Source organism: Ruegeria sp. CJ9 (genome assembly GCF_056536625.1).
Map to the genome: position 1 here is coordinate 1 of NZ_JBQFPY010000008.1, position 57,671 is coordinate 57,671.

The window sequence follows — 57,671 nt, forward strand, 5'->3', positions numbered from 1 at the left end:
GATTGATAAAAGGGTTCATGCTCATCAGCCCAACCTCACTCAGTCATCTCAATCAGAAACACCATAAACAAAACACAACTAACACAACCAAAACACACCGAACGGAACGGCCAAAAGAGATGCAATAGCCCAGCCTCAATAGAAACACGGAAGGTTCTTTTCACGGGCCGCACGAACCCAGTTAGGAACAAACGGAATGATCTTGTCTTGCGATGGCACCATGATCTCGATGAAATTTGCCCCTGGGTTGGCTATCGCGTCCGACAGGATCGGCTCGATATCAGCCTCTGAGGTGATGCGAGCCGTTTTGAATCCGAAGCCTTCTGCCACTTTGACATAGTCGACTGCACCGAAATCGGTGCTCCAAGGTTCGTCGACATCGTCAAGAAGGATCGCTTCACCTCGAATCCAGCCAAATGTATCGTTGCGTGTCAGGATCACAGTCACGTTCCTGCCTGATCGTTTGAGCGTTTCCATATCTCCGATCACAAACCCAAAGGACCCATCTCCGGTGAATGAAATCACCGGTCCGTCATTGGCAAAGGCGGCCCCGATACAGGCCGGAACCGAATATCCCAAAGCCCCCATCGAATAATTGGTAATGTACCGCCGCCCGGGTTTGCGGAAGGTCAGCAGCGCCGAAGGGTAGATCGCGCTGACGCCCGGCTCTGAGGTGACCACGGCATCATCGGGCATGATCTTGTCCAGCACTTGCGACAGACGTACAGGCGATAGCGTGCCTTCGGGCATGGGGATGTTGGAGTTGAATACCTTGTCGAGTGCGGTCTTCTTGACCGGGTTCAGATCGACCTTGGGCCGATCCAGGTCGGGGTGTTCGGACCGGATGAGTTCAACCATATATTCAAGACTGGCGCGCGCATCGCCCACCATGCCGACCTGCACCGGAAAATTGTTACCGATATGGGCTTCGGCGATGTCCAAGTGCAGGAACGTCTTTGTGTTTGGGTCGCCATACAGCTTCCAATGATCGGTGGCGGCGCTGTCGGTGTTTGAGCCGATGAAAAAGATCGTGTCGGCGTCGTGGACGTACTGATTGGAATATTCCATACCTCCCCGACCACCAATCACACGTAGAGCCAGAGGGTGATCTTCGGGAATGGTACCCTTGCCCGGCGTGGTGGTGCCGACCGGGATTTGCAGCAGTTCCGCCAGCTCTAGAACCACGTTCGACGCTTTGGAGATCAGCCCCCCCTGACCGCAGACAATGGCCGGATTTTTCGCTTTGATCAGAATATCAATGGCCGCGCGGATTTTGCAGTGATTCGCGACCGGGCGATGAGCCGGGTAATGGCTGTACTCGGGCTCGGCGTAAAGGTCATTGATCTCAGCCTCTTCGCCGTAAATGTTGATTGGCACCCGGATATGAACGGGCGCAGGACGCCCCGACGTTGCCACACGGAAGGCGCGGCGAAGCAAGAAAGGGATGTCCTTGACGTTGGTCAGAACAAAGCTTTCCTTGCAGATACTGTCGTAAAGCCTGGTTTGATCAATACCCGTCAGCCCATGTTTCTTGTCCTGATTAATCGGGATGTCCGAGCTGAAGAATATCACTGGAACCGAGCTGAGAAACGCCTCGGTGATACCAGGTGTGCAGTGAGTGATGCCGGGACTTGGGGCCTCAAGAACACAAGGTCGACCCGTGATCTTGGCATAAGCTTCGGCCGCATAAGAAGCAGTACGTTCGTCCCGTGTCAGAACAAACTCGATATCGCTGTGTTCGCGCCATTCCTTGTACCAGCCGATTGTCGTTTCACCGGGCAGGCCAAACACATGGCGCACACCATGAAGCTCCAGCATCTTCAGGATGACCTGCGCGCCGTTCATCCGCATGGATTCTGCCGGTTTCAACACATGAACCTCCGTTTCGTGAGTCGCTTACTCTAATTGTCGACAATTGATTATACAGTATTGCCGACCAGTCAATACTCAGTTCAAACCCCGGCAAAAACCTGTTAGTCCCAAGCTTGATCTTTGACTTGAGGAAACCGGATGACAAAAACCGAAGATCGTGTTGGTCGCGTCTATGATCTTGTGCGCAGGATGGCCGAGAACTTTGAGTTCAAACCAGAATCCCAGATCAATGAGGTTGCCCTGGCCAAAAGCTTTGGCACCAGCCGGACACCTGTACGCGAAGCGCTGAACCGGCTGGTGGCCGAAGGGTTCCTGACCTTTCAGGCCAGGCGGGGATTTTTCTGCCGCCCGCTTAGCCCCTCTCAGATTCTTTCCTTGTATGAGGCCCGGATCGCGGTTGAGACGGAAGCTGTGAGGCTGGCTATTCGCAAATCCTCGGATAGTCAGCTGGCCGCATTGGTGGAAACATTGCGTGGGGTTTTGAGGGAATATGACCAGTGCGAAGACCCCCGACGGTTGTTGGAGTTGGATGAGCAATTCCATGTGGACATTGCCAAGGGGTCCAAAAATCAGGAACTTGTGCGTATTCTTGAGAACCTCAATGCGCGCATCCGGTTCGTTCGCCTGATCGATCTAAAGAATGCGTATTTGAATGGTGGGGCTGAAACGACGAATAGCCAAATTCCCAGCCACCTGATGATCATGCAAAATATTGCAGACCGCGATGAAGGCATCGCAGTCGATACCATTCGAAAACACATCGAACGCCGCCGAGAAGAGACGACTGAGGCCGTCGCCAAAGCGTTCGCCGAAATCTACTTTGTGGATGACGATGCCTAAGCGGCTATGACCCTTGACCACGCTTGCAGGATTTAACGATGTCTTGCACCAGAATTTCAACCGCCCTCCTATGGGCCAGTGATGGCCGTGTTGCGAGGTAAAAGGTTGAGTTCCAGTTCAGCTTGTCCGGCGCAAGCTCTCTGAGTCGATCGCGGTGGGCCCAGTTTTTGATAAAGTGTACCGGCAGCGGACCCAAAAAGTGGCCGGTTTCAATCATCATCGCCATTGCTTCCATATTTGCCACGGTGGCTTTTGGCTGCGCAGTCTGAAGCACCGGTGACACCAGAATGTTGTAGGAGCGCTGACAAATTTGGTGCTGTGAGATTACATCCAGATCAATCTGATCGTCGGGTAAGTCAAACAAGGGATGATCCTGCCCACAGTACAAACGATGCTCTTCCTGGCACAGTTCGGTGTATGTCAGCTCTGGGACCTGATTGCGGAAGGGGGCGATTGCAACATGCAAATCACCGGTAATCAGCTTCTGTGTTAACTCAGTTGGTGATGCGACGACCACCTCTAGCTGCACTTCGTTGGGGCGGTCGAGAAACCGCTTAAGGACCTGTGCCAGATTGAGCTCTGCCAATGTATTGACCGCATCAATGGTGCCAATCCGCAGATCTCCGGTAGTGGTCCCACGCAATTCCAGCAATTCAGCGTCGAAATCGCGGGCGCTGCGCAAGATGTCTCCGGCCTTACGATAGGCGATTTCGCCCCGTTCCGTCAGGCGAAACCCACCACGGCCGCGTTCGCAAATCCGATAGCCAAGCGCCGTTTCCAGATCTCGGATTCGGATGCTAATCGCCGATTGCGTAATGCCCAATGCGTATTGCGCATCCGTAAACCCACCGCATTCGACCACGGTCACGAAGGTTTCAAGCAGAGTATTTCTGAGCAGTTTCAACGCTTATCCGCCTTTCGGGAGTCGTGGTGTTATTTACATAAAAATACCTCATGTGAACATAAACAAGATGATATTTTTTTGTGTAATTTTCTATGCTGTCCTGATCCCTGAAGACCAAACCCAATAAGGCAACAGGGAAGAAACCAACATGACCTTGACCTCTCGTCCCCTCAAGATAACTGCCGCAGCAGCATTGCTGGGCCTGACCCCTCTCGCCGCCTTGGCCGAGGACTGGAAGTTCGCAATCGAAGAGATTCCGGGCTCGATCATGGATGCCTACGCGCAAGAGTTCAAATCGCGCATCGAAGCCGCCACCAATGGTGAAGTGACCGTGACCGTCTATCCGATGGGCACGCTGGGCACGCCGACCGAAACGGTTGAACAGGCCGCCGACGGTGTCATCCAGTTCACCAACGTATCGATTGGCAATCTTGGCACCGTGGTGCCAGAAAGCCAGGTTTTCCTGCTCCCCTACTTACTACCATCCGATCCGGCCGCGATTTCGAACATCCTCAGCAACTCGGAAACCATCTACGGTCCGCTGAACGATGATTTCCGCCAGCGTGGTCTGGAAGTTATGACCATGTATTCCGAAGGGCCGCAGGTCTGGACCACCAACCGCGAAATCCGCACGCCCGAAGACTTTGACAACTTCAAGATGCGGGTAATGGTGTCGCCGATCCTGCTGGAGACCTATAAAAACATGGGTGCCAGCCCGACCCCGCTGCCTTTTGGCGAAGTGTTCGGCGCGCTGCAACTCGGCGCAGTTGACGGTCAGGTCAATCCGATCCCGACCATCGAAGAGATGAAGTTCTACGAGGTCACCAGCCACCTGATCTGGGCCGGTGAGCAAGAGCTTGTCACCACCGTCGTTGCCGGTTCGGACTGGTTTGAAACCCTCAACCCCGATCGTCAGCAACTGGTACGTGACACTATGGCCGACATGACCGGTTTTATTGACGGTGTCGTCACCGACTTCAATCAGAAACGTCTGGATATCATCAAAGAAGCCAAACCTGACATTGGCCTGGTCGTTCTGAGCGAAGAAGAGCGTGACGCCTTCCGTGAGCGCAGCACGGGCACCTCCGCAGCCTATGTCAACACGGTAGGCGACCGTGGTCAGGAACTGCTGGACGCGCTGCAGGCGGAACTGTCAGGCAACTGATCCCTCCCCACCCACTCACTCAAAACTACCTCACGCGCCTTGCGCGTGGGGGCTTTCAAAGGGGGGAAACCATGCAAAGCAATACTGCCACTCCCTTCGGCTTGTTGGGAAAGATTGACGCCGTTATCGGACGGACAGAAATCTGGATCCTGGGCTGGGGGATCACCGTGATGGCCGTGAACACCATCGCCAATGTCTTTGGGCGATATGTGTTCAACCAATCCATCTATTTTTCGGAAGAGCTGAACGAGTTTCTAATTGTGATCGTCACCTTCATGGGACTGGGCTACGCCACGCGTAAGGGCATCCACATCCGAATGTCAGCCATCTATGACGCCCTGCCAGTCAAACTGCGCAAAGGCCTGATGGTAGTGATCGCCACCACCACAGCCATCGTGATGGGTGTGCTGGCCTGGTACGCGTTTGAATATGTGCAGAAAGTCGCCTCGCGCGGGCGGATCACCCCAGCGCTGCAGCTGCCGCTGTACCTGACTTATGTCTGGGTGGTGATCGGATTGGCACTGGCCTCGTTCCAATACCTGCTGACTGCGATCCGGAACCTGAACTTCGCTGACGAGGACGTCTATGTCTCGTACCTCGAAATTGACAGCTATGAAGATCCGGAAACTGCTTCGGCCATCAAGAAGTTCCAAGATACTGCGGAGGCGGACAAATGACCGAGTTGATGCTGGTTGTAATGATCGTCCTGCTGCTGGCAGGCTTTCCAATGAAAATGCCCTTGATTTCGGCGGCTGTGCTGGGGTTTCTCGTCTACTTCCCTGAAATGAACATGCAAATCCTGATCCAGCAGATGATCGGGGGCGTGAAGCCGGCTGCGCTGATCGCGGTGCCGATGTTCATTTTGGCCGCTGATATCATCACGCGAGGACATTCCGCCAACCGGCTTATCGATCTTGTGATGAGTTTTATGGGCCATATCAAAGGCGGCCTGGCAATTTCCGTCACCTCGGCCTGCGCCTTGTTCGGAGCTGTGTGTGGGTCGACCCAGGCGACGGTGGTGGCCATTGGCGGTGCGATGCGGCCGCGGATGCTGAAATCGGGCTATAGCGACAGCTTTTCGATCGGGTTGATCGTAAATGCCGCTGATCTGGCCTATCTGATCCCACCATCCATCGGCATGATCATCTATGGCGTAGTCTCGGGGACGTCGATTTCGCAGCTTTTCATCGCAGGCATCTTGCCCGGGTTGCTGATCGTAGTGTTATTCTCGGCCTATTGCATGGTGTACGCTTACCGTCACGATATCCCAGTTCTGCCTCGCGAGGGGTGGGGACAGCGCTTTACCGCGTTGCGCAAGGCCCTTTGGCCGATGGGATTTCCGGCGATCATCGTCGGAGGCATCTATGGCGGCGTATTCTCACCCACCGAAGCGGCGGCAATCTGCGTGCTTTATGCTGTCATCCTCGAGGTTGTGATCTTTCGCTCGATCAAGGTCGGAGACCTGTTCGATATTGCCCTGTCCACAGGGGCCATCACGTCCGTCGTGTTTATCCTGATTGCCGCCGGAGCCGCCTTTAGCTGGACACTTAGCTTTGCCCAAGTGCCGCAGACTATCATCGCAGCGCTGGGGCTGGAACAAGCCAGCCCGCTTATGGTGTTGCTGGCGATCAACGTGGCCTTCTTCCTCGGCTGCATGTTCGTTGACTCGATCGTGGTGATCCTGATCCTAGTTCCGATCTTTGCACCGATGATCAAGGCCAGTGGGTTAGACCCGGTACTGGTTGGCGTTCTGATCACACTGCAAGTCGCCATCGGAGCCGCCACACCACCCTTTGGCTGCAACCTGTTCACCGCCATCGCCGTATTCCGCCGCCCCTTTGTCGAGGTGGTCCGCGGCGTGCCGCCCTTTCTGATCATCCTTTTGGTTGTCACCGGGCTGCTGATGGCTTTCCCTCAAATCGCGCTGTTCCTGCCGGAATTGGCGTACCGATAACCCATAAGAAACGGAGAAATCATGTCGGGTCATGGCTATGAATCTGGTCGTCTGAACCTGCCTTTTGTCGGCATCGCGACTTTTGGCAAAAAACCTTATGTCGAGAATTGGGATAAGATCGACGCTGATGTCGCCGTCCTTGGTGCACCTTTCGATTTCGGGTGTCAGTTTCGATCCGGTGCCCGGTTTGGGCCGCGCGCTGTGCGCGAAGCGTCAACCCTGTTCAGCTTTGGCCACGCCGGTGCCTATGACCACGAGGATGACGCAACCTATTTGGCCAGCGATGTGCGCATCGTCGATCTGGGCGATGCCGACATCATCCATACCAAGACCGAGGAAAGTCATGCCAACATCGAATACGGTGTGAAGAAAATCCTCGATGCGGGTGCTCTGCCGGTGACAATCGGTGGAGATCACTCGATCAACATCCCCTGCATCCGCGCCTTTGAAGAAGATTGCGCAAAGAACGGACCAATCCATGTGATCCAGATCGATGCGCATCTGGACTTTGTCGACGAACGCAAAGGCGTCACCGATGGTCACGGCAACCCGATGCGTCGGGCAATCGAAAAAGACTATGTCTCGGGCATGACCCAACTGGGCATCCGCAACGTGTCCTCGACCGCGAAAGAAGGTTATGACGACGCGCGGGCGCGGGGTTCAGATATCCTTTCCGTACGACAAGTGCGCAAACTGGGAACTGAGGGCGTTTTGGATCGTATCCCCGAAGGTGCGCGTTATTACGTCACCATAGATATCGACGCGTTCTGCCCGTCGATTGCGCCCGGAACAGGGACACCCAGCCATGGCGGGTTCCAGTACTATGACGTTCTGGAAATCGTTCAGGGACTCAGTAAACGCGGTAATGTGGTTGGCATTGATCTGGTTGAGGTCGCCCCTGCCTATGACCAGACCGAAAGTACACAGATTCTTGCGGCGCAATTGCTGCTGAACTTCCTCGGGTTCATTTTCCACAACCGGAAATAAGGTCCCTCCCTGTCAGTCCGGCGTGCAGAAACCTTTCAACTACGCGCCGGGCTGCGAGATTCCTTTCGCAGGTTTCCATCCAATGTCCCTACCCCAAATAGTCGCGCAGGCTGGGCGGTGGATTGTCCAAAAGGTCCCGGGTCGGCGCAGGAGGATATGCCTGCTCGTTAGACACAAGAACCGTCTGGCCGGTAATGCGGCGCGCGTCCTGCGGGTCGTGGCTGACCATAAGCAGGGTCGTTCCGGTTTCCGCCAGCAACCCAGCCACAAGATCAAGCATTTCAGCCTTCAGTGCCGGCCCCAGCGCCGCAAACGGTTCGTCCAGCAGCAACATCTGACGGCGCTGCACAAGAACCCGGGCTAATGCGACCCGGCTTTGCTGACCTCCAGACAGTTCGGCTGGCTTGCGATCACCCAGACCCGGCAGGGCAACCCGATCTAGTGCGGTTTGGACCTGAGATTGCTCATCAACCGACAACCGCCCATTCGGGCGCAAGCCCAAAGCGATATTCTGTTCGACCGTCAGATGTGGGAATAGATTGCCATCCTGAAACAGCATCGCCAAAGGGCGCTTGCCAGGGGCGCGGTTTGATATAAGGTCTCCGTCCCAGAATATCTTTCCCTGTTTAAGGTCACGAAACCCGGCAATCGCCTCAAGCAGTGTCGACTTTCCCGCGCCAGACGGCCCAATAATGGCTACACTGGCACCGGTCTCGACGGCAAAATCAGCACGCAACGAGAATTTTCCGTTCTCGATTACGCAGCCTTTAAGTTTCAGCATGCAACCGCCCTCCGCGATCCAATAGCCAGAATGCCCCTATCGACAGTAACAACAGCAACAGAGCTGCCCCGGCCGCTGCTTGCATCTGATACGCCCCCATCAACCGATAGATCTGCAAGGGCAAGGTCGCGATCTGTGGATCGGCGAACAGGGCAATAACTCCCAGATCTCCCATCGATAGCGCGGCTGACAAACCCGTGGCAAAGCGGATCTGTGGGCGCATGCGCGGCAACAGGACGCGGGAAAAGAATGTTATCTTGTCCATGTCCAGCGACAGGGCAAGCCGCCCGTGTCGCGCCACCACGTCGCAGGCCGCCGGCACCAGAATGCGTAGCGCGAAGGGCAAGGCCATGACGGCATTCACCAGCGCGGTTACCGGCAATGCCAGTGTTACTGGATTAGCGATGGGGCGGATCAGAATGAACAGCCCGGTGCCAATCACCAACGGTGAAGCCGCCAGCCCCAGAATACCGCTAAGCTCAACAATCCCGTGACGACCGGTTGCAACGGCCATGGCCATCGGCAGTGCAAGCATCAACAAAACAATCGTACTAGCAGTGGCAACCAGAACCGATATCACCGCCGCACGGAACACCAAGGCAGGCATTTCGAGCAACCCAGATAGGCCAGAGATCGCCACGGCAGCCAAAGGAAGAAGCAGAAACGCTGCCGCGAGTCCGATCCAGCACGCATCAATTGCGGGCGCGCCGCCATCCCATCGTTGTATCGCGCGATCCAATCCAGCGCCGAACCCGTCACCACGCGAAAACTTCAAAGCAGCTAGCGCGGCAGCAGCGGTCAAGGCCAGTTGCACCGCAGAAAGCAACGCCGCGCGGCCAAGGTCGAAATCGTAGGTAAAGGATTGATAGATCGCGAGTTCAAGTGTCGTTGCGCGAGGCCCTCCGCCAAGAGTCAACGCGACGGCAAAGCTAGTCAGGCAAATCGCAAAGATCACGGCCAGAACACCCGGCAGAATGCGCCTTAACATTGGCAGTTCGATCAGACGGAACATGGCAAAGCCGTCGCACCCCAATTGCGCGGCCAACCGAAATCTTTCTGCCGGAATTTCCTGCCACGCCTGCAGGATCAGCCGCGTGGCAAGTGGCAGGTTGAAAAATACATGGGCTAGAACCACCCCGTGCAACCCATAGATGCGCAGCGGCGGCAAACCAAACAGACCTAAAAAGTCTGAAATCCAGCCTGCACGTCCGAAAACCTGCAACAACCCAAGGATCGCGACGATGACCGGCAGGATAAAGGGGGCGCCCAATAGGGCGATCAGGGCAGACCGTCCACGAAACCGACGCCGCGCCAGTGCCCGGGCGACCGGAATAGCCAGCCCAGCACTGAACAGCGCAGACAACACCGCCTGAACCAGCGTAAAGCGCAGCGCCGCCCAATCGGCCGGACCCAACCCACCCGCTGTATCAGCGCGCAGGGCTACCGCGGCCAATGTGCCCAATATCAGCGCAGCAACCAGTGCCGCTGCGCCAACACCCGGCCAAGGGCTTACTGGCTGAGCGCGCCCAGCCATTCCGCAAGCGCCTGATCCCGCACGGCGGCGGCTTCATCCGGGGTATACAGCAAGGATTTCTCAGGCGTGATCAACGTGTCAAACCCTTCGGGCAGGCCAGCCGCAGGGGTCACTGCCGGATACATCCAGTTGGTGGTCGGGATGATCTGCTGGAAGGTGTCCGAGACCATGAATTCCAGAAATTGATCAGCCAGTTCGGGCTGATCGGTACCGGCCAGCTTCGCCGCAACTTCAACCTGCATGTAGTGCCCTTCGTCAAAGGCGGCCGCTGCTTTGCTGGCGTCATCCTCGGCGATCAAGTGATAAGCAGGCGATGTGGTGTAGCTGAGCACCATGTCCGCCTCACCCTCAAGAAACAGGCCATACGCCTCGGACCAACCTTTGGTCACGGTCACGATATTGTCGGCAAGCCCGGCCCAGATTTCGGGGGCTTCGTCTCCATAAGACGCTTTGACCCACAACAGCAGCCCCAGACCCGGAGTGGACGAGCGCGGGTCTTGAATAATGATCTTGGTTTCACCCTCGGCCAGTTCACGGAAATTGGCAGGTGCCGCCGCATCTGCGTTATGGACAAAAGCAAAATAGCCCCAGTCATAAGGCGCGAACACGTCATCTGACCATTCAATCGGCAGGGTATAATCGGCGCTGACCGAGTTGGGAGCAAACAAGCCAGTTTCCTTGGCCGCTGCGATCAGGCCGGTATCCAGCCCAAGCACCACATCGGCGTCCGTGTTTTCACCCTCAAGCCGAAGACGCGACAACAGCGCCGCGCCGTCTTCGACGCCCACAAGGTTCAGATCACAGTTGCATACTGCTTCGAAAGCTTCTTCTACTTTCGGGCCCGGACCCCAGTCCGAGACAAAGCTGTCATAGGTGTAAACGGTCAGCTGAGGTTTGTCGGCCGCGACAGCCGCTGTTGCGCTCAGAAGTCCCGCAGCAATCATCAGATGTTTCATGTCATCCTCCATTGCGGCGAGAGGGCAAGGGTGGATGAAACCGTTACCTTTCCCTCCGCCGGTTCTAGCCGGTTCAGGTTCTACGGGTTCGCCAAAGGCATCTCAGCGCGGCAGGCCACGCACCCCGAGGTGAGGTTGTCAGTAGGTTGGAACGGACGAAAAGACAACCGGGTTAAAGTGTTTTTTGGATGCTCAAATTGGCATCCGTTCAGTTGGACTGAGAGATGCGCAACCTAATCGCCCTGTGGAACAATCACCGTGGGAAAGGTTTTGAACTACGTTCCAGGTACTGGAACGGTTTGCGTTTTTACCCTTGAGAACTTCAGAGGCCGAATCTCAAAACTGAGAGGACGGCCACCAGTCTTTTAGGCCTGAAGGCTAACCATCTTACCTTTCGGTCCCAGCCGCGTTGGGACGATAAAAGTCGCGGTACCACTTAACAAACTCAGCCACACCATCTTCGATCGAAGTCCTTGGTTGATAACCGGTCAATTCCCTGAGCAGCGATGCATCGGCCCAAGTTGCGGGCACGTCACCGGGCTGCATTGGCATCATGTTTTTATTCGCCTTGATGCCAGTGGCCGTTTCGATAGCTTCAATAAACGCGGTCAGCTGTACCGCATCATTGTTGCCGATATTCACCACTCGATGGGGGGCGACCGGTGACAAACTGTCCTCTTCTGGAACATTGCCGTCTGCGGGGCGCACAGGGACGGCGTCCATCAGCAGGCGGATCGCCTCAACCAAATCTTCGACATAAGTAAAGTCGCGTTTCATGTCACCGTGATTATAGACATCGATCGCATTGCCCTCGAGGATCGCTTTGGTGAATTTGAACAGCGCCATGTCCGGGCGACCCCAAGGGCCATAGACGGTGAAAAACCGGAACATGGTGATCGGCAAATCGAACAGATGCGCATAGGAATGGGCCATGCTTTCGGTCGATTTCTTGGTGGCCGCGTAGAACGACATCTGATGATCGGCGCGTTGGGTTTCCTTATAGGGCATCTCGGTATTGGCGCCAAAGGCCGAAGAAGTCGAAGCCAACAGCATGTGTTTTGGCGGATGCGCCCGCGCAGCTTCCAGAATTTCGAAAGTCCCTATCACATTGCATTCCAGATACGAGCGCGGATTCTCGATCGAATAGCGCACCCCAGCTTGGGCAGCGAGGTGAATGACATAGTCAAAACCATGTTCCCCGAACAGCTCCATCATCAGGCCGGGATTTTCGACCTTGCCGATGACGGGCGAAAAATTCTTACCATTGGGTTCGCGCGCCAGCATGTCGTGGCGGGCCTTTTTCAACGACACATCATAATAATCGTTCAGAGAGTCCAACCCCACTACGTGGTACCCTTGGGCCAGCAGAAGCTTGCTCAGATGAAAGCCAATAAAACCGGCTGACCCGGTGATGAGAACGCTCTGCATAATGTTGCCCTTGTAAAAAACTTGGTATTTCGGGCCTTTTTAGTGCGAGATCAAGGGAAGATACCACCACAGTTATCGCAGAAAACGGTGTATTCTGCTGTGCCCTTTCGCCACCCGGGCGACGCGTAGCAATAATCTGCCTTTGTATAGGATTGGCAGCAGCGGACGCCAAAGGTTGCCAGCATTAATCATGCGCATAATTGACGCGCATTTAGAATGGACCTATCTTAGGGTGAAGGGAGGCATATCTGATGAACGCCCAATCACGCAGACCAACCAACCTTTCGCTGGACAGCGCATTGTTGTCCGAAGCCAAAGCTTTGAAGGTCAACCTTTCCCGCGCAGCCGAAGAAGGTGTTCGTATAGCGGTTGCCGAGGCCAAAGCCGAGCAGTGGAAAGCAGAAAACGCGGAAGCCCTTAAAAGCTCAAACGCGTATGTTGAGCAACACGGCCTGCCGCTGGACAGCTTCCGGCAATTCTGATGCCCAAATACGATGTTTTTCCGAATCCATCGGGTGATGGCTATCTTCTGGATGTGCAAACCGATCTGCTTGGGGACCTGAATACGCGGGTGGTCGCCCCGTTGATACCATTGGCCAAGGCCCCAAAGCCCGCGACCCGGCTTAATCCAGTGTTCGATATCCATGGCGAACAGGTTGTCATGGTCACCCAATTCATGGCCGCGGTTCCGGTGGGAATTCTCAAATCTCAGACCGCCAACCTGAATGAGGAAGCCGACCGGATCACGGTTGCCATAGACATGCTGATGCAGGGCTTCTGATATCTGTCGAGCGACCGAAGTCTTGTTGATCAGGGTTGACTGAACCCTCTGCTAGTTGTCCTGACCCAGCACCTTTATGGCACCCAGTAGACGAGCGATTTCCTGTTCGGTGTTGTAGTGGCAGAACGAGATGCGGATGCAATCCGACAGGCCCAGTGGCTTTAGGACGTTGCCGGAATAGTGGTCATCCTTACGGGTGTGGGTGCGGATGCCTTGCTGATTCAATATCTCCACAACATCTTCCGAGGCATGCCTTTTGACCACGATTGAAACCAACCCTTCGCGCGCGGGATTGTCAGCCCCGGCCAGAATCGTGACGTGATCCATATCGCGCAGGCCAGGCAGATTTCCGGTCCCATTAATGGCGGCGTTGGTCAGGTGGGTCTCATAGGCATGGATGGCACGGCCAGCGGCCTCGATCCGTTTGCGCGGCTCGGTCTCGTCCGACACCTCTCCGCCCAGCCAGTCGAAATAGGACACCACGTCCGAGACGGTCGCATAAGACCCAGTGTCACGAGTGCCGAATTCCCAGCCCGTCGCAGGCGCGTCGATCAGCATGTCATGCGGGGTGTTGGTTAGCTTTTCAGAAATCCAGGCAATGCCATAACCATGGCGCGAAAACACCTTGTAGGGCGAGATCGCATAGCCATCAACATTGTAGGCATCCAGATCCAGTTGCCCGTGGGCGGCGTGCTGAATGCCATCGACGATGATCATGCAATCCGGTGCGACCGCTCGGATCGCGGAGGAAATCGCCGCCACATCCATTCCCATACCTGTCACCGGTGAGGCATGCAGGATTGTTGCCACCGCCACATCGGGTGTCATCAGCGCAGTGTAATCCTCGGGTGTGACCAGCCCGGTTTCGTCATTATGCGGCACAATTACGTAGTCCAGTCCCGCAATCTCAGCCCAGCGGTGCGCAGCGCTGCGGGTGGCAGGGTGTTCTATGGACGACCCGATCACCTTGGACCCCTTGGGGGTGGCCAGACAGGCGGTGCGGATCATCCGGAACAGCAACTCTGTCCCGCTTTCACCGGCAAAGAACTGCCCGCCCGAGGCATTCATGAATACCGCCAGGTCACCCTTGGCCTTGTTGATCACATTCTGTGTCCCCTGCCCCGCCGGGTTGATGCGCCCGGGGTTGTCTGGGATCGCTGCATAAAAAGCCGAGGTTTCGGTGACTGTTTTCAATGTCAGCGCACCGCCTGCGTTTTCGAAAAAAATACGCTCGCCCTGAAACGGGCAGCTTTCGACATGGTTAAACCGGTCGCGGATCGCATCGATGAGGGCTGGGTTGTTCTGGATCATGGGTCTGTCCTGTAGTTTTTCAAAGCGCGCGGGGTGCGATCAGAGTGTGAGCAGTCATTCAGGTCTGCCAGCTTTGTCTCTGTAACCTAAGGATTGTCGAGCAGATTGGCGGTCGTCTGGCGCGTTGGCGACATCAGACAGTCTGCCACCGCCATCAATATCTCGAGGTATTGCCAACGAGAGCGACGTCGATAATCACGCGAAGTCTTGCCGGATCGCCAAAAGGGTGAGTGCAATATCCCTTAAAAACCCACATAAAACAAATAATTTCAGGATTATTGGGTTGAAATTGTATGTTTTTGTGGAACTATAGGGAAGAATGATGTCAAAAAGCCGGAATCTGATGTTACAAGAAGACGACAGCCTGGAACTTCAGGATTGGATTGTTGACTTGCACAACGTGATGCAGCGTGCCGAGGGCTATCAGAGCGTCGGAATAGCGGGAGATGTCCGAGATTCTAAAGGTGAAGCTCGACCGCCCGAAAGGAAGCTGGGCACCACCACGGGGCACGGCTATGCGCAGATGTTGGACGTTGATGCAAATTCAAGAAATGCGATCGAACTTAATTGTAATTCGGTTAGAGCCCGCATGACCTTTCCCAATTATTGCTACCCTAGCCCCGCAATCCATCACTAGACAGGACGGAAATGGATGTTGAATCCAACAAGCTCACAAAATACCGAAATGGCTGATCTGGTAACGCATGCGATGGCGGTTGCCGACATAGCCAATACTGCGGCACGAGGGTATTTTCGCGGTAGGTTGGGTGTTGAATTCAAGTCGGATGAAAGCCCGGTTACACAGGCCGATAAAGGTGTTGAAACCCAGGTGCGCACTTACCTAGAGCAGCATTTCCCGGATCATGGTATCTTTGGCGAAGAGCACGGGTTTGACGGGCAGAATTGTCGTGAAGTTTGGATCATTGACCCGATTGATGGCACAAGATCGTTCCTTTCGGGGCATCCGCTGTTCGGCTTCTTGCTGGGGCATCTGGTTAATGGCAAGCCGGATATCGGAGTGATCGGTATGCCTGCGTTGAATGAGGTATTTGTAGGCGTTTCAAGTCAGGGCGCGACTCTGAATGGCAATGCCATCGCAACGTCAAAAAAGACGCGATTGGATCAATCCATCCTGTTTGTGAACGAAGGTGACAAGATCTATCGCGATCATCCCGCTTTATTCGCAAAACTGATGCAATCCGGGCAAACCCGCCGGTTCGCCTATGACTGCTACCCGCATGCCCTGCTGGCGGCTGGGCATGTGGATGCAGTGATTGACTATGACTTGCAGCCTTATGACTTCTTGCCTGTTCTGGCCGTTGTTGAGGCCGCAGGCGGGGTGATGACCGACTGGAATGGCAAGCCCCTCGACCTGAACTCGGATGGTCGGGTGATCTCGGCCGCAACGCCTGAACTGCATGCGGAAATGCTGGATAAGGTGAACGGTTAGGCTCATGGCGATTGTAAGCTTTCTCATCAACTTGGCCGGAGCGACAATGTTGTTGCTTTTTGCCGTGCGCATGGTGCGCACAGGGATTGAGCGCAGCTATGGGGCCTCGTTCCAGCGCGTTATGACGGGCCAGCGCAGTTATTTGCAGGCGTCGATGGTGGGGCTTTCGATGGCTATTGTGCTGCAAAGCTCGGCGGCGGTGGCATTGTTGACCTCGGGCTTTGCCGCTGGTGGGATGCTGGCATTTCCTGCGGGCCTTGCAATGGTACTGGGTGGCGATCTGGGGTCTGCGCTGATTATTCAGATTCTGTCGTTCAAGCTGGATTGGCTGGTGCCGCTTCTGTTGGCAATTGGCGGGTATCTGTTCGTCAAAACCGAGTCCAAGAAACCGCGGCAATTGGGCCGCATTCTGATGGGCATTGCATTCATCCTGATCTCATTGCGCTTTTTGCGTGAGGCAATGGACCCGATCCGCGACAGTGCTTTTCTGCCCGCCATCGCCGACTATCTGGCCCGCGACTATATCACCGCGTTTTTGGTGGGTGGTGCGCTGGCCTTTGTCATGCATTCCTCGGTCGCGGCGATCTTGATGTGCGTGACGCTTGTGCAAATCGGCGCAATTCCTTTTGCCGCCGGGTTGTCGCTGGTGTTGGGGGCTAACTTCGGCTCGGCCTTTATCCCGGTTTGGTTGACGCGGGGGATGGATTTATCAGCCCGGCGCATCCCCTTTGCCAATCTGGCCCTACGTGGCAGTTGGGCCGTTATTACCCTTTTCGCGGCCACCACAGCCCTGAGGGCGGGCGTTCTGGGCGATCTGCAAGGCGGGCAAATGCTGGTGAACGCGCATCTGGCCTTTAATGCCTCTTTGCTGGTTCTGGCGCTGCCATTCTGTGGACGCCTAAGTGCCCCGTTCGAGCGGCTGTTGCCAGACCCTAAAACATCAGAGGCTGCGCTGCAGCCGGGTCGTCCCACCAGCGCGTTGGAAATGCGCAATATCGGCAGCCCCAGCCAGGCCCTATCGAGCCTCAAGCGGGAACTGCTGCGGATGAGCGATCTGGTTGAATCGATGTTCCGCCCATCGCTCGAACTGTACCGCAGTGGAGACAAGGAACAGATCCGTGCCGTCAGGGACATTGATGTCGAGGTGAACGAGTGCCTGTCTGGCGTCCGAAAATTCGTGGCGGCCATTCCGGCAGAGGATTTTGGAAAGCAGAATGCGAAAGTGGCGCGCGACTTGATGGAATACGCCATTCGCCTTGAAACTGCAGGCGACGTTGTCGCCAAACGTTTGACTGTGTTGGCTACCAGCATGCGCAAAAAAGGTGCATCATTCTCGAAAGAAGGTTGGGCAGAATTGGTCGAAATGCACGAGGGTATTTTAGCCAATCTCAAACTGGCCTCGAACGTGCTGATCTCGGATGATTTGGAAAGTGCCCGCCTGCTGAGCCTCGAAAAGACCGAAATCAAACGGGCCGAGCGTGACAGCCGCAAGCGTCACCTCAAACGGCTTCAGCATGGCAGTACGGAAAGTTTTGAGACCAGCGATATCCATCTTGAGACGTTGCGCGCGCTGCGTGAATTCAACAGTCACATCGCAGCGGTGGCTTATCCGATCCTCTATCGGAATGGTCAGTTGCTGGAAACACGCCTGATCGAAGAAATGCCCCGGACGCAAAAAGATTCAGATACAGAGGTGAAAGGATGATTGCGCCCGTAGAGGTACTGAACGAAGAGGGCCAGGGCAAAGTGGTCTTATTGTGCGAACACGCGAGCCATCGGATTCCATCAGACTACAGTGATCTGGGTCTGTCCGAAGCTGACCGGCTAAGCCACGCAGTCTGGGACCCGGGTGCGCGAAGCCTGGCGTTAAAGCTTTCGCAGGCTTTGGATGCGCCGGTCGTGGCCTCGACCGTGTCGCGCTTGGTTTATGATTGCAACCGCCCCCCGGAAGCCGCAAGCGCAATGCCTGAGAAGTCTGAACAGATCATTGTCCCGGGGAATACAGGCCTGACGCAAGCGCAGCGCGATGCGCGTACGGCTGCGGTTTACGATCCGTTCTGCGCCGCTGTGTCCGAGGTTTTGAACAAGCGCCGGGCTGATACGGTGATCGTGACTGTGCATTCATTTACCCCGGTCTATTTCGGCAAACCGCGTGCGGTTGAGCTGGGTTTGTTGCATGATGAAGACAGTCGGCTTGTGGATGCGATGCTGAATTATGTGGATCGTATTCCGAACCGCCGAACCGAGCGAAATGAGCCTTATGGCCCAACTGATGGGGTCACCCATTCGCTACGCCTGCATGCGCTTAGCCGAAATTTGCCAAATGTAATGCTGGAAGTGCGCAACGACCTACTGCGTACCGATGAAGAGATTGCTGTCGCAGCAGAAGAGGTATTGACCCTGCTGTTACCGGCACTGAACGACATCGCGATTAAGGAGGATAAATCGTGAGCGGAACTTTCAACCTCGACGAACTGAAGGCACGTGTGACTGCGGGCGATGTTGACACGGTTTTGGTATGTTTTGTTGACATGCAGGGACGTTTGATGGGCAAACGCTTTCATGCGGGTCACTTTGTTGCGGGTGCATGGGAAGAAACGCATTGCTGCAACTATCTGCTGGCGACAGATTTGGAGATGGGTACGCCGGATGGCTATGCCTCGACCAGTTGGGAGCGGGGCTATGGCGATTACGTCATGAAGCCGGACCTCAGCACGCTGCGCCCTGTTCCGTGGCTGGAAGGCACTGTGATGGTGATGTGCGATGTGCTGGATCACCATACCCACGAAGAAGTGCCGCACGCGCCGCGCTCGATCCTAAAACAGCAGGTCAACCGTCTGAAGGCGATGGGCTATGACGCGATGTGCGCGACCGAACTTGAGTTCTTTCTGTTCGAGAAGAGCTTTGACCAGATCCGTAAGGAGGGCTTCCGCGATCTGGCTCCGATCTCGGGCTACAATGAGGATTACCACATCCTGCAGACCACCAAGGAAGAGCATGTGATGCGTCCGATCCGCAACCATTTGTGGAATGCGGGGATTCCGGTCGAGAATTCGAAAGGTGAAGCCGAGACCGGTCAGGAAGAACTGAACATCAAATACGCGCCGGCAATGGAGACGGCGGAGTACCACTCGATCGCCAAGAACGCGGTGAAAGAGATCGCCTGGCAGCATGGTCATGCGGCGACCTTCCTGCCGAAATGGCATCATGACAAGGTGGGCAGTTCGTCCCACGTGCATCAGTCGCTGTGGGCAGACGGTCAGCCGGCATTTTTCGATAAGTCGGATGTGTTAGGCATGTCGGCGCTGATGAAAAGCTACATGGCGGGGCTGCTGAAATACGCGCCGGACTACACCTATTTCATGGCACCCTACATCAACAGCTACAAGCGTTTCATGAAGGGCACCTTTGCGCCCACACGGATCATTTGGTCGGTGGACAATCGTACGGCCGGATACCGTTTGTGTGGCGATGGCACTAAGGCGGTGCGGGTCGAATGCCGCATTCCGGGCTCGGACATGAACCCGTATCTGGCGATGGCCGGGATGCTGGCCGCCGGAATTGCAGGGATCGAGGAAGGGCTGGAGCTGCAGCCGCCCGCCCAAGGCGATGTCTATCAGGGCGACACCGGCATGATCCCGGGTACGTTGAGGGACGCACGAAACGCCCTGCATGGGTCGGCCATGTTGCGCGCGGCCATGGGGGATGAGGTGGTCGATCACTATACCCGCGCGGCAGAGGTCGAGATCGAGGAATTCGAGCGCGTGGTAACCGATTGGGAAGTTGCCCGCGGGTTCGAGCGGGCGTGAGCTTGGGCCAGGCTGGGGGCTCTGCCCCCAGACCCCCGAGGTATTTTTGGCCAGACGAAGCAGGGGACCCTGCCGTCTTTCGAAATGGAGTGGTTATGGGGCAGATGTTGAAATGTGTCTCACCGATTGATGGATCGGTTTTTGCGGAACGCGAGGTTCTGTCGCGGGACGCCGCCTTTGCGGCGGCTGAGCGCGCACGTGCCGCGCAGGCGAACTGGGCGGCGCGGTCGTTGGAGGAGCGTATCGATCGTGTGATGGCGGGCGTGGCGGCTGTTGGTACGATGAATGATGAGATCGTGCCCGAGCTGGCTCATATGATGGGCCGCCCGGTGCGCTATGGCGGTGAGTTTGGTGGCTTTAACGAGCGCGCCAGCCATATGGCCGGGATCGCCGAGGCGTCGCTGGCGGATATCGCGGTGGGCGAGGATGAGACCTTCAAACGCTATATCAAGCGCCTCCCGCATGGGGTGGTGTTTGTGGTGGCGCCCTGGAATTACCCTTACATGACGGCAATCAATACGGTGGCCCCGGCGCTGATCGCGGGCAACACGGTGATCCTGAAACACGCCACCCAGACCCTGTTGGTGGGTGAGCGGATGGCACAGGCCTTCCATGCAGCTGGCGTGCCGACAGATGTGTTCCAGAACGTGTTCCTCAGCCATGACGTGACAAATGACCTGATCGCGGGCAATGCGTTCGACTTTGTGAACTTCACCGGCTCGGTCGGCGGTGGTCAGGCGATGGAGCGCGCGGCGGCGGGCACCTTTACCGGTGTGGGCACCGAACTGGGCGGCAAGGACCCCGGCTATGTGATGGAGGATGCCGATCTGGATGCCGCCGTGGATACGCTGATCGACGGGGCGATGTTCAACGCCGGACAGTGTTGCTGCGGGATCGAGCGGATTTACGTGCATGAGAGCCTCTATGATGACTTCGTCGCCAAGGCAGTTGAGGTCGTCAAAGGCTACAAACTGGGCAACCCGCTGGACCCGGAGACCACCATGGGCCCGATGGCCAATGTTCGGTTCGCCGATGAGGTGCGCGCCCAGATTGCCGAGGCGGTGGCCGATGGCGCGGTGGCTCATATCGACACCTTCGCCGAGGATGACGGCGGGGCTTATCTGACCCCGCAGATCCTGACCAATGTGACCCATGATATGCGCGTGATGCGGGATGAAAGCTTTGGTCCGGTGGTGGGCATCATGAAGGTCTCATCCGACGAAGAAGCGATTGCGCTGATGAATGACAGCGAATTTGGCCTGACCGCCAGCCTGTGGACCCCTGATGTGGATCGCGCGGCCCGTGTGGGCGATCAAATCGAGACCGGCACCGTATTTATGAACCGGGCCGATTATCTGGACCCCGGCCTGTGCTGGACCGGCTGCAAGAATACCGGGCGGGGCGGTGGCCTGTCGGTCATCGGCTATCACAACCTGACCCGTCCCAAATCCTACCATCTGAAAAAGGTGACATCATGAGCCTTGTTGGAAACTGGTCTTACCCGACCGCAATCAAATTCGGTGCTGGGCGCATCAAAGAATTGCCCGAGGCCTGTGCCACAGCGGGGATGAATAAGCCCTTGCTGGTCACCGACAAAGGGCTGGCCGACCTGCCGATCACCACCGCGACGTTGGACATCATGGAGGCCGCCGGTCTGGGCCGGGGTCTGTTCAGCGACGTTGACCCGAACCCGAATGAAAAGAACCTTGAAGCCGGGGCTGCCGCCTATAACGCTGGTGGTCATGACGGGGTGATTGCCTTCGGTGGTGGCTCAGGGCTGGATCTGGGCAAGATGGTGGCCTTCATGGCCGGTCAGACGCGTCCGGTCTGGGATTTTGAAGACATCGGCGACTGGTGGACCCGCGCCGATGCAGATGTTATCGCCCCGATCATCGCGGTGCCAACCACCGCCGGAACAGGGTCTGAGGTTGGGCGCGCCAGCGTCATCACCAACTCTGAGACGCATGCCAAAAAGATCATCTTCCACCCCAAGGTTCTGCCGAGCGTGGTGATCTGCGACCCGGAGCTGACCGTGGGCATGCCCAAATTTATCACCGCAGGCACCGGTCTGGATGCCTTTGCCCACTGTGTCGAGGCATTCTCAAGCCCGCATTACCATCCGATGAGCCAGGGCATCGCGCTGGAAGGCATGCGGTTGGTCAAAGAGTATCTGCCGCGCGCCTATGCTGATGGCACCGATCTCGAGGCCCGCGCACATATGATGAGCGCAGCCTCGATGGGCGCCACCGGTTTCCAGAAAGGTCTGGGCGCGATCCACGCCATGAGCCACCCCATCGGGGCGGTGTTCAACACCCATCACGGCACTACCAACGCGGTCTGCATGCCCGGCGTGCTGGAGTTTAACGCCCCTGCCATTGCCGACCGGTTCCAGATGGCAGCCGATTATCTGGGCATCCAGGGCGGCTTTGACGGCTTCCGCGCCTTTGTGCAGACCTTCAACGACGATTTGGGTATTCCGCGCAAACTGTCTGACCTGGGTGTGACCGAGGCCGCAATTCCTGAACTGGTCCAAGGCGCAATCATCGACCCATCATGCGGTGGGAATCCCGTTGAGCTGACTGAAAGAAATCTAAAAACACTGTTCGAAGCAGCGTTATGAAAGCAAGGGCCTCGGCAGACACTCTGCCGGGGCCAGAATTTATAATCACCAGTGGTGTTCCACAGGGTGAAGCCGGTAGGTCTTACCGGACAAAAGCAGTCAAGTGTACATATATTGGTAGACCAGACGCTTTTCAGCCGATGACCGGATTTATTGGAAAATATAAATAATTCCCCGCAATTCAAATATTGTCACAAAACATTCACAATTTTTGTGGATTTTTAAGTGAAACTATGTTGGGCTTAAAAAATGGATCACGATAGCGATAATATCCCTCATCGGGGCCGTGAACTTCTAGATGTCCTGGCAAGGTTGGGGGGCTCGGCGCGCAATACCCAGATTGCGCAGGTTATGGACGTTTCTGAGGAAACTGTTCGTCGACTTGTCAAAGCGCTGGCGCAAAAAAACATGGTTGAGAGGGTGCATGGGGGTACCTATCTTTCCCGGGCGCAGGACACGCCGATGTTTTCCGGGGCGTTGGAGCAAAACGCCGAAGAAAAGACGCTTATTGCCAACAAGGTCAGCCAAATGATCGAAGACGGCATGGTGCTGTTCATTACGGTGGGCTCAACGACCACCCATGTTGCCGAGCAGCTGCGCGATCTGAAAAACCTAACCGTGGTCAGCAACTCGCTATCGGTTGTCGCCTCACTGGCTGATCACAACGGAACGCGAGCAATCCTTGCCGGTGGTGAGGTTATTCGATCCGAACGCGGCAGTTTTGGTCGTGCGGCCGAGGAACTGGCCTGCCAATACAGTTATGATGCGGTGATTTGCGGTGCGGATGCCATATCGCTTTCCGGCGGCGTGTTGGCTTCGAACCCGCTGGAGGCTGAGTTGACGCGCGCGTTGCTTAAAAATACGCGGCGCATGATTGTCGCAACCGATCACACGAAATTCGGGGAAAAAGCGACTAATGTATCCTGCCGATTTGACCAGGTGACCGATTTGGTGACCGACATACCCCCGTCTGAAACTTTCGCCACAGCTTTGAAGGATGCGGGGGTTACAGTCCATGTCGCTGCGCTGCGTGGCAAAAAAAAGAAAAAGAAGAAGAGAACCGACGTTGCTGCAGTCAACTAATCGGTTTCACAAGCAAATAAAAACGAAACTGACGTTACCGTAGGGAGAAAACATGAAACAGCTTCTGATGTCAGGTGTGGCCTTGGTCACTCTGGGGGGAACTGCCTGGGCGAACTGTCCGGCAGCGACAGTTGCAGATATGCAGGGCCTATCTGATGGTGCTTATCCGCAGCAATTTGATCTGGCAGAGTTTCAGTCGGCCGCGGGCTGTACGCTGAACTTTGCAGAAAACCCAGCCATTGCAGATCTAAATGGTAAAATCCGCGGCAATGGCGACCTGCCCGCGGTGGCGGATCGTCTGCCGGCCGAGCCTTTGGTCATCGTGCCATATGACTCGATCGGTCAGTATGGTGGGGTTCTGGATGCGCTGTCCAACGCCACCGAAAGCGGCACGTCAGACTTCCTGTCTGTACGTCACGTGAACCTGTTCCGGTATTCCGACGATCTTCAAACCTTGGTGCCCAATGTGGCCAAGTCCTGGGAATGGAACGATGATTTCACTCAACTGACCGTGCATCTGCGCGAAGGTCACAAGTGGTCGGATGGGGCGCCGTTCACCGCGGCGGATGTCGTGTTCTGGTATGACAACCTGATGATGGACACCAATGTCATCGCCGAAGCCAAGGATTACGCACTGGCTGGCGGTGAACCCATGAAGGTCGAAGCGGTAGATGACACCACGGTGCAGTTTACGCTGGCCGCACCCAAGCCGGGCCTGACCGAGACGTTTTCGTTCACTTATGTGCAACCCTACCAGCCCAAGCATTTCTTCGAAAAGTTCCACCCGGCGTTGGATGAAAATGCGGACGCCAACGCACAGGCGCTTGGGTATGAAAACGGTTATGAACTGATCAAGGCCTACTACGGTAACTCGGACTGGATGGATACGCCGTCACCAATGCTGACGGCAGGTGACAAGCTGGCGGGTCTGCCCAAGGATGCTATGCCGACCCTTGAAAGTCATATTCTTGTGAAGGAAAGCACCGAAGGGCGCCACTATGTCGCCAACCCTTACTTCTTCCAGGTCGACACACAGGGTAACCAACTGCCCTATATCTCGGAAATGGATGAAACATATGTACCGGATGAAGAGGTGCGTAACCTCAAGCTATTGAACGGCGAGGTGGATTACAAATCTCAGGGTGTGAACCTGACATCTGCTCCGGTTCTTTTGGAGGGTCAGGAAAGCGGCAACTACACGTTGGAAGTAAAGCCCGCGATCGGCTATCCGGTGCTGACGTTCAACGTGACCGCCGAGGATGAGGCCAAACGCGCGCTCTTCAACGACATCCGTTTCAGAACGGCCATGTCGGTTGCGATGGACCGCAATCAGCTGAACGAAGTTACCGCTTTTGGACTGGGTGAGCCGACACAGTATATCGGGTTCTCACCGCGCCCGGACTTCATTGATGCCAAATGGTCAGAGTACGAGGCTGGTTTTGATCAGGATCGTGCCAATGCTCTGCTCGATGAGGTCGGCCTAGTCGATCAGAACGGTGACGGTTTCCGCGATCTGCCAAACGGTGACCCGCTTGTGCTGGACTGGCAGTTCTCGACGCAGTCAGCCTCTGCTCAACTGGTGGAACTCATCGCTCAGAACTGGAAAGACGTGGGCGTCAACACCGCGATCAAAGAGGTTACTTCTGATGAGTTCCGCGCGGCGCAATCGGCCAATACGTTGGATATGGGTATGTGGCTCAAGAGCCAGCCTGCCGGTTCGGTTCTGGGCGACGGCGAAATCTGGGTTCCCCCGTTTGACGGGTACTTCGATGTTCGAACCGGGATGCTCTGGGCGGAATACATCAGCTCGAACGGTGAAAACGGTGTCGAGCCGCCCGCTTGGGTTGCCGATCTGAAAGCCGCTCTGGATACTTATCAATCCAGCGCACCTGGATCGGACGCATCCATTGCTGCCGCTCAGAAAATGGTTGAGATAATGACCAGCGAACTGCTGTTCATTGGTACGGTCAACTCGCCGGCACCGATCTACCACTCGAACAATCTGCAGAACTTCACCGAGTTCAAGACGCAGTCGTACGAGTTCTATCGGACCTATCCGTATCGCCCTGCTCAGTGGTGGTTGTCCGAGTAATCCGATCCTTGATCTGAGATGACGGAATGGGGCGTTCGCGCCCCGTTCCAAATGCTAGCCAGGAACAAAGACATGCTCCAATTCGCCCGCTTTGCCGCCACGCGTGCGGTGATGGCTGTGGTCACACTTGTATTGGTATCACTCATCGTGTTCACGCTGATGGAGCTTGTGCCGGGCGATTGTGCCGAACGCTATCTTGCCTATAAAAATACCCAAGGCTCGGCCATCACACTGGCGGATATCGAGGCCGAACGGGCCCGACTAGGGCTTGATCGCCCGTTCCTGACACGCTGGGCCAGTTGGCTGAGCGGTGCCTTCCGCGGTGATTTCGGCGAAAGCTGCATATTACGCGTGAATATCGCACAGCTATTGGGCGACAAGTTTTGGATCTCGCTGTGGATCTGCCTTGGATCGTTGACGCTGGCCTATATGATCGCGCTACCCGTGGGTATTATCTCGGCTGCTTCCAAGAACGCATTCCTCAACAATTCTCTGCGCCTGATCAGCTATCTGGGTCTGGCCATGCCCAACTTTCTGCTGGCGCTGATGGTGATGCTGTTTTCCACAATCTATTTTGGCGAGACACTCACCGGCTTGTTCAGCCCCGAATATCGCGAGGCCCCCTGGTCATGGGCCAAGTTCGTGGACCTGCTGAAACATGCCTGGTTGCCCATATTCATTCTGGGCTGGTCCGCGACTGCCTTTGCGTTGCAGACCGTGCGCGCATTGATGTCGGATGAGATCGGCAAGCTTTACGTAACCGCAGCTGCGGCGCGTGGGATTTATGGCCCGCGTTTATTGTGGCGCTACCCCGCCCGTCATGCGCTTGGGCCAATTATCAACTCGCTGGGATTTGACCTGAACCGTATCTTCAACGAACTGCCCATTGTCGCCCTGATCCTGACACTGACCGAGGCCGGGTCGCTGCTGCTGGAGGCTCTGGCACGGTCGAACGACCAACAACTGGCAGGCGCCATCATCTTCCTGCTAACAGCCGCCATCGTCACACTCAATTTCGCCACGGATATCCTGTTGGCCGTGATTGATCCGCGTGTGCGCAAGAGCATTCTGAGGTAAGATCCATGTCTGCAAAAACCTCCACGAAAATCGACGATCAGAAGGCCAAGGAAGCGTATTTCACGGCGTCGCAAAGACAGCTGATCTGGGCCAGGTTCAAAAAGCAGCGCGCGGCGATGATCGCGGCCACCGTTTTGGTTGTTCTGATCCTGTCGGGCCTCTTTGCGCCGTTTTTGTCGCCATACGATCCAACGGTCGCAGGACGGGACAAGGATTACCTGAACGGGGCCCCTCAGATACCGAAGTTCTGCGACAAGAACGGCTGTTCGATCCGCCCGTTTCTGCACACGGTGACGCGCGAGCGGTCGATTGCCACTAACTTTCGCTGGGTCGAAAAGATAAACGAGGATGAACGCCGCTACATGCAGTTTTTCGTCCACGGCGACAGCTACAAACTGTTTGGGTTCATTCCGGGCGACATCCATCTGTTTGGCATGGATCAGGGCTATGTCCATCTTTTCGGCACTGACAGCGCAGGAAAAGACATTTTTTCACGCACACTGCACGCGGTCTGGACGTCACTTCAGGTGGGCACGTTAGGCGTGGTGATCTCGTTCGTGTTGGCTTTGATAATTGGTGGCGTGGCTGGATATTATGGCGGGGCCATAGACAGTGTGATCCAGATGATCACCGACGCGGTCAGGACAGTACCGTCTATCCCCCTTTTCATGGCCATCGCCGCCTTTATTCCACCCGAATGGTCGGCTGAAACCCGATTTTTCGTCATAACCCTGATCCTCGGGCTGGTGGGTTGGCCAACCTTGGCCCGACGGGTACGGACCCATCTGCTGACCGAGCGCAATCAAGAATACGTTCTGGCCGCGCAATTGTGCGGGGCACCCGCCGGTCACGTCATCAGGCGGCATCTTCTGCCAAGCTTTACCAGCTATATCATCGTCGACTTGGTCATATCGTTCCCCTACGTGGTCCTGTCGGAAACGGCGCTCAGCTTTATTGGGCTGGGCCTCAAGGACCCGGTGAACTCATTGGGTGTTATGTTGCAGAACGTGACCAAAGCAGATGTGTTGTTGAATTATCATTGGTACTTCATCCCGGTCCTCTTCTTCATCGCGCTTGTCATGGCCTTCGTCTTTGTGGGCGACGGGCTGCGCGATGCTGCCGATCCCTATTCGGAGACCCGTAAATGAGCCTGATCAACGTCGAAAACCTGACGCTGCAATTCAAGACCGACGAAGGGCTGATCACCGCGGTCGACAACGTGTCATTTTCGCTGGCCCCGGGCGAGGTCATGGGCCTTGTGGGTGAAAGCGGCTCGGGCAAATCCGTGACCGCGAAATCGCTGATGAAGCTTAATCCGGGCAATGCAGTCTACGCGCCGGAAAGCCGTATCACGCTTCATCTGGATAGCGGGCCGGTGGATGTCCTTGCCTTGCAGCGCCCGCGAGATATGGAAGTCGTGCGTGGCGGGGCGATTAGCATGATCTTTCAGGAACCGATGGCCAGTTTCGCGCCTGCAATGACCATCGGCAGCCAGATGGTCGAGCAGCTGTTGATTCACACGGATATGTCCAAAAAACAGGCCCGTGAACTGTCGATCGAGATGCTGGACCGCGTCGGTATTTCCGATGCGTCCACCCGGTTTGGGCAATACGCATTTGAAATGTCGGGCGGCATGCGTCAGCGGGCGATGATTGCCATGGCGTTATCGACCAAGCCAAAGCTTTTGATCGCGGACGAGCCCACCACGGCGCTGGACGTAACGATACAGGCTCAGGTCATCGACCTGATGAAGGATCTGGTGGATGAATTCGGGATGGGCATCATCTTTATCACCCATGACCTTGGGGTGGTCGCACAGACAGCCGACAAGGTGGCGGTGATGTATTTGGGCAAGATGATCGAACAAGGCCCGGTCCGCGAGGTGATCCGCAACCCCTATCACCCATATACCCAAGGGCTGATCGACGCGCTGCCACAGCTGGACGATCTGGACAAGCCATTGATGCCGGTGCCAGGCGATATCCCTTCGCCGCTGGAACGGCCTGAAGGCTGCGTTTTCCATACCCGTTGCAGCAAAATCGTTGGCGATGTCTGTCGAACGATTGTGCCGGGCTGGTCGGACACCGGTGAAAACCATCGCACAGCCTGCCACCTTTGTGACGAGAGACAATCCGCATGAGCAACGACAATCTGATCGAAACCCAGGACCTGTCGGTTGGATTCCCTGTCGGCGGTAAGATTTTCAACAAGCGTACCCTGATGGCGGTCAACGAAGTTTCGCTGTCGATCCCCCGAGGGTCTTTTTTCGGTGTGGTAGGTGAGAGCGGTTCGGGTAAGACAACCTTTGGCCGTGCCCTGCTGAATGCGGCACCCATCACCGGTGGCACCGCCCATTATGACGATGGAGAGGTCAGCTATGATCTGGGCAATTTGGCCGGGGCCGACCTGAAGGAATACCGCCGCCGTGCACAGCTGATCTTTCAAGACCCATATGCTGCGCTGTCTCCGCGTATGACCGTTCGCGACATCATTGCCGAACCTCTGGAAGTTATGGGTCTGTGCAACTCGCGCGAAGAGGTGGACGAGCGTGTGCGCGAAATCGCCAGCTTGTGTCGGCTAAACCTGGAACATTTGCGCCGGTTTCCACATGCTTTTTCTGGCGGTCAGCGTCAGCGGATTTCCATTGCCCGCGCTCTGGTGTCCAAACCCCGGTTTGTGGTGGCAGACGAAAGCGTCGCGGCACTGGATGTGTCAATTCAGGCCGACATCCTGAACCTGTTAAAGTCGCTTCAGGATGAGATGGGGCTGACTTATCTGTTCATCAGTCATGACCTGTCGGTGGTGGCCCATACCTGCGATCATGTCGCCGTGATGTATCTGGGGCAGATCATGGAAAGCGCGCCAACGCGCCAGCTATTCCAATCGCCGCGTCACCCATACACCAAAGCACTGTTTTCAGCGATCCCGTCTCTGGACCCGGATGATCGCGGCAAAGCGCAGAAACTTGAAGGTGAGATCCCGTCGCCAACCAATCGCCCCAGTGGTTGTCAGTTTCACACACGTTGTCCTTTTGCCACTGACCTGTGCAAGCGGGAAGAGCCGCATTTGGAGACCTGCGAGGCTGGACATGCAGTAAGCTGCCACAGATGGCGTGAATTGCAGTTGGCGGGTTAATCCGGGTCAAAGTGTTGGTTGCCGTCAAATTGGTTCAACGCCTTTGAGGCGATAGAGGCAACTGACGAGTAATGTAACTTGGGGAGACACTGAAAGCTTTTTTGTTTAACCGAATACGGCTTCTCGCGAACACGCATCGGTACTTCAAGAAAACTCACAATCCAACTGTTTCTGCGGGGCGTATGTTCAGGCGGCAATAAGTATCTCGGTCCCACGAAAGCCGTTGCACTTCACACTTCTTGGCGCAATGAGAAGGATTGGGTATTTCCAGCACCAAAGTCCCGGTCAAAAGACTTTTCGCCTAGCCGGTATTGCGGTAATGGGTGGACTCATACGATGAAGGTCAAACAGTCTAGGTTCGGAGTTTCTTGCACGCAGGGCATCTTACCTGATCGGTAATGGTGTTTCTGCAATCTGAAAGTCGTACTTTTGCACGTTCCGTGAAAATTAGTTCAACAAACCGTACATTATATTGCTTCTGGTATTCCCAGCTCTGACAACCCTTGAGAATTTGAAAAATGGTTAACAGTCCTAACGCACAGGGTGTCGAACGCCACTGGCAACTGAGTCCCAGGCAGAACCAAAGTGCGTCATTTACCAAGACAGCGGCGGGCACGTTGCTGTTGTTTGTTACTTTCTCTCAGGGCAACGTCACCAGCGCCAGCCAGTTTGTCATCTTATACTTGCCGATCCTGTCTTTGGCGCTTGTGATTATCGGCGGCCGGAGGGGTTCTGCAAGTACTCTTGCCCCCAGCAGCCCCGCACGGCTCGGACTTCTACTGATACTCGTTCCGGTACTTCTGGCGACCCTTTCCACGGCCACCGTGCAATACGTCATCATCCTGCTTGGCTTTACCCTTATTGTCTTAACGCTGCCGGTGGGCGGGTTCCTCCAAAACCTTCCAACTTATGCTTATTACGCAGCCTGGCTGAATGCGATGCTGTACATGGGCGAAGTAATATTTTGGGGGCAACTGGGAATACCATTCGACCCATCAGTGTTTAACTATATCGGCGTCGACCGTGAGGGGGTAATAACCACATGGGGATTGACCCGCTATGGTGGACACCATTCGGAGCCAGGGTCCTTCGCAGTCAATTTCGCGGCGTTAACGGTGTTGTCGTTGATGGGCGATCGAATGCCCACTCTGTTCCATTGGTTTGCTGTGTTTCTATTGGCTGGAACGCTGTCGATCACGGCGGCGCTATTGGCTGTGGTTGTGGTGGTGTCGATTATTCTGACCAGCAAACTGACGGCGAGATCTCTGTTTTTGCTTGTACTGGGACTTGGCCTGATCCCTGTGCTGATTTTGCAACTTCTGCCGCTTTTGGGCTTGCAATCGATGGAATTTCTGACTGAACGCCTGGTTGACCGTGGCGGGAACGATATCAGTATCTACATTAAGGCACAGCTTGTCGAAGATGTTAAAACGCGAGACTTCTTATCTACAATATTCGGGAACCGATACGCAGAGTGCTTTCATTGTAGTTACTCCAAATCCATGGGCTTTGGTTTCTATTTTCTGTTTCAAGGCGGTCTGGTGGGTGCCATTGCAGTTGCAACCATTGGTGGCATCGCAGTCTGGCGACTTGGACGAAAGGGCTTCGCGCTTTTCATCGTTTTTATGTTGATGCGGTTGGAGTTTCATTTCCCTCAAGCCATGATGCTTTATTTGATCGTTGTAGGTTTGCCAGCACCCAACGGACGTTCCTCAAAGGGTAAGATCGCGTGAAAAATATTTTGGTATTTGCGTTGCGTATGATCACGCTTCGTTTGGCAGTCATTCTTTTGTCGTTGACGCAGACTACACTATGGGCGGCTGAGTTGGGGGTTGCAGGTTTCGGCCTAGTTTCGGCTTTCATCAGCGCGCAGGTTCTTTTAGGGTTGGGCGCGCGCTTTGGTGCGGACAACGTTTTGGTACGTCACTTTCGCACTGATCCGAACTTTCCGAAGCGTTTCCATACTTTTGTCCGAGCGGCGATCTTAGCCTCGGTGGTCGTCGCCCTAATCGGGTTTACGATATTGGCAAAGCCAGTGTTCGGTAAGCTGACCAGTTACGGCGCCGTCGCGTTTGTAATGCTGTTGCTGAGTTTTAACATCATGCAAATCCTGATTCAGGTTGTCGTAGCCCAAAGACGTCAGGTGCTGGTGACACTGGTCGGAGGCGTACTACCTTTGTTGGTAAGTCTGGGATTTTTCTCCTTACCGTTGGACAACTACCTTTCAGTGCCCAGACACATTCAGGCAGTAGCGTTCTTGGCTTTAGGATATTTTCTGGCTGCCGCGGTTTTGGCGGTTCTTCTGCGTGATTTCTGGGCAGAATGTCGTGCGCAACACCGAGCGGCTCCTGGGCGCATGCGATTGTTGCTGGGTTCTGAGCAGTGGCACTTTCTAGCCTATCAAAGTATTGGCCTTGCCCGGGTTCACGGAACCACGTTGGCTGTTTTGGCGTTGTTTGGTGCTGAAACGGCCGGGTTCTTTGCTCTTGCATTGCGCTTTGGCAATCTACTGAGCTACCTCAACGAGCCAGCTCGCATGTATGTACTTCCGCGCGTTGCCGGCAGTTCCAGGGGCAATATCTGGCGCCTCTATCGCTCAATGTTGGGATTGAACGCTGGGCTGTTCGTGATTGGTGTCCTATCGCTTGCCGGCCTCTATTTCTTTGTCCAGCTGCCATTTTCCACAGACCCACCGTTCCTGCTCTATACCGTTATCATCATGGCCGGTGCGGCGGTGAACCTCTGTGTTGGTCCAGTCGGGGCTATTCTTGCTCAAAGCGGCAATGAAAAACGCAACCTCACCGCAAATATTCTGGGCTTTGGCATCGCAAGCTTCTGTCTGCTTTTGGCTTGGGCTTTAAATGAGCCTGTTGCGGCAGTATTGGGAGTGTCATTGTCCACCGCGACGATCAATCTGTCTAACACTTTAAGCCTGATGCAGGTAATGCGCGATCCAATTGCCGGTCCCGGTCCGTGGCAACTGGGCCGTAGGCGTGAGTATAGGGCCATCCAGGATAAAGCACGTTTTGTTGGCAGCAAAAAATCTTGAATAGCATTGGTTGAAAAAAAGGTCATCTGAGTTGATACATGTTCGAAACTTCCAAATCGCTAGATCAAAAGATGAATAACAGTTACGCGCCTATTTTGATCTTTGCTTACAACAGACCGGATAGATTATCTCAAACCTTGCAGTCACTAAAGCGATGTCCTGAATTTTTGGAGTCACCTCTGAATGTGTTCATTGACGGGCCGAGAACCGCCAAAGATACCAAAATGGTGAAACGCGTTCGCGAAGTTATTCAAAATCTGGAACACCCCAATAAGACAATTCACGTGAGGGAAAGAAATCTGGGCCTGAAAGCTTCGATCAGTAAAGGTGTTTCTGACGAGTTGAGGGAAAATGATTGCGCTATCATCCTGGAAGACGATCTTATCCTATCGCCGCAGACGCTGCATTTTTTCAATCAGGCTCTGGCAAAGTTTGCTTCGGATGACCGGGTTTGGAGTATTTCTGGCTATATGTACGACGTCGCGAGTTTTAAGGAGCGGCGGGACGCATTTTTTGTTCCATTTCCTCATCCTTGGGGCTGGGCAACCTGGAAAACATCTTGGGAGCGTTTCGCGTCTGGCTCGAGGGATCACGCTGTCGTCGGGTCCAAAAGTTTCAGAACTTATTTTGACGTTCTTGGTCTTCGGGATTTCTCATCCATTCTCGAGCTTGACGACCTTGGCTTAATAAGCAGCTGGTACGTGAACTGGTACCTAGAGATTTTTTTGCAAGGCGGCGTTTCACTAGCCCCGCCCGTTAGCCTAGTGCGGAACGCAGGTATGTTTGCGGGTACACATGCAAGCCCTCTCAACCCTTATCGCTTTTTGCACAAGAACCAAGAGTTGGCCTCGTTTTCACCTAAATTGCCGTCAGAAGTTGTGCTGGACTTCAAAGCGTTGGATTCGATCAGAAGCTCACGGGATGTGAAATTGCAAAAGGTCATCTCCCAGCTGGGTCGGGTAAAACGACGTGCCAAACAGGTGGCATCCATCGGGCGGGGCACGTGAAATGAAATATGTGCGAAACGCTTATCGAGCGATGAACAGATACACTGCAATTCGGGCGAATGTGAGTGTCGGAAAAAGCTTTGTTATCGGTGTGGAAGGGCACATTCAGGCCCCCGATCAATTAAAAATTGGTGACAACGTCAATATCGGGCGAAACTTCTACATGGCTTGCAATGGAACCATTGGAAGCAACGTTCTGATATCTAGCTATGTTGGCATTGTGGGTCGGCGGGATCATGACATGAAGCAAGTCGGCGTGCCGATTACCCAAGCTTCGTGGATCTACAGCGACGATCAGGACAGCGACACACCCGAAAGCACGATCTGTATCGAGGACGATGTCTGGATAGGATTTGGCGCGATATTGTTGAGCGGAATCACTGTCGGCAGAGGAGCTGTCATTGGTGCAGGTTCACTGGTAAACTCGAATGTCGAAAGCTACGACGTTGTTGCCGGGAACCCGGCGAAAAAGATTTCACGACGGTTTTCGGACGAGGAAATTGCCAATCACGAAAATGCAACAGTCTAGTTCTGCGCCTATTTTCATATGTTCACTATTCAAGTTCTTTCCGATTTGGTGTCTAAGAGGATCAATCCAGCCTGAATTTTTCGATAACAGTAATATTCAAAACGAATTAATTTCCGCTTAGCCATTTAACATAGCTCAGCCAGCCATGGCTTGACGCAACTTTCTATTGCCCGCACGAGAATTTCATGACCGAACCAACTTCAGTACGCCCCATTTTCATCGGCGCTTGCCCCAGAAGTGGAACGACCTTTTTGGGGGATCGCATAGGGGCACTGCTGAACGGTCGAGTGATGCCTGAATCTCAGTTCAAACGCCCCGCCTTGCGGGCGTTAGCGGTTAATGGCCCCGAGGTCGCAGTCAAAGTACTCGACAATGAGCGGTCTTATCGACTTTGGAGGGATCGCCCGGTGCGTGAAACACTGTTGAAATGTAATGATGCCGCTAGCTTTTTGAGCCATTTGGTTTTTCCCGAAGGCGTCCCCGTTGGCACTGCGCCAATCTGGGTAGATCACACCCCGATTAACTTCGAAGATTTTAGCATTTTGCGGCGAGCATTCCCCAACGCCCGGTTCGTTAACTTGGTTCGAGATGGGCGGGCAGTCTTCTCCTCGGTTCGGGGGTTGGAATGGGGACCGCGCAACCCAATGCACGCATCATGGTGGTGGGCCGCACGTACAGCGCCGGGGCTTGCTGCAAGCCTGAGACATCCGGATTGCTGCGTAACCGTCCGGTATGAGGATTTGGCACGCGGACATCTGGATGATTGGAGCTCGTTGCTAACTTTTCTGACCGCAGGCGAGAAACGCAGCGTTACCCCAGAAGAGCTGAGCGCTTCTAGCGGATTTGAAGTGCCCGACTACACTCGCCATCAACACCAACTTGTCGGCGAAGCTCCTTCTGCCGATCGCGTCGAAAGCTGGCGTACAACCCTCTCACAGCGTGAGATCGAAATCTTCGAAGCGAACAACGGCGGCGCGCTGCTTGAGATGCTGGGATACGATCGGCTCTTTTCCTTTCCGCGACCTGCAATCAGGTCAGAGATGATCCGAATGGGCGAATGGCCGTTTCGTGTTACCGCCGAACCCATCAAGAAATTCAAACAGGCGCTGCGTTGGAACAAGGTTAAGTCTGCAGACAAGGTTACAAGTGCATGAGCGATCAGGGTTGTTTCCTTCTCGGGTTGGGTGCGCAAAAATCCGGTTCGACCTGGGTGCATTCCTATCTCGCTGCGGATTCGAATGCAGATTTTGGTCCGATAAAGGAATACCACGTCTGGGATTCGGTCCATTTGCCAGAAATGGCACACTACGATCATCGTGGGCGATCAGGTCTACGAAACGCAGGTGAATCCTTACTGCGCCGCGCGCTCCGCCGGTCTCCGTCTGTCTCTGCGGTTCGCGGCGCGTTACAGGATGATCTTGAAGGTTACTTCGATTTCTTCAAGGACTTGCTCAATCGTCCTGGGATTGCTTTAACTGGCGACATCACTCCAGCTTATGCAGGTCTACCAGCGTCAGTACTAGAAACCATTCGAGACGGCTTTGCCCATCGCGGCATTCCTATGAAAGCTATGTTTCTCATGCGCGATCCGGTGACGCGATGCGTTTCTGCAGCACAGATGAACCGACGCAAAAACACCCGCACCGAAGCTGTACAGCTAGATGGCGATTTGGATACCGCTGTACTGGCTTATGCACAATCACCCGAAGCGAGACTGCGAGCTGACTACGAACGCACCGTAACTGCTTTGCGACAAGTTTTTGCCGAAGATCAGTTGTTCTTCGGCTTTTACGAAACGATCTTTCAGCGAGATGAAATCGCCCGCCTGTCCGAGTTTGCGGGTGTCGCCTTCTGCCCCGAGCATGCAGAACGGCAGGTGAATGTGCATGCCAAAGCTGAATACGTCGGTGACGCGACCCAAGAACAATTGCGCATCATTTTCGATCCGACTTACAATTTTTGCGCAGAAATATATCCAGAAACCAAGGACATTTGGATGCCCGAGGTACTCAACCCGGAAACACTGGTGAAAACCGCCTCATGATCTATCCAAAACGCATCCGCATTGTCTCGCCAGTCTATCCCCGCCCCTATAAACCGGAATCCGGTCGTTTTGTTGCCAACCTTGCCGAGGGCTGGAGTGCCCAAGGTGTTGCTGTCGATGTGATTAGCGCGACTACCCTTTCTGAGCGCCTCAAAGGACGATCTCTCCGCGAAGATGTCTCAATCCCCGGCGTCAATACAGATCTGGTGCCGACGTTAGGCACCCCATTTGCCAAGCATTTACCCAAAGGGCTCTACCGCTTGCTGCTAGACCGCCACAACGACAATATCCTCTCGGGGTTGCGTGGTGGTAAGCGACCCGATCTGATCTACGCTCAATTTGCCGAGTCTGGGCAGTTTGCCCGTGTCGTTGCTCGGGAAAAGGGGCTGCCCTACTTCGTGGCTTTGGGCGAGTCCCATTCTCTGCTGAAAGGCACAACCGATACGGTTGAGATGCGCCGCACAGTTATACGTGACGCGGCAGGGATTGTCTGTGTATCACCGCGATTGCAGGATGAGGCGATAGAGCTGGGTGCCGATTCATCACGCGTGGAACTGATATTGAATTTCCCGAATTGGGCACGGTTTCGTCCGATGGATAAGGTCGAATGTCGACAAAAGCTTGGGCTGAGCCAAGATGCATTCATCCCGGTCTACGTAGGCCACTATTACGACCGCAAAGGAGCATCCCGGCTTAACGCAGCGCTGCACAAAATGACAAAGCCTGTCCAAGCTGCGTTTCTAGGTTCTGGACCGCTGGTGCCAGACTTTCCAGGAGTCATCAAGACAGGGAGCGTCAGCCATGAGGACCTTGCGTTATGGCTGAATGCCGCCGATGTGCTGGCCCTTCCAACTCTGGCCGAGGGCTGCTGCAACGCCATCGCTGAGGCCATGGCTTGCGCGCTTCCTGCAGTGACGTCGGATATTCCCGACGTCAGGTGGCAGGTGCCGGACAAAGGTGTGGTATTGGTGAACCCCTACGATATTGATGCTCTTGCCGCGGCACTGGATGAGCTTGCTGCCAACCCCCTCCGCGTGGCGGAAATGCGCGAAAGCCTGTTGCCGTTGTCACAGGCAGATCGTAAAAAAAGTCGCCCATCTGAAATTCTGTCATGGATTCAACGGACGCTCGCCAACGACAGGATTCAATGCCCGGCGTAGTTGCCGTTTAGGCACTGCCAAACTTGTAGCATAACGTCCTTGAGAGTGGGTAGCGTCCCAGCCAAAATAGGACCTAAACCCAGCTTTAAGGGCTTCGAACTTCTGCGTGAAACAAACGTTTATGCGGTCTGGAACTAACATCGGTTTGCTCTCAATACAACAGGTGACGTTGAATTGCTGGTAGAGTGAGACGTCAAATTCAAACTTGGAGTTTGCGGTCCACACGAGCAACTACCTAAAAATTAGAGTTTATTTTAGTTCAACGACCGCCTCAAGCCTCGTGAAGGTGCTTTCTGACGGTTGGATCAATCCTATTGCTTTGGGCAGGATAGATTCCACAAGCAGCAATTGCCTCACGGGCGGTTACACGCTCGTGCAATCGTTTCCAGATTGCCTTGGCAGCGTAGGGATGCGGGTAAGGGCGCCATGCGACGCCCATTGTCATGCCTCGCAGATATTTCAGCTGTTGACGGTGTGCGGAATACAAAATCGTATTGGCAACGCTACCTTCGCGCGTAAGCTCGTGCTCGGTCACGAATATCCTGTTTCCGCGCATTGTCACCAAACCAGCATAGCGTGAAATCTGGTGCGTGCTTTTGTCTGGAGACGTAGCAATTTCTCGGGAGCGGATCGTGAACAGCCCATCGACTTCCTGAATTCGGATCAATGAACAAAAGATCTTTCCTTCCCATGAAGGTGTGCAGAAATAGGAATGATAGAACCCCACGTATCGCCTGAGGTTTTTCTGTTGGCTTCGAAAAGGTTCCAAAAAAGCATCCGTTGGCGTTGTTCCGGTATGTGACAGGGCGCCTTTTAGCATCAGTTCGAAGACGCCGGTTTCAGCGAATAAATCGGCTTCTGTCAGGTCGAAATGACGCGCAATGCGACGCATGTTGTACGCGGAAGGCAGACTGGCGCCATTCAAGTAACGATTGAATTGCTGTCTGTTGACGCCGATATCGCGACAAATCTGCGAAATGTTCCCATGTTCTGCGCATAACGACCGCAGGTTGGCAGAAAAATTCTCAGACATAGGCAAAACCTTTCGCATTCTGACGCGATATCACTGCAAATAGCGTCAACTCGCATAAGATCGCACAATTTGTTTTGTCTGCAAATCGGTTTCTTCTTCGGTATCGGCCCACAACAGATAAGTCTCAGATGCCAATCGAAACCATCGAAAACACATGGATCACCCTTGCGGACGGGCGGCGGCTTGCCGCGCGTATCTGGTTACCCGAAACAGATCCGGCCCCGGCCATTCTGGAATACCTGCCATATCGCAAACGCGATGGCACTGCGCCAAGAGATGAAACAACACACACAGTTTTTGCTGAAGCAGGATATGCCTGCATCCGCGTCGACATTGCTGGGACCGGAGACAGCGAAGGGCAGTTTGACGACGAGTATTCCGAGCAGGAACTGCGTGATGGCGAGGAGGTCATAGCCTGGATTGCCGCGCAGGATTGGTGTGACGGGTTTGTCGGGATGATTGGAATATCGTGGGGCGGGTTTAACGGTCTGCAACTGGCCTTTCGACAACCACCTGCGTTGAAAGCCGTGGTCAGTGTCGCTTCGACTGTGGATCGCTATGCGGATGACATCCATTTTATGGGTGGATGCCTGCTAAGTGACAATATGAACTGGGGCAGTCAGATGTTTGCGTACCTGACCCGCCCTGCTGATCCTGAACTTCGCGCGGATTGGCGAGAGGATTGGCTTGCCCGACTGCAAAACGTCCCATTCTCTGCGGCGGATTGGTTGCGTCATCCGACACGGGACTCTTTCTGGAAGCACGGCTCAGTTTGCGAGGATTGGTCCGCGATCCAGACCCCTGTATTGGCAATCACTGGCTGGGCAGATGCTTATGTCAATGCACCCCCGGCTTTGGTCGCGAACCTAACCGTGCCCGCTAAAGCCGTCATTGGACCTTGGGAACATCGCTACGCGCATATCTCGAAACTTGATCCGGCGGATTTTCACTCAGAAGTCATCGGCTGGTTTGATCGCTGGCTGAAAGGGCAAGAAAATGGCGCCGAGGATTTGCCTGCGTATCGGACCTATATGCAGGAACACTTCAACCCAACAGCGCATAACAGCCCTCGGCAAGGTCGTTGGATCGCTGAGGCGACATGGCCTTCGCCTCATGTCTCTGAACAGGTCTGGCATCTGACAAAGGGCGGTTTTTCGCAGGAGTCGACGTCTGGCACGGTCGCTATCGCGTCGCCCTGTCATATTGGTGCCGATGGGGGGTATTTCTGTGCAGGCATGCGGATCGACAACGAACTTGCGGGCGACCAGGCCAGGGACGACGCCCTGTCGGTTTGTTTTGACAGCGCGCCGCTGCAAGTTCCGTTAGAGTTACTGGGGCGTGCAAAGCTGAAGTTTCAATTTTCAGTGGATCAACCAGTGGCACAACTGGTCGCGCGGTTGTGCGACGTCTCGCCTGACGGTGTATCGCAGCGGATCAGCTATCGGTCTTTGAACCTGTGTCACTACCACAGTCATGAGACGCCGCAAACGCTGGAGCCAGGTCAGATTTACGAGGCCGAGATAGCCCTGAATGAATGCGCGCATCACTTACGCCGGGGCCATGTGTTGCGGCTGGCCCTGTCTACATCTTACTGGCCGATCGTCTGGCCGGCGCCGAATTCTGCCGAGGTGACATTGCACTTGCAAGATTGCGCCCTGCATCTGCCGGTGCGCGAGGTCACACGCGAAATTAATGCCTCGGAACCGGGACCGGCACAGACATATCCGGTTCTGGAAGCTGAACCTTTGCGTCCACCTTCAGCCCAATCCGAACGCATGATGACCGACGATGGTCGAGTGGTTCTGGAAACGTTCGATGACTACGGCAAGACGCGCGATCCTTATCATGATCTGATTGTCGGCAGCGATGTGCGAATGCACTACGGTATCCACCCCGATGATCCCGCCACCGCCGTCTTCGAGACCGCCTGGAACTTTACCTTTGAGCGGGTGGATTGGCAGGTGGCCATCTCGACCGAGTGCCGCATGACCTGCGATGCGCAGAATTTCTACCTCTACCGCAAACTACGCGCCACCGAAGGCGCAGACGAAATCGAAGTTCTGACAAAGGAATGGTCGGAAACCATTCCGCGCGGGCTTCTTTGAATTAATCCAAGGGAGGATACTATGAAGATCGAATGGACAAAGGCCAATATCGGTCGCAGGGGGTTTCTGAAAGGCGCAACCGCGCTTGGGGCCGCAACCGCGCTTCCGATGGGGTGGGCGGACCGTGCGTTTGCAGCAGATGACGGTGTTTTGCGTGTGCGGGCTTATGGTGATGCACAGAACATGGATCCGGCCCATTCCGTTGGTGTTGTTGAAGAGGAAGTACATGCTTCGATCTACAACAAGCTGATCCAGTACAAACCGGGCGAGGAATGGGGCTGGCAGCTGGATGCCGCAACGATGATTGAGCAGGTTGATCCGACCCACATCAAATTCGCACTACGTGACGATATCGGGTTCACCAACGGTTTTGGTGCCATGACCGCCGAGGATGTCAAATTCAGCATGGAACGGGTCGTGGACGACGCGACCGACAGTCCGAACAAGCCCGACTTGGGGCCATTCAGCCATGTTGAAGTAACTGGTGAACGCGAAGGGACAATTGTTCTGAACAAACCGTTCGCACCGATCTGGTCGATCGCCCTGCCCTATATCACCGGAAACATCGTCTCAAAAGCGGCAGTCGAAGCCGCCGGTGGCCGGATCGGGGCTGATCCGGTTGCAGAGTCCGGGCCGTACCTGCGGGACAGTTGGTCACCCAAGGAAAAGACGGTTCTTAAGCGCAACCCTGATTGGAAAGGGGATGCGCCGACTTGGGATACTGTCGAGATTTATCCAATTGACGATGAAAACACAGCCGAGATTGCGTTTGAGGCAGGTGAGTTGGATGTAACCCGCGTGTCGCTGGGCTCGGTCGAGCGGTACCGCGCCGGTGTTCCGAATGGCGGATCGCTGGTTGAAAAACCCTCGCTTTATTATGTCTGGTTGGGAATGAACGTCGAGCATCCGAAGCTGCAAAATCAAAAACTGCGGCAGGCGATCCAGCACGCGGTGGATGTACCCAGCATTCTAGAGGCCGCCTATTTTGGTGCCGCTGATCCATCGACCGGCATCATTGCACCGGGTCTTGCCGGGCATCGACCTTCTTCGCTTGTGCCACCCGAGGCGAATTTTGAAAAAGCGGCGCAGTTGCTGGCGGAATCCGGTGAAACCAATGTTACGCTGACCCTCGATACACTGAACAAGACGACCTTTACGACAACCGCCCAGATCATTCAGGCGACACTGGCGCAGATCGGGATCACGGTTGAGGTGAATGTTCTAGAATCCGGGGCGTTCTGGGCGTCTGGCGACAATGAGAACCTTCAGCTTGTACTGAATCGCTATTCCATGACCCCTGATCCGTACTATGCGACGTCGTGGTTTACGCCCGAACAGATTGGCAAGTGGAACTGGGAGCGTTTCAATAGTCCTGAATTCAACGAAATCCATGAAGCCGCGGCTGCGGAAACGGATATCGCAAAACGGGCTGAAATGTATCAGCGCGCGCAAGACTTGATGGAAGATAGCGGTGCCTATCGCTTTATCACCCACGAGGCGACACCGGTCATCCACAGCGCACGTGTCATTCCTGCGCTTCGGCCGGATGGCCTGTCCCTGCTTCGCTATTTCGGCAAGGCGACCTGATCTCCCCAGGTCGACCGAGGTACGGCGGGCGCGTAACGCTCGCCGTACCAAAAACAAAGCCACCAAGCCGCAAGGAGCCAGTTGGCCATGCTGAATTTCGCAACCCGTCGCTTCGGGCTGTCGCTGCTTATCCTCTTCGTGGCGGTGACCGTCATGTTCCTGATGATCCGCGCCGTGCCAGGCGATCCGGTCCAGATCATGCTGGGCCCGCGCGCCACGCCCGAGCTTCAGGCTCAGCTAACCGCGGCGCTGGGGCTTGATCAACCGATCTGGAAACAACTTTTGATCTTCTATGGAAACCTCCTGCAAGGTGACCTTGGCACTGACGTCTTCTCGGGCCGTTCCGTGACCGAGATTGTGTTTCAGCAATTGCCTTTCACTCTGGAGCTGATCTTTGCGTCTATCCTGTGGTCTGCAAGCTTGGGCATTGCGCTTGGTGCCTATGCGGCTGCGCATCCTAACACTTTGATCGACCGGATCGCTGCTGCAGTATCCGTCAGCTTTGTTGCTGCGCCGGCCTTTGTTGTTGCACTGTTGGCGCTGCTTGTTTTTGCCGTGCATCTGCAATGGTTCCCTGCCATTGGCGCGGGCGAAGGGTTCTGGGATCGACTGGACCATCTTGTCCTACCCGCCTTTGCAATCGGGCTCAGCTGGGTTGGCTATATTGCCAGGCTTGTGCGGGCTTCGATGCTGGAAGTTATGGGCGAAAGCCATGTACGCACGGCCCGGGCCTTTGGTATCGCCGAACGTCGCGTGGTCATGGTTTACGCGTTGCGTATTGCCATACTGCCAGTGGTTACCGTGATTGGGGTCGGGATGGGCTTTCTTCTCAGCTCGGCCGTTTTTGCAGAAATCGTCTTTGCCCGCCCCGGGCTGGGAAAGTTGGTGATCGATAGCATCACGACCCGCAACTACCCGATTGTCATGGGTTCGGTCCTCGTATCCACCGCGCTGTTCGTGGTGTCGACCGCATTGGCTGATCTGATCAATGCGTTGCTCGATCCACGTGCGCGTACGGCTCATTGAGGAGGGGGAGTTATGGAAAAATCTCGTTCTGAACTGAGCCAGATCATAGTCGGTGTCGCTCGCGACCCGCTTGGCTTAATGGGCTTGATCATCGTTGGCATCATCGTGTTCTGCGCGATATTCGCGGCCTGGATCGTGCCCTATGACCCGATTGCGATGGATATCAAATCCCGCATGCAAGGACCGTCCGCGGCGCATCTGCTGGGAACCGACCAGCTAGGTCGTGATACGTTTTCGCGTGTGATTGCCGGAGGCCAAGTCGCGCTCAAGGTGGCTTTGCCTGCTGTGTTTGGTGCCATGGCGATTGGCCTGACGCTGGGTATGGTTGCAGGGTACGGGCCGAAATGGCTCGACAATCTTCTGATGCTATTTTTCGACACCATCAGGTCCTTTCCGACCGTGATGTTCGCGCTTGCTGTTGTGGCCCTCGTCGGGCCGAGCCTTCAGACCGTGGTGTTTGTGGTCATGGCGACCTCGATCCCGACATACGGGCGAGTGGCGCGGACCCAGACGCTGACGCTGCGCAACTCCGAGTTCATACTGGCCGAACGCTCGATGGGGGCCAGCATGGCGCGCATCTTGGGTGTGCATATGCTGCCCAACATCATTGGCGTTCTGGCGGTACTGGCGGCGATGGACATCCCCACAGTTATCGCGCTTGAGGCTGGCCTCTCCTTCTTGGGACTGGGTGTCAAACCCCCAACCCCCAGCTGGGGCGCATTGCTCAAGGATGGCTATTCGCTGATCCGCCAAACACCGTGGCTGGTAGTGGGCGGCGGCCTGCCAATCATTCTGGCAACGCTTGGGTTCACCTTCCTGGGTGAAAGCCTGCGCGACGTGGTTGACCCGAAACTGAGGAAACAGAGATGACCGATATACTTCTGGAAATCGACCACCTCAGCGTCGACTACGAAACAGGACGCGGCGACCTGAAGGCCCTGCGGGATATCACTTTCAACGTCAACAAGGGTGAAATTGTCGGCATTGTTGGGGAATCTGGTTGTGGCAAATCCACCTTGATTTCATCTATCCTGCGTTTGACCGCACCCAATACGCGCTTCCGCGAAGGAGAGGTTAGGTTCAAGGGGCAGGATTTGCTGCAAGCCTCTGAGCGTCAGATGCGTGACCTGCGTGGGGCGGATATATCCATTGTCTTTCAGGATCCGATGCAAACGCATAATCCGGTTCTGACTATCGGGCAGCAGATGCTGGACATTCAGCACCGATCCAAGCAATCCAAAGCGGACAAACTGGCCCACGCAGCCAAGATGCTGGGTGCCGTTGGCATTCCCGATCCCGAAGCGCGATTGAAACAATATCCCCACGAATTCTCGGGCGGGATGCGCCAGCGGATCGCGATTGCGATGGCGTTGATGTCCGAACCTGACCTGTTGATCGCGGATGAGCCGACAACTGCATTGGACGCAACGCTTGAGGTGCAGATCATTGAGCGCCTGCAAGAACTACAACGCGAATTTCACTGTGCCATCCTGTTTATCTCGCACCATCTGGGTGTGATTGCTGAACTCTGCGACCGGGTGGTGGTGATGTATGCCGGTGCAGTTGTCGAAAGCGGCGACGTGCGGGAGATTTTTCACAACCCCAAACACCCCTACACGCGCCGTCTTATAGAATGCGACCCCGGTCACATCAAAGAGCGCGCCCGTATATTGCCGACCATCCCCGGCGAAGTGCCCGATCTGGCCAACCTGCCAGGTGGCTGCATTTTCAGAGATCGTTGCGATCAAGCGATGGCACGCTGCGCGAGTGAGGTGCCCCCTTTGGATCAACTAAAAGAAGGCCATCATGCTGCGTGCTGGCTGAACCATGAGGAGGCCACAACATGAGCTTGCTGAACGTCGTGGACCTTAAAACCAGCTATGGACCGGTCAATGTTCTGGCGGGCGTCAGCTTTACCGTAGAACCCGGCGAGACCTACGCGCTGGTTGGTGAAAGTGGCTCTGGCAAAACGACGGTTATTCGCGCCATCGCGGGACTTGCCCCGGCGCAGGATGGTTCGGTCACTTTCGAAGGCCAGGAAATTCGAGGCGCGCCGGAAAAGGTCATGCGTCCGCTTCGCAAGGACATGGCAATGATGTTTCAGGACCCAGTCGGAAGCCTGTCGCCACGCTTGACGATCCGCAGCCTGATCACAGAACCCTATCGCATTCAGGGCATGAAAGACCGCGATCTGGATGCCGAGGCCAAGCGACTGCTGGAAATGGTCAACCTGCCCACGCATTTTGCGGATCGTTATCCTTACCAGCTGTCTGGCGGTCAGGCACGGCGTGTGGGCGTGGCCCGTGCGTTGGCGCTGGAGCCCAAGCTGATCCTGGCGGATGAACCAACCGCTGGCCTTGATGTGTCGGTGCAGGGCGAATTGCTGAACCTGCTCAATGACCTGCGCGAAAGGCTGGGTTTGGCGATGGTTATCATCACACATAACCTCAGCGTCGTGCGCCACGTGGCCGACAGGATGGGCATAATGTATCTGGGCCGATTGGTCGAAGAAGGCACAACCGAGACGATTTTCAACGACCCGCGCCATCCTTATACGCGCTGTCTTCTGAGTGCCAATCCAGAGCCCGACCCGGATGCGCGATTGGAACGGATCGCCCTTAAAGGTGAACCCCCGAGCCTGCTCAAGCGCCCTTCCGGGTGCGAATTCCGCGAGCGCTGTCCTTTTGCCAAGGATATCTGCACCCAGACACCAGAATGGGAAGTGGGCGAAGGCCACGGCCTGCGTTGTCTGGCCCCGCTGTCCTAATAGGTAGTCCAATGCCAAGCACACTCTATTTCAATGGCACAATCCTGACGATGGATGCACAGAACTCTTCGCCTGAGGCAGTTTTGACTGCCGGTGACAGAATCCAGGCGGTAGGGTCCGAAGCTGACCTGCGCGCGCGCATGCCTTCTGATGTCCAAGAGCATAACCTGCAGGGGCGCACTCTGATGCCTGCGTTTATCGACCCACACGGGCACTTCCCGGATCCGGGGTTTATCCGACTGTTCCGTGTTGACCTGTCCCCGCCCCCATTGGGGGATTGCACACAAATGGCCCAGGCGCTGGACAGACTTCGAGAAAAAGCCGACGCGACGCCCGAGGGTGAATGGGTCATGGGGGTGTCGTTTGACAATACGTCCATTCTAGAACACCGAATGCCCACACGGGCCGAGTTGGACGACGTATCATTACGCCATCCCATCTGGGTTATCCATGCGTCGGGTCACAATGGGGCCGCAAATTCTGTTGCACTCGAGAGGCGCGGGATAAACCGTCAAACCCCTGACCCGGAAGGTGGCCGCTTTGGTCGCGATCCCGATACCGGCGCCTTAACGGGGTTGATCGAAGGGCTATCGGCCATGGGTGAGATGGGCGACACAGATTTCCTTATCAACCGGGAAAGATTCTGGCAGGGCTTTGATGCCTGTCGTGACGAATACCTGGCCCATGGCGTGACCTATGCGCAGAATGCCTGGACGTCGCAAGCCATGCTGGATCACTTTGCCAGTTTGCCCGCAGATCAGGACCCGGGAATAGACATTGAGCTTTTGCCCATCGCAAGACTGGAGCCCGAACTAAGCACGCATTGGATCGGCGCGAATTGGCCCGGCAACCCACATTTTACACTGGGTCCGCGCAAGCTGTTCACGGATGGGGCGTTTCAGTTGCAGACCGCCTATCTGTCGGCCCCCTATTATCGACCGATAGATTCGGATCATCCATGCGGAATGGTCTACACCTCGCAACAGCAGCTGGATGCTGACGTTCGCAAGCTTCATGAAAAAGGTCTGCAAATTCATTGCCACTGCAATGGCGATGCCGGCGCCGAGATGTTCATTGATGCGGTTGAAAAAGCCCTGCAGGCGCACACCCGCGCAGATCATCGCCATACCATTATCCACGGTCAGGCCCTGCGGGATGATCAGCTAAGGCGTATGGCCCAACTTGGCCTGACCGTCAGCTTCTTTCCCGCTCATGTGTATTTTTGGGGGGATCGCCACTTTGACACCTTCCTGGGGCCCGAGCGGTCTGCGCGAATTTCCCCTGCGGCGTCAGCGGAAAAGTTCGGCGTGCGATACACGATCCACAACGACGCCTCGGTCACGCCGACACGTCCGATCCACTTGGCCCATTGCGCGGTAAATCGCAAAACTGCTTCGGGCCGTATGCTTGGCGAGGGTCAAAAGATCAGCGTTCTGTCGGCCTTACGCGCACAAACTATCGACGCAGCCTGGCAAGTCTTCAAAGAGGATCAGCGCGGGTCTATCGAGCCGGGTAAGGTCGCTGATTTCGCCATTCTTTCGCGTAACCCCTTGCACGCCCCGGATCACCTGACAGACACACGGGTGCTGGAAACAATTCGCAACGGTCAAATAGTATTTTCAGCACTGCCCACCGAACAAGAAGTCGAGCATACCTAATGACGGCCAAGCGTATCGCGATCGCGGGGTTTCAGCATGAAACCAATTGCTATGGTGTGACAAAGGCTGGTCTGGCCGAGTTTGAGATGGCGGATTCCTGGCCTAGTATGCTGCTGGGCACGCAGGTTATTTCGGAAACGGCGGGCATGAACCTACCCGCCGCAGGTTTTGCTGCAGCGGCTACCGCAGTAGGGTTTGAAGTCGTGCCGATACTGTGGTGTTCGGCAGAGCCGTCTGCTCATGTAACCGATCACGCATTCGAAACGATTTGTGGGATGTTATTGGATGGAATCCGCGCTGCGGGTCAGATTGACGGCGTGTATCTTGATCTGCACGGCGCGATGGTCACCGAAAGCCTAGCTGATGGTGAGGGAGAGGTTTTGCGTCGCGTCCGCAATCTCGTGGGCCCAGAAATTCCAGTGGTGGCAAGTTTAGACCTGCATGCCAACATCTCGGCTCAGATGGTTGAACACGCAGATTACCTGTCGATCTTTCGCACCTACCCTCATCTGGATATGGCGGAAACAGGCGCAAGGTGTGTTCCTGTGCTACAGCGTTTGCTGGCAGGTGAAACACTGAGCAAAGCGTTTCAAGCGGTGCCATATCTTATTCCGCTGCATGCACAATATACCGGCTCTGCGCCATTCGACGAAATCTATCAATTGCCAGCAAGATTCGAGCAGCAGGATGTACTGGCAGAAATCGCGCTTGGCTTTACGGCGGCGGATTTTCCCGACACCGGCCCGTCCTGCGTTGCCTACGCAACCACAGCGAATAAAGCGGCCGCCGCCGTTGAAGAAATCGTCAACTTGTTTTTGGCCCAGGAAACCCGCCTTGATTGTTCCATGCTGTCTCTGGAAGAGGCTATTTTGACAGGCCGCCAAAGACGGGAAAAGCCGGTTGTATTGGCTGATGTTCAGGACAACGCCGGTGCGGGTGGGACGTCTGACACCACTGGATTGCTGGCAGCCCTGATAGAGGGTGGAGTCACAAGCGTTTTGATGGGCCTATTCAATGATCCCGAAAGCGCAGAGCAAGCCCATGCGGCGGGTGAAGGTGCATTGGTCAATCTGGCTATTGGTGCAAAATCCAACTTGGCGGGTCACGTTCCGGTCAAAGCAGAGTTTGAAGTTCTGGCATTGGGTGATGGCACATGTCGCTATACGGGTGAAATGTATGGTGGTGGCATTGCAACGCTCGGCAAGACGGCGGCCCTTCGGTTGGTTGGGCACAAGGCCGAGATTGATCTTGTCGTCACAAGTATACGCAACCAATGCCTGGATCGCGCGCATTTCACACATATTGGTTTAAATCCAACGAGTTATTCGGTGATTTGCGTGAAGAGTACAGCCCATTTCCGGGCAGATTTCGAACCTATTGCAGAAGAGGTTTTTGCGGTTTCTTCACCAGGTACCTTTCTCTGCGACCTGGAAAAAACCCCCTACACCCGTATCACCAGAAGGCTGCCCATCGCTGCTGGGTCTGCTGCTGACGACGTTCCCAACACTGTTGGCTATTCGGGTGCAACCCCGGCATAGTTCCGTGCTTTGGACATCTTTCCAATTCCGGGGTTGAACGAATTGGTGGGATCACAACATTTGTAATGTGCCGCCAGATCGGGTTTCGCGGCATACAGGTGGCCCACATTGTGTTCGGCCGGATATTCCGCGCCGCGCGCATCAAACAACTTGAGCATCGCCGCCTTCAATGCCTTAGGGTCCGCCCCTTTTCGAACCACATAGTCCTGATGCATCACGTGGCACATGAAATGTCCATAATAGAGCTTGTGGACAAGCTGATTACTTATCTCGGGTGGTAGGTTTTCCAGCCAATCCTGATCATTGCGTCGCAGGGCGACGTCCAAGGCGATGATGTCCTCGACCTCATCTGCGTGAATGGCCATATAGCGCACGGCGGCCCCCGCAGCGGCGAAACGGTGCAGCCCCGCAATCTTGGCCTCACGCGCTGTGCATTCAAAGAAATCGGCGTCGCGATCTTCCAGAAAGCCGGGCAACCAATTGGCCGCTTCATCTATCCCGGCATCCTTCATTTTAAGGATCAGGTGATGTTCAAATCGGTCGCGGAAACCCAGCATTCTTTTGGGCAGAACTCGTGGCCACAGCGCCACTGCCATTTGCATGAAGCGGTCGGTAAAATTGCACAGGAACGGAACCCGTCGCAACCGCGCATCCACAGCCCCTTTCATGGCAAAAAACATCGGCAGGCGGTCAGTGCCTAGCTTATCGATCATCACGACCGTGTCCTTGCCATAGCGCGCAGTAATATCGAACACGTCGCGGTGCATGTATTCTGCGGACACTGGCAAGACTTTAAACTCGGACAAAATGTGGCGGCGTAGGGCGGCCAGATCACAGGGATCGTTGGCACCGATGTAAAACACCTTCTCAGCATCGTTCTGGGGAAAGGTATCAAGGCGCACGGCGAATACGGCCAACTTTCCAGCAGACCCGGCGGATTCGAACAGTTTTCCCGTGTCGGCGTTGAACCGCGCAGGCGTTTGAGCATCCACATCGCGCACGATCTGCGCATAGTCACTGGCCGAGGCGCGTTTGTTAGAGGATTCTGGTGTCCGGTTGAAGGTTCCGGCGTCCAGATTGGTCAGAATTTCTTCGGGCGTCTCGCCCAGATCAATACCCAGATGATTGACCAACTCTAGATCACCCTGTTCGGTGATCCGGGCATAGACCGAAAGTTCGGTGTAAACTGGGCCGCGTTCAACCAAGGAACCTCCCGAGTTGTTGCAGACGCCACCAACAATCGACGCCCCGATACAGGACGACCCAATTACCGAATGCGGCTCGCGCCCCAGCGGAGCCAGCAGTTTTTCCAGTGCGAAAAGTGTGGCACCCGGAAAGCTGACAATCTGCGCACCGTCATTCAACGGAACCAGGGTGTCCATCCGGCGAGTGTTAATCAGGACCACATCTCGGTCATAGTGGCCGGACGGGGTCGAGCCCTCGGTCAGGCCGGTGTTGGCTGCTTGCATGATGACGATTTTATCTGCCGCGACGCAGGCTTGCAGCACTCTCCACTGTTCCAACAGCGTACCCGGTCGGATGACACACAATGCCTCGCCCTTACCCGAGCGAAAGCCGCGGCAAAACCGTTCGGTCGCGCGTTTATCGGTCAGGACATGGCGCGAGCCGACGATGGCGCGGAACGTTCCGATCAGGTCCTCATTGGTCATGCTGCGTCCCTTTGCACATTCATTGTGGGCGCAGTGTCCCTGAACCGGACATTATTGCGGTTCAACTGGTCGATACGGGTCACACCCATCAGTTTCATATCGCGCTCAATCTCGGCCCGCATCAATCCCAACGCGCGTTCGACACCTGCCTGCCCCGCAGCGGCAAGCGGATACAAATAGTGACGCCCTACCCCAACGGCCTTTGCCCCCAGTGACAGCGCCTTCAACACATGGGTGCCGCGCTGGATACCGCTGTCCATCATCACGTCCAGCTTGTCACCGACCGCATCGACGATCTCGGTCAGTTGGTCGAACGGCGTGCGCGAGCCGTCCAACTGACGACCGCCATGGTTTGACAGGATAATCCCGGTGCATCCGATCTCGGCCGCGCGACGCGCGTCTTCAACGGTCATGATCCCTTTCAGGCAGAATTGACCGTCCCAATCCCGCACCATCTGTGCGACGTCATTCCAGGTCATCGACGGATCCAGCATGTCGGTGAAATACCCGCCGATCGAACTCGCGCCTCCACCCATGTCTACATGTTCCTCTAACTGCGGCAGGCGGAATTTCTCGTGGGTTACATAGTTGATCCCCCACATCGGCTTGATTGCGAACTGGATCATACCCCCCAACGTCAGCCGGAACGGGATCGAAAAGCCGGTGCGCAGGTCACGCTCGCGATTGCCGCCGGTGATGCTGTCGACGGTCAGCATCATAACCTCGACACCGGCCTCTTTGGCGCGCTGCATCATGGCGGCGTTCAGGCCGCGGTCCTTGTGGAAATAGAATTGATAGACCTGTGGGTTCTTGTGTTTCTTTCGCAGCTCTTCCAGCGGCACAGTGCCTAGCGAGGACACGCCGAACATGGTGCCGTATTTCTCGGCCGCTGCGGCCACCGCGCGTTCGCCCTGATGGTGGAACAGGCGCTGCAGTGCTGTGGGCGAACAATAGACGGGCATGTCCAGCTTTTGCCCCATCACGGTAACGGACATGTCCACGTCCTTCACCCCGCGCAGAACAGAGGGCAACAGATCGCAACGGTCGAACGCGTTGGTGTTTTCCCGATAGGTCACCTCATCATCGGCGCCACCGTCGATGTAGTTGAAGATTGGCCCCGGCAACCGTTGCTTGGCCAGCCGCCGGAAGTCGTGGAAGTTGTGACATTGGCTCAAACGCATCACGAGAACTCCTTAATAGGCGACCGAAGGCAACCAGGTGGCAAGGGTCGGCCATAGGAAGACCAGCGCCAGACCGGTAAGCTGCAGCAACACAAAGGGGATGATCCCTTTGTAGATATGCATCAGTTTGATCTCGGGCGGGCAGACGCCTTTCAGATAGAACAGCGCGAAACCTACGGGCGGTGTCAGGAAGCTGGTTTGCAGCGTCACCGCGACCAGGATCACGAACCACACCAGCGCGGGTTCATCCAGAACGCCAAAGCCCGGGATGTCGATGCCAAGGCCGTTCACGATTGGGCGCATCAGGGGCAGCACGATCAGCGTGATTTCGATCCAGTCCAACACAAACCCCAGCAAGAAGACGATGAACAGGATAAAGAGGATGGTACCGTTTGCATTGAATCCGGTGGATTGCACCACATGCTCAATCAACTCGTCACCGCCCAGTTCCCGCAGGACATACGAAAACACGGTTGCACCAAGGAAGATGGCAAAGATGTAGGCGGTGGTGTTGAAGGTCGACACCAGCACGTTCCACAACTTGTGGAAGGTAAGCTTGCGATAGCCCAGTGCCAACAGCGTCGCACCCAGTGCGCCGATGCCAGAGGCTTCGGTCGGAGTGGTCAAACCAGCAAAGATCGAACCCAGAACCGCAAGGATCAGCATTAGCGTCGGGATGACGGCGATCATAACGTCTTTGACCGCAGCCCAGTCGGGGGCTTTCGCGCCTTCGGGCACGGGGGCCGCGTCACGTTTCACCAGTGCGAGTATGAAGATGTATGTCAGGTAAAGGCCACCAATGATCACACCCGGGAAGACCGCGGCCATGAACAGGTCACCCACCGACAGCGCCATCTGGTCGGCCATGATCACCAGCATTATTGAGGGCGGGATCAGAATACCCAGAGTACCGGATGCCGAGACCACGCCCGCCGCAAGCGTCGGCTGGTATTTCTGTTGCATCATCGACGGCAGGGACAGCACGCCCAGCAACACCACAGATGCACCGATGATACCGGTCGAGGCCGCCAGAATGATACCGATCAGGGTAACGGTGATGGCCAATCCTCCACGCACTGTACCAAACAGGCGCTGCATCGAGGACATCAGACGTTCCGCAACACCGGATTCGTCCAGCATCAGACCCATAAAAATAAACATCGGCAACGCAACCAGAACCGCATTGGACATCGTCGCATAGACACGGTTCACAACCGCACCAAGGGTCAGATAGTCGAGCCCTGTAAAGGTGCTCTCCAACCCGGTCCACAGCATCAGATCGTTGTCGAACAGATAGGCCAGACCACAATAGGCAACGCCGACACCCGCCAGAACCCAGGCCACCGGGTATCCAGTAAACAACAACGCGATGAAGGTCAGGAACATGGCGATGACCAGCTTTTCCTCGGTGGTTTCCACCAAGAAGGTCAAGCCGACGCAAACAGCGGCAAACACGGCCAGAACCAGCAGGATACGACGCAAAGATGCACCTTCGCGCTCTGAGGCCGGTCCATACAAAAGCGCGTGCCCATCGTGGATCAGTCGCGCAAGCGCCGCCAGTGCTAGAAGAACAAAGCTGATCGGGATTACTGCCTTGAAAGCCCAGCGGGCAGGCAGGCCGGTTGGGCTGTCCGAGCGTTCATTGACCCGGAAGCTTTCGTAGAAATAGTCGTACCCCTGATCGATCATCAGATAGATGAACGGGGTCAACAGGGTAAGAATACCGATCACCTCGATGACTCGCTGCGCCCGGCGTGACAGCTGCATGTGCAGAACATCGACGCGCACGTGACTGTCGGTGATCAAAGCATAAGAGATGCCGATCATCGTCACGATGCCGTAGAAATGCCACTGGATCTCGTCCAACTTGGGGTAGTTCTGGCTGAGCAAATAGCGCAGAGCGACCTGGGTGAAAATTGCCCCCATCAGCAGGACATTTGCCCACATGACCACATGGCCGACAGCCTTGACGCTTGCGTCTATCGCGACCGCAATCTTCTGACGGTCGGTTTCGGGGTGTTCCAGGATGCCTTCGTAGGCTTCGACCGGATCGGTAAGGTTGTTCTGTGTGGTCATGGTCATACCTCGCTCAGCAGCCCGACGCGCGGGCAGTGAAAGGATAGAAATTCCGAAGATCAGGAAATAAGAACCGGAGCGACGGATCCCGCCGCCCCGGTTGCGTCAGCAAGGGAGATTACTGACGAGGGAGGAACGCGTTCGTTTTCCAGAGGTCGTAACCGTCGCGGAACTCGTTCATATCGGCCAAAACCTGAGCGAAGAAGGCGTCGTTAGCGGCTTCTTCTGCTGCAACCTCTTCCCAAGTTGTGCGGAAGGTATCCAGCATCTCAGGCGACCACTGTTTGATGGTGACACCGTTGTTTTCAATATTGTCGATCAGCGCAGCGTGCTGAATGGCTTCGCCTTCGGCAAAGCTGTCCGCCATCGAAGCTTTACAGGCGCTTTCAATGATCGCTTTGTGCTGGTCGCTGGTTTCGTTCCAGACGTCCTTGTTAATCAGCAGTTCGAACACAGTTGCCTGCTGATGCCAGCCGGGGAAGTAGTTGTATTTCACCAGCTTGTGGAACCCCAGACGCGCGTCGATGGCAGGCATCGAAAATTCGGTCGCGTCGATCGCGCCTTTTTCCAGCGCAGGGAAGATCTCACCACCTGGCAGCAGCGAGGTCGCCACGCCCAGTTTCTGCATCACTTTTCCACCCAGACCAAAGAAACGCATCTTCAGGCCGTTCAGGTCTTCGGGTGAATTGATCTCGGATGCGAACCAGCCCGAAGTTTCAGGCGCAATGATCGCGCAGGGCAGAACTTTGACGTTGAAGCCCGCCTGATCATACATCTCTTGGTAAAGAGTCAGGCCGTTGCCGTAATACAGCCAAGCCATGTATTCGCCCGCCTCGGGGCCAAAAGGAACGGCCGAGAACAGCGGCGCGGCAGGGATTTTACCCGCCCAATATCCGGCCGTAGTGTAGCCAGAATTGATCTTGCCGGTAGATACAGCGTCAAGAATTTCAAACGGCGGAACCAGTTTGCCTGGCTCGTAGACTTTCATCTTCAACGTACCGCCCGACATCAACTCAAGCTGTTCGGCAACGCGCGGGATCGGTGAACCCAGGCCCGGCAGCTCGGTCGAAAAGGCAATCGGGGTTTTCAGCAACAGTTTGTCTGCGGCAACTGCAGGTGCGGCCAGCAGGCTGGCAGCTACGGCGAGGCTCGTCAGGGTCTTCTTCATGAATTCTCCTCCAGGGTAGGTCGGAACATTGTCCCGATCAGCGGCGCAGGTCCCTCCCACACCATTCCGGTGGTAAACTAACTTTACCAATAAAAACCAGTCAACAACTTTATTTACCATTGGAATTAAGTCGACGTAACAACGCAGTCACCTCAGCTACAAACGTCACTCGCAAAGAAGAAAAGAAAATCGATCAAATTACGTTCAAAAACAGTCATCTGTGATACGGTGATCTTCCGGATCTCACTGCTTGAATCTAAACAGATTATGGTTATATTTATTTACCAGTGATCTTTACTTAAGACATCGAACAGAGGCACAGCACCATGAGCCCCACAGCGATATTTGAACCGGTTGGACACGAATCACTGGCCGAGGCTGTTGTGTCTCAGATCGAAGATTTGATCGCCTCGGGCATCCTGAAACAGGGTCGCAAACTGCCTTCGGAACGAGACCTCGCGGAGATGCTGCGCGTTTCGCGCCCGAAACTGCGCGAGGCTCTGTCTGTTCTGGAAGAGCGCGGCTTGGTCACGACGCAACATGGTGAAGGAACCTTTGTCGCGGCTCTGACAGGTCAGGCCATGATGCCGGCACTACTCGCACTTTATGAGAGACATGAGCCCGCCTTTTTCGATTATCTGGAATATCGGCGCGAACAGGAAGGCTTTGCCGCCCGCCTTGCAGCGCGCCGCGCGACAAAAGCAGATCAAGAGAGGATTGCCGAGATTTTGGTCGAAAATGAACGCGCCTGGCGTGAAAACGACACCAAAGCCTCTCAAGAGGCAGATTTTGCGCTGCACTCTGCAATCGTCGACGCCAGCCAGAACGCAACACTGATCCATATCATGGCTTCAATCTACGAACTTACGCGCAAGGGCGTATTCTACAATCGCGACTTTCTTAAGACGATCGATGGCACCGGCAAGAAGCTGCTGGATCAACATATGGAGCTTGGCCGGGCGGTAATCGACGGCGACGAGGAACGTGCAGAAAAGGCCGCAACCGACCACATCGATTTCGTCGAGGAGTCCTTTAGGTTGGGGATCGAACGCAGCCGCAGGGAAGCAATGGCTGAAAAACGCCGCCTGCTGTCGGATCAAAAACCTTCGTAGCGCTTTCAGATCATGAGGATGGGCCACACATCTTTGCCTAAGGAAAATGCGATCTGTTGCCCAAGGCAGCGCAGCCGAATATTCCGCTGCTGGTTGTTGGTGGGTCACAACAATCGATCCCGTGGATTGCCGAACATCTGGCTCAGGCCGGAGCAAAACTGCGCGATAACAAAGTCTAGTGGATCAGCGAATTTGTCGACCGTTGTATAAAGATAGCCCTGCGCGCTTTTCTACTTGGGGCTAGTCGCATCTAGCCACCGGCGACATTCGCACTGTTCAAGTAGAAGCCAAGTATTTTCATAGCTGTTCCCATATTTCGCAATTGATGGATGTCGATCAGGGTTTTGCAAATTTTAACAATCGCAAAGATCATCTGTGACATGTCTGATCCTTTCTGACGGATGATCGATTGCGGCAACCACCATCTGAAGCTACAAGCCCTGAATGTAAAACTGCGCGGTCCCAAAATCTTTGAGGCGGACCGGGAAGCCACGTGGCATATTGCACCTATCGAATTTTCGCATTGGACCGAGTGGATATGGACCAGATCAAAGCAAACCTGATCGGCGCGGGCCGGGTCGGCCAGACCTTCCTGAGCCTGTTGAACTCATTACCATATTGCCAAATTCAAGACGTCCTGAGCGCGCGTTTCGCTTCCGCTCAGGAAGCCGTTGAGAGGGCAAACGCCGGTCATGCCGTGCAAAGCATTTCCGATTTACGCCCCGCCGATCTTTGGGTCATCGCTGTCCCTGATACTCAGATAGCAGCGGTTGCCTCTGATCTGGCAACAAAGCTTTCCGCGACAGATGGCACACCAAAACCACCCATCGCCTTTCACTGCAGCGGGTATTTTGCGGCCGATGAAATGGCTCGGCTGCGCGGATTGAACTGGCGTCTGGCAAGTGTCCATCCGGTTCTGTCCTTTGCAGATCCCGACAAGGCAAAGGATCAGTTCAAGGGTGCGCTATGTGGGCTGGAAGGAGACGCCGACGCCCTTGAATTCCTTCGGCCCTTGTTGGGCAATCTTGGCGCTGAATGTTTTTCGATCCGTTCCGACGCCAAAAGTCTTTATCACGCCGGGGCTGTGATTTCGAACAATTTTGCCGTGGTATTACAAGCAATTGCGCAAGAAGCATGGACGGTGGCCGGCGTTTCGGAAGATGTTATCGCGCCATTGAATGC

Annotated in this window: 49 protein-coding genes and 1 riboswitch (1 of these 50 running past the window's edge); of the genes, 37 read left to right on the forward strand and 12 right to left on the reverse strand. The window is 55.3% G+C overall.

Annotation, left to right across the window (positions count from 1 at the left end; translation table 11 throughout):
- Positions 1-135 precede the first annotated feature (135 nt).
- On the reverse strand, positions 136-1,872 hold the full coding sequence (locus tag ACR0AJ_RS15985) for a thiamine pyrophosphate-binding protein (protein ID WP_480741324.1): 1,737 nt from the start codon (positions 1,870-1,872) through the stop codon (positions 136-138).
- Between the two features lie 138 nt (positions 1,873-2,010).
- Here ACR0AJ_RS15985 and ACR0AJ_RS15990 point away from each other — a divergent pair, with 138 nt between their 5' ends.
- Positions 2,011-2,712 (forward strand): GntR family transcriptional regulator, encoded by a 702-nt coding sequence (locus ACR0AJ_RS15990; RefSeq protein ID WP_170351141.1) that lies wholly within the window; start codon positions 2,011-2,013, stop codon positions 2,710-2,712.
- A 4-nt stretch (positions 2,713-2,716) separates the two neighbouring features.
- On the opposite strand, the gene ACR0AJ_RS15995 is transcribed toward ACR0AJ_RS15990, so the two are convergent.
- Positions 2,717-3,616: a LysR family transcriptional regulator gene (locus tag ACR0AJ_RS15995; protein ID WP_170351142.1), complete on the reverse strand. Its 900-nt coding sequence runs from the start codon at positions 3,614-3,616 to the stop codon at positions 2,717-2,719.
- Between the two features lie 148 nt (positions 3,617-3,764).
- Here ACR0AJ_RS15995 and ACR0AJ_RS16000 point away from each other — a divergent pair, with 148 nt between their 5' ends.
- The 4 genes from ACR0AJ_RS16000 (at position 3,765) to speB (ending at position 7,722) form a co-directional block, all read left to right on the forward strand.
- Positions 3,765-4,781 carry a TRAP transporter substrate-binding protein gene (locus tag ACR0AJ_RS16000; protein WP_480663959.1) on the forward strand — a complete coding sequence of 339 codons (1,017 nt, stop codon included), beginning with the start codon at positions 3,765-3,767 and terminating at the stop codon, positions 4,779-4,781.
- A gap of 71 nt (positions 4,782-4,852) precedes the next feature.
- Positions 4,853-5,458 (forward strand): TRAP transporter small permease, encoded by a 606-nt coding sequence (locus tag ACR0AJ_RS16005; protein WP_480663961.1) that lies wholly within the window; start codon positions 4,853-4,855, stop codon positions 5,456-5,458.
- A complete protein-coding gene (locus tag ACR0AJ_RS16010; protein ID WP_170351145.1) occupies positions 5,455-6,735 on the forward strand; it encodes a TRAP transporter large permease in 1,281 nt (426 codons plus the stop codon). Before ACR0AJ_RS16005 ends, ACR0AJ_RS16010 begins: the two co-directional genes overlap by 4 nt.
- Before the next feature lie 21 nt (positions 6,736-6,756).
- Entirely contained in the window at positions 6,757-7,722 is a 966-nt protein-coding gene (gene speB / locus ACR0AJ_RS16015) for an agmatinase (RefSeq protein WP_480648434.1), read from the forward strand.
- A gap of 88 nt (positions 7,723-7,810) precedes the next feature.
- Here the strand turns inward: speB and ACR0AJ_RS16020 are convergent, their stop codons facing one another.
- From ACR0AJ_RS16020 to ACR0AJ_RS16035, 4 genes are all read right to left on the reverse strand, one after another.
- The gene (locus tag ACR0AJ_RS16020; RefSeq protein WP_480648432.1) at positions 7,811-8,503 is read right to left on the reverse strand and encodes a thiamine ABC transporter ATP-binding protein; all 693 of its coding nucleotides are present in this window, start codon (positions 8,501-8,503) and stop codon (positions 7,811-7,813) included.
- Positions 8,490-10,037, reverse strand: coding sequence for an ABC transporter permease family protein (locus ACR0AJ_RS16025; RefSeq protein WP_480741326.1), 1,548 nt, complete (start codon positions 10,035-10,037; stop codon positions 8,490-8,492). The genes ACR0AJ_RS16020 and ACR0AJ_RS16025 overlap by 14 nt, the downstream gene beginning before the upstream one ends.
- Complete coding sequence (gene thiB / locus ACR0AJ_RS16030) at positions 10,013-10,993, reverse strand: thiamine ABC transporter substrate binding subunit (RefSeq protein ID WP_170362649.1); 981 nt, start codon at positions 10,991-10,993, stop codon at positions 10,013-10,015. Before thiB ends, ACR0AJ_RS16025 begins: the two co-directional genes overlap by 25 nt.
- A 32-nt stretch (positions 10,994-11,025) precedes the next feature.
- A riboswitch (TPP riboswitch) is annotated at positions 11,026-11,130 on the reverse strand.
- A gap of 250 nt (positions 11,131-11,380) precedes the next feature.
- Entirely contained in the window at positions 11,381-12,421 is a 1,041-nt protein-coding gene (locus tag ACR0AJ_RS16035; RefSeq protein WP_480741328.1) for a GDP-mannose 4,6-dehydratase, read from the reverse strand.
- A gap of 251 nt (positions 12,422-12,672) precedes the next feature.
- On the opposite strand from ACR0AJ_RS16035, the gene ACR0AJ_RS16040 reads away from it, so the two are divergent.
- Both ACR0AJ_RS16040 and ACR0AJ_RS16045 read left to right on the forward strand, forming a co-directional pair.
- The gene (locus ACR0AJ_RS16040; protein WP_170351151.1) at positions 12,673-12,903 is read left to right on the forward strand and encodes a type II toxin-antitoxin system CcdA family antitoxin; all 231 of its coding nucleotides are present in this window, start codon (positions 12,673-12,675) and stop codon (positions 12,901-12,903) included.
- On the forward strand, positions 12,903-13,202 hold the full coding sequence (locus ACR0AJ_RS16045; protein WP_170351152.1) for a CcdB family protein: 300 nt from the start codon (positions 12,903-12,905) through the stop codon (positions 13,200-13,202). The genes ACR0AJ_RS16040 and ACR0AJ_RS16045 overlap by 1 nt, the downstream gene beginning before the upstream one ends.
- 51 nt (positions 13,203-13,253) lie before the next feature.
- Here ACR0AJ_RS16045 and ACR0AJ_RS16050 read toward each other — a convergent pair whose 3' ends face one another.
- Complete coding sequence (locus ACR0AJ_RS16050) at positions 13,254-14,513, reverse strand: aminotransferase class V-fold PLP-dependent enzyme (protein WP_170351153.1); 1,260 nt, start codon at positions 14,511-14,513, stop codon at positions 13,254-13,256.
- 685 nt (positions 14,514-15,198) lie between these two features.
- On the opposite strand from ACR0AJ_RS16050, the gene ACR0AJ_RS16055 reads away from it, so the two are divergent.
- The 19 genes from ACR0AJ_RS16055 (at position 15,199) to ACR0AJ_RS16145 (ending at position 37,568) form a co-directional block, all read left to right on the forward strand.
- A complete protein-coding gene (locus ACR0AJ_RS16055; RefSeq protein ID WP_480567331.1) occupies positions 15,199-15,963 on the forward strand; it encodes an inositol monophosphatase family protein in 765 nt (254 codons plus the stop codon).
- 4 nt (positions 15,964-15,967) lie between these two features.
- On the forward strand, positions 15,968-17,668 hold the full coding sequence (locus ACR0AJ_RS16060) for a Na/Pi cotransporter family protein (RefSeq protein ID WP_170351155.1): 1,701 nt from the start codon (positions 15,968-15,970) through the stop codon (positions 17,666-17,668).
- Entirely contained in the window at positions 17,665-18,414 is a 750-nt protein-coding gene (locus ACR0AJ_RS16065) for an N-formylglutamate amidohydrolase (protein ID WP_170351156.1), read from the forward strand. The genes ACR0AJ_RS16060 and ACR0AJ_RS16065 overlap by 4 nt, the downstream gene beginning before the upstream one ends.
- 80 nt (positions 18,415-18,494) lie before the next feature.
- Positions 18,495-19,772 carry a glutamine synthetase family protein gene (locus tag ACR0AJ_RS16070; RefSeq protein WP_226689585.1) on the forward strand — a complete coding sequence of 426 codons (1,278 nt, stop codon included), beginning with the start codon at positions 18,495-18,497 and terminating at the stop codon, positions 19,770-19,772.
- 95 nt (positions 19,773-19,867) lie between these two features.
- Positions 19,868-21,250 (forward strand): aldehyde dehydrogenase family protein, encoded by a 1,383-nt coding sequence (locus tag ACR0AJ_RS16075; protein WP_480648426.1) that lies wholly within the window; start codon positions 19,868-19,870, stop codon positions 21,248-21,250.
- Positions 21,247-22,392, forward strand: a complete 1,146-nt coding sequence (locus ACR0AJ_RS16080; RefSeq protein ID WP_480648424.1) for an iron-containing alcohol dehydrogenase — start codon at positions 21,247-21,249, stop codon at positions 22,390-22,392. Before ACR0AJ_RS16075 ends, ACR0AJ_RS16080 begins: the two co-directional genes overlap by 4 nt.
- A 249-nt stretch (positions 22,393-22,641) precedes the next feature.
- Positions 22,642-23,475, forward strand: coding sequence for a DeoR/GlpR family DNA-binding transcription regulator (locus ACR0AJ_RS16085; RefSeq protein WP_170351160.1), 834 nt, complete (start codon positions 22,642-22,644; stop codon positions 23,473-23,475).
- A 52-nt stretch (positions 23,476-23,527) separates the two neighbouring features.
- The gene (locus tag ACR0AJ_RS16090; RefSeq protein ID WP_170351161.1) at positions 23,528-25,567 is read left to right on the forward strand and encodes an ABC transporter substrate-binding protein; all 2,040 of its coding nucleotides are present in this window, start codon (positions 23,528-23,530) and stop codon (positions 25,565-25,567) included.
- Positions 25,568-25,639: 72 nt separating this feature from the next.
- Positions 25,640-26,644, forward strand: coding sequence for an ABC transporter permease (locus ACR0AJ_RS16095; protein WP_170379431.1), 1,005 nt, complete (start codon positions 25,640-25,642; stop codon positions 26,642-26,644).
- Positions 26,645-26,649: 5 nt separating this feature from the next.
- Complete coding sequence (locus ACR0AJ_RS16100) at positions 26,650-27,792, forward strand: ABC transporter permease (RefSeq protein ID WP_480741332.1); 1,143 nt, start codon at positions 26,650-26,652, stop codon at positions 27,790-27,792.
- On the forward strand, positions 27,789-28,784 hold the full coding sequence (locus ACR0AJ_RS16105) for an ABC transporter ATP-binding protein (RefSeq protein ID WP_425082549.1): 996 nt from the start codon (positions 27,789-27,791) through the stop codon (positions 28,782-28,784). Before ACR0AJ_RS16100 ends, ACR0AJ_RS16105 begins: the two co-directional genes overlap by 4 nt.
- Positions 28,781-29,779 carry an ABC transporter ATP-binding protein gene (locus ACR0AJ_RS16110; protein WP_170351165.1) on the forward strand — a complete coding sequence of 333 codons (999 nt, stop codon included), beginning with the start codon at positions 28,781-28,783 and terminating at the stop codon, positions 29,777-29,779. Before ACR0AJ_RS16105 ends, ACR0AJ_RS16110 begins: the two co-directional genes overlap by 4 nt.
- A gap of 518 nt (positions 29,780-30,297) precedes the next feature.
- Positions 30,298-31,512: a hypothetical protein gene (locus tag ACR0AJ_RS16115; RefSeq protein ID WP_170351166.1), complete on the forward strand. Its 1,215-nt coding sequence runs from the start codon at positions 30,298-30,300 to the stop codon at positions 31,510-31,512.
- Complete coding sequence (locus tag ACR0AJ_RS16120) at positions 31,509-32,828, forward strand: lipopolysaccharide biosynthesis protein (protein ID WP_480741333.1); 1,320 nt, start codon at positions 31,509-31,511, stop codon at positions 32,826-32,828. Before ACR0AJ_RS16115 ends, ACR0AJ_RS16120 begins: the two co-directional genes overlap by 4 nt.
- 38 nt (positions 32,829-32,866) lie before the next feature.
- Positions 32,867-33,835 (forward strand): glycosyltransferase family protein, encoded by a 969-nt coding sequence (locus ACR0AJ_RS16125; protein WP_170351168.1) that lies wholly within the window; start codon positions 32,867-32,869, stop codon positions 33,833-33,835.
- A gap of 1 nt (position 33,836) precedes the next feature.
- On the forward strand, positions 33,837-34,364 hold the full coding sequence (locus ACR0AJ_RS16130) for an acyltransferase (RefSeq protein ID WP_170351169.1): 528 nt from the start codon (positions 33,837-33,839) through the stop codon (positions 34,362-34,364).
- 185 nt (positions 34,365-34,549) lie between these two features.
- On the forward strand, positions 34,550-35,518 hold the full coding sequence (locus ACR0AJ_RS16135) for a sulfotransferase family protein (RefSeq protein ID WP_480741335.1): 969 nt from the start codon (positions 34,550-34,552) through the stop codon (positions 35,516-35,518).
- A 26-nt stretch (positions 35,519-35,544) separates the two neighbouring features.
- On the forward strand, positions 35,545-36,408 hold the full coding sequence (locus ACR0AJ_RS16140) for a sulfotransferase family protein (protein ID WP_170351171.1): 864 nt from the start codon (positions 35,545-35,547) through the stop codon (positions 36,406-36,408).
- Positions 36,405-37,568 (forward strand): glycosyltransferase, encoded by a 1,164-nt coding sequence (locus ACR0AJ_RS16145; protein ID WP_170351172.1) that lies wholly within the window; start codon positions 36,405-36,407, stop codon positions 37,566-37,568. The genes ACR0AJ_RS16140 and ACR0AJ_RS16145 overlap by 4 nt, the downstream gene beginning before the upstream one ends.
- Before the next feature lie 271 nt (positions 37,569-37,839).
- On the opposite strand, the gene ACR0AJ_RS16150 is transcribed toward ACR0AJ_RS16145, so the two are convergent.
- Positions 37,840-38,601 carry a helix-turn-helix transcriptional regulator gene (locus tag ACR0AJ_RS16150; RefSeq protein ID WP_480741337.1) on the reverse strand — a complete coding sequence of 254 codons (762 nt, stop codon included), beginning with the start codon at positions 38,599-38,601 and terminating at the stop codon, positions 37,840-37,842.
- Positions 38,602-38,729: 128 nt separating this feature from the next.
- Here ACR0AJ_RS16150 and ACR0AJ_RS16155 point away from each other — a divergent pair, with 128 nt between their 5' ends.
- From ACR0AJ_RS16155 to ACR0AJ_RS16190, 8 genes are all read left to right on the forward strand, one after another.
- Positions 38,730-40,706, forward strand: a complete 1,977-nt coding sequence (locus ACR0AJ_RS16155) for a CocE/NonD family hydrolase (protein ID WP_480741339.1) — start codon at positions 38,730-38,732, stop codon at positions 40,704-40,706.
- A gap of 21 nt (positions 40,707-40,727) precedes the next feature.
- Complete coding sequence (locus ACR0AJ_RS16160) at positions 40,728-42,293, forward strand: ABC transporter substrate-binding protein (protein WP_170362626.1); 1,566 nt, start codon at positions 40,728-40,730, stop codon at positions 42,291-42,293.
- A gap of 87 nt (positions 42,294-42,380) precedes the next feature.
- Positions 42,381-43,319 (forward strand): ABC transporter permease, encoded by a 939-nt coding sequence (locus ACR0AJ_RS16165; RefSeq protein ID WP_170351176.1) that lies wholly within the window; start codon positions 42,381-42,383, stop codon positions 43,317-43,319.
- Positions 43,320-43,331: 12 nt separating this feature from the next.
- On the forward strand, positions 43,332-44,189 hold the full coding sequence (locus ACR0AJ_RS16170; RefSeq protein ID WP_170351177.1) for an ABC transporter permease: 858 nt from the start codon (positions 43,332-43,334) through the stop codon (positions 44,187-44,189).
- Positions 44,186-45,166: an ABC transporter ATP-binding protein gene (locus ACR0AJ_RS16175; protein ID WP_170362624.1), complete on the forward strand. Its 981-nt coding sequence runs from the start codon at positions 44,186-44,188 to the stop codon at positions 45,164-45,166. The genes ACR0AJ_RS16170 and ACR0AJ_RS16175 overlap by 4 nt, the downstream gene beginning before the upstream one ends.
- Positions 45,163-46,086 carry an oligopeptide/dipeptide ABC transporter ATP-binding protein gene (locus tag ACR0AJ_RS16180; RefSeq protein ID WP_170362623.1) on the forward strand — a complete coding sequence of 308 codons (924 nt, stop codon included), beginning with the start codon at positions 45,163-45,165 and terminating at the stop codon, positions 46,084-46,086. Before ACR0AJ_RS16175 ends, ACR0AJ_RS16180 begins: the two co-directional genes overlap by 4 nt.
- An 11-nt stretch (positions 46,087-46,097) precedes the next feature.
- Entirely contained in the window at positions 46,098-47,744 is a 1,647-nt protein-coding gene (locus ACR0AJ_RS16185) for an amidohydrolase (protein WP_480741342.1), read from the forward strand.
- A complete protein-coding gene (locus ACR0AJ_RS16190) occupies positions 47,744-49,282 on the forward strand; it encodes a M81 family metallopeptidase (RefSeq protein WP_480741344.1) in 1,539 nt (512 codons plus the stop codon). The genes ACR0AJ_RS16185 and ACR0AJ_RS16190 overlap by 1 nt, the downstream gene beginning before the upstream one ends.
- Here the strand turns inward: ACR0AJ_RS16190 and dld are convergent.
- The 4 genes from dld to ACR0AJ_RS16210 form a co-directional block, all read right to left on the reverse strand.
- On the reverse strand, positions 49,258-50,952 hold the full coding sequence (gene dld / locus ACR0AJ_RS16195; protein WP_480741346.1) for a D-lactate dehydrogenase: 1,695 nt from the start codon (positions 50,950-50,952) through the stop codon (positions 49,258-49,260). The genes ACR0AJ_RS16190 and dld overlap by 25 nt on opposite strands.
- The gene (locus ACR0AJ_RS16200) at positions 50,949-52,133 is read right to left on the reverse strand and encodes an alpha-hydroxy acid oxidase (protein WP_170351183.1); all 1,185 of its coding nucleotides are present in this window, start codon (positions 52,131-52,133) and stop codon (positions 50,949-50,951) included. The genes dld and ACR0AJ_RS16200 overlap by 4 nt, the downstream gene beginning before the upstream one ends.
- A gap of 12 nt (positions 52,134-52,145) precedes the next feature.
- Positions 52,146-54,209 (reverse strand): TRAP transporter large permease subunit, encoded by a 2,064-nt coding sequence (locus tag ACR0AJ_RS16205; protein ID WP_170351274.1) that lies wholly within the window; start codon positions 54,207-54,209, stop codon positions 52,146-52,148.
- Positions 54,210-54,327: 118 nt separating this feature from the next.
- A complete protein-coding gene (locus ACR0AJ_RS16210) occupies positions 54,328-55,377 on the reverse strand; it encodes a TRAP transporter substrate-binding protein (protein ID WP_170351184.1) in 1,050 nt (349 codons plus the stop codon).
- Positions 55,378-55,703: 326 nt separating this feature from the next.
- On the opposite strand from ACR0AJ_RS16210, the gene ACR0AJ_RS16215 reads away from it, so the two are divergent.
- The 3 genes from ACR0AJ_RS16215 to ACR0AJ_RS16225 form a co-directional block, all read left to right on the forward strand.
- Positions 55,704-56,489: a FadR/GntR family transcriptional regulator gene (locus ACR0AJ_RS16215; protein ID WP_170351185.1), complete on the forward strand. Its 786-nt coding sequence runs from the start codon at positions 55,704-55,706 to the stop codon at positions 56,487-56,489.
- 56 nt (positions 56,490-56,545) lie between these two features.
- Complete coding sequence (locus ACR0AJ_RS16220) at positions 56,546-56,668, forward strand: hypothetical protein (RefSeq protein WP_302477200.1); 123 nt, start codon at positions 56,546-56,548, stop codon at positions 56,666-56,668.
- 359 nt (positions 56,669-57,027) lie between these two features.
- Positions 57,028-57,671, forward strand: partial view of a Rossmann-like and DUF2520 domain-containing protein gene (locus tag ACR0AJ_RS16225; RefSeq protein ID WP_480639204.1) — the 5' portion only. It continues 211 nt past the right edge of the window; 644 of the gene's 855 nt are visible here — the first part of the coding sequence; its start codon is at positions 57,028-57,030; the stop codon falls past the right edge of the window.

Excerpts from the sequence above, each read along its gene's own strand:
- ACR0AJ_RS15990 (WP_170351141.1), top strand. The coding sequence starts at position 2,011 with ATGACAAAAACCGAAGATCGTGTTGGTCGCGTCTATGATCTTGTGCGC.
- ACR0AJ_RS16000 (WP_480663959.1), top strand. The coding sequence starts at position 3,765 with ATGACCTTGACCTCTCGTCCCCTCAAGATAACTGCCGCAGCAGCATTG.
- ACR0AJ_RS16005 (WP_480663961.1), top strand. The coding sequence starts at position 4,853 with ATGCAAAGCAATACTGCCACTCCCTTCGGCTTGTTGGGAAAGATTGAC.
- ACR0AJ_RS16010 (WP_170351145.1), top strand. The coding sequence starts at position 5,455 with ATGACCGAGTTGATGCTGGTTGTAATGATCGTCCTGCTGCTGGCAGGC.
- speB (WP_480648434.1), top strand. The coding sequence starts at position 6,757 with ATGTCGGGTCATGGCTATGAATCTGGTCGTCTGAACCTGCCTTTTGTC.
- ACR0AJ_RS16020 (WP_480648432.1), bottom strand. The coding sequence starts at position 8,503 with ATGCTGAAACTTAAAGGCTGCGTAATCGAGAACGGAAAATTCTCGTTG.
- ACR0AJ_RS16025 (WP_480741326.1), bottom strand. The coding sequence starts at position 10,037 with ATGGCTGGGCGCGCTCAGCCAGTAAGCCCTTGGCCGGGTGTTGGCGCA.
- thiB (WP_170362649.1), bottom strand. The coding sequence starts at position 10,993 with ATGAAACATCTGATGATTGCTGCGGGACTTCTGAGCGCAACAGCGGCT.
- ACR0AJ_RS16035 (WP_480741328.1), bottom strand. The coding sequence starts at position 12,421 with ATGCAGAGCGTTCTCATCACCGGGTCAGCCGGTTTTATTGGCTTTCAT.
- ACR0AJ_RS16040 (WP_170351151.1), top strand. The coding sequence starts at position 12,673 with ATGAACGCCCAATCACGCAGACCAACCAACCTTTCGCTGGACAGCGCA.
- ACR0AJ_RS16045 (WP_170351152.1), top strand. The coding sequence starts at position 12,903 with ATGCCCAAATACGATGTTTTTCCGAATCCATCGGGTGATGGCTATCTT.
- ACR0AJ_RS16050 (WP_170351153.1), bottom strand. The coding sequence starts at position 14,513 with ATGATCCAGAACAACCCAGCCCTCATCGATGCGATCCGCGACCGGTTT.
- ACR0AJ_RS16055 (WP_480567331.1), top strand. The coding sequence starts at position 15,199 with ATGGCTGATCTGGTAACGCATGCGATGGCGGTTGCCGACATAGCCAAT.
- ACR0AJ_RS16060 (WP_170351155.1), top strand. The coding sequence starts at position 15,968 with ATGGCGATTGTAAGCTTTCTCATCAACTTGGCCGGAGCGACAATGTTG.
- ACR0AJ_RS16065 (WP_170351156.1), top strand. The coding sequence starts at position 17,665 with ATGATTGCGCCCGTAGAGGTACTGAACGAAGAGGGCCAGGGCAAAGTG.
- ACR0AJ_RS16070 (WP_226689585.1), top strand. The coding sequence starts at position 18,495 with ATGCAGGGACGTTTGATGGGCAAACGCTTTCATGCGGGTCACTTTGTT.
- ACR0AJ_RS16075 (WP_480648426.1), top strand. The coding sequence starts at position 19,868 with ATGGGGCAGATGTTGAAATGTGTCTCACCGATTGATGGATCGGTTTTT.
- ACR0AJ_RS16080 (WP_480648424.1), top strand. The coding sequence starts at position 21,247 with ATGAGCCTTGTTGGAAACTGGTCTTACCCGACCGCAATCAAATTCGGT.
- ACR0AJ_RS16085 (WP_170351160.1), top strand. The coding sequence starts at position 22,642 with ATGGATCACGATAGCGATAATATCCCTCATCGGGGCCGTGAACTTCTA.
- ACR0AJ_RS16090 (WP_170351161.1), top strand. The coding sequence starts at position 23,528 with ATGAAACAGCTTCTGATGTCAGGTGTGGCCTTGGTCACTCTGGGGGGA.
- ACR0AJ_RS16095 (WP_170379431.1), top strand. The coding sequence starts at position 25,640 with ATGCTCCAATTCGCCCGCTTTGCCGCCACGCGTGCGGTGATGGCTGTG.
- ACR0AJ_RS16100 (WP_480741332.1), top strand. The coding sequence starts at position 26,650 with ATGTCTGCAAAAACCTCCACGAAAATCGACGATCAGAAGGCCAAGGAA.
- ACR0AJ_RS16105 (WP_425082549.1), top strand. The coding sequence starts at position 27,789 with ATGAGCCTGATCAACGTCGAAAACCTGACGCTGCAATTCAAGACCGAC.
- ACR0AJ_RS16110 (WP_170351165.1), top strand. The coding sequence starts at position 28,781 with ATGAGCAACGACAATCTGATCGAAACCCAGGACCTGTCGGTTGGATTC.
- ACR0AJ_RS16115 (WP_170351166.1), top strand. The coding sequence starts at position 30,298 with ATGGTTAACAGTCCTAACGCACAGGGTGTCGAACGCCACTGGCAACTG.
- ACR0AJ_RS16125 (WP_170351168.1), top strand. The coding sequence starts at position 32,867 with ATGTTCGAAACTTCCAAATCGCTAGATCAAAAGATGAATAACAGTTAC.
- ACR0AJ_RS16130 (WP_170351169.1), top strand. The coding sequence starts at position 33,837 with ATGAAATATGTGCGAAACGCTTATCGAGCGATGAACAGATACACTGCA.
- ACR0AJ_RS16135 (WP_480741335.1), top strand. The coding sequence starts at position 34,550 with ATGACCGAACCAACTTCAGTACGCCCCATTTTCATCGGCGCTTGCCCC.
- ACR0AJ_RS16145 (WP_170351172.1), top strand. The coding sequence starts at position 36,405 with ATGATCTATCCAAAACGCATCCGCATTGTCTCGCCAGTCTATCCCCGC.
- ACR0AJ_RS16150 (WP_480741337.1), bottom strand. The coding sequence starts at position 38,601 with ATGTCTGAGAATTTTTCTGCCAACCTGCGGTCGTTATGCGCAGAACAT.
- ACR0AJ_RS16155 (WP_480741339.1), top strand. The coding sequence starts at position 38,730 with ATGCCAATCGAAACCATCGAAAACACATGGATCACCCTTGCGGACGGG.
- ACR0AJ_RS16160 (WP_170362626.1), top strand. The coding sequence starts at position 40,728 with ATGAAGATCGAATGGACAAAGGCCAATATCGGTCGCAGGGGGTTTCTG.
- ACR0AJ_RS16165 (WP_170351176.1), top strand. The coding sequence starts at position 42,381 with ATGCTGAATTTCGCAACCCGTCGCTTCGGGCTGTCGCTGCTTATCCTC.
- ACR0AJ_RS16170 (WP_170351177.1), top strand. The coding sequence starts at position 43,332 with ATGGAAAAATCTCGTTCTGAACTGAGCCAGATCATAGTCGGTGTCGCT.
- ACR0AJ_RS16175 (WP_170362624.1), top strand. The coding sequence starts at position 44,186 with ATGACCGATATACTTCTGGAAATCGACCACCTCAGCGTCGACTACGAA.
- ACR0AJ_RS16180 (WP_170362623.1), top strand. The coding sequence starts at position 45,163 with ATGAGCTTGCTGAACGTCGTGGACCTTAAAACCAGCTATGGACCGGTC.
- ACR0AJ_RS16185 (WP_480741342.1), top strand. The coding sequence starts at position 46,098 with ATGCCAAGCACACTCTATTTCAATGGCACAATCCTGACGATGGATGCA.
- ACR0AJ_RS16190 (WP_480741344.1), top strand. The coding sequence starts at position 47,744 with ATGACGGCCAAGCGTATCGCGATCGCGGGGTTTCAGCATGAAACCAAT.
- dld (WP_480741346.1), bottom strand. The coding sequence starts at position 50,952 with ATGACCAATGAGGACCTGATCGGAACGTTCCGCGCCATCGTCGGCTCG.
- ACR0AJ_RS16200 (WP_170351183.1), bottom strand. The coding sequence starts at position 52,133 with ATGCGTTTGAGCCAATGTCACAACTTCCACGACTTCCGGCGGCTGGCC.
- ACR0AJ_RS16205 (WP_170351274.1), bottom strand. The coding sequence starts at position 54,209 with ATGACCACACAGAACAACCTTACCGATCCGGTCGAAGCCTACGAAGGC.
- ACR0AJ_RS16210 (WP_170351184.1), bottom strand. The coding sequence starts at position 55,377 with ATGAAGAAGACCCTGACGAGCCTCGCCGTAGCTGCCAGCCTGCTGGCC.
- ACR0AJ_RS16215 (WP_170351185.1), top strand. The coding sequence starts at position 55,704 with ATGAGCCCCACAGCGATATTTGAACCGGTTGGACACGAATCACTGGCC.